This window comes from Vibrio sp. 1249-1, assembly GCF_033340495.1.
Genome location: NZ_JAWOWJ010000002.1, coordinates 692,057 through 747,884, shown reverse-complemented (window position 1 = coordinate 747,884; position 55,828 = coordinate 692,057). Strand labels below are relative to the sequence as shown.

General features: G+C 43.0%; 43 protein-coding genes (1 of these 43 only partly in view). 23 read left to right on the top strand and 20 right to left on the bottom strand.

Annotation, left to right across the window (positions count from 1 at the left end; translation table 11 throughout):
- A partial coding sequence (locus tag R7Z50_RS06725) for a Calx-beta domain-containing protein (RefSeq protein ID WP_318148958.1) occupies positions 1–4,419 on the top strand: 4,419 nt, incomplete at its 5' end.
- Between the two features lie 52 nt (positions 4,420–4,471).
- Here the strand turns inward: R7Z50_RS06725 and R7Z50_RS06720 are convergent.
- Together R7Z50_RS06720 and R7Z50_RS06715 are read right to left on the bottom strand one after the other, a co-directional pair.
- Complete coding sequence (locus R7Z50_RS06720) at positions 4,472–5,665, bottom strand: class I SAM-dependent methyltransferase (RefSeq protein ID WP_054579311.1); 1,194 nt, start codon at positions 5,663–5,665, stop codon at positions 4,472–4,474.
- Between the two features lie 160 nt (positions 5,666–5,825).
- On the bottom strand, positions 5,826–7,229 hold the full coding sequence (locus tag R7Z50_RS06715; protein ID WP_017821867.1) for a methyl-accepting chemotaxis protein: 1,404 nt from the start codon (positions 7,227–7,229) through the stop codon (positions 5,826–5,828).
- A gap of 90 nt (positions 7,230–7,319) precedes the next feature.
- On the opposite strand from R7Z50_RS06715, the gene yccX reads away from it, so the two are divergent.
- Positions 7,320–7,592, top strand: coding sequence for an acylphosphatase (yccX, locus tag R7Z50_RS06710; RefSeq protein ID WP_017634611.1), 273 nt, complete (start codon positions 7,320–7,322; stop codon positions 7,590–7,592).
- A 2-nt stretch (positions 7,593–7,594) separates the two neighbouring features.
- Here the strand turns inward: yccX and R7Z50_RS06705 are convergent, their stop codons facing one another.
- Entirely contained in the window at positions 7,595–7,924 is a 330-nt protein-coding gene (locus R7Z50_RS06705; protein ID WP_005377396.1) for a TusE/DsrC/DsvC family sulfur relay protein, read from the bottom strand.
- Between the two features lie 908 nt (positions 7,925–8,832).
- Here R7Z50_RS06705 and R7Z50_RS06700 point away from each other — a divergent pair.
- Positions 8,833–9,207, top strand: coding sequence for a chromosome partitioning protein ParB (locus tag R7Z50_RS06700; RefSeq protein ID WP_170890644.1), 375 nt, complete (start codon positions 8,833–8,835; stop codon positions 9,205–9,207).
- Between the two features lie 76 nt (positions 9,208–9,283).
- Here R7Z50_RS06700 and R7Z50_RS06695 read toward each other — a convergent pair whose 3' ends face one another.
- The 6 genes from R7Z50_RS06695 to R7Z50_RS06670 form a co-directional block, all read right to left on the bottom strand.
- Entirely contained in the window at positions 9,284–9,946 is a 663-nt protein-coding gene (locus tag R7Z50_RS06695) for a Bax inhibitor-1/YccA family protein (protein WP_025766607.1), read from the bottom strand.
- Positions 9,947–10,195: 249 nt separating this feature from the next.
- Positions 10,196–10,945 (bottom strand): amino acid ABC transporter ATP-binding protein, encoded by a 750-nt coding sequence (locus tag R7Z50_RS06690; RefSeq protein ID WP_005377400.1) that lies wholly within the window; start codon positions 10,943–10,945, stop codon positions 10,196–10,198.
- Between the two features lie 23 nt (positions 10,946–10,968).
- The gene (locus R7Z50_RS06685; RefSeq protein WP_005389988.1) at positions 10,969–12,066 is read right to left on the bottom strand and encodes an amino acid ABC transporter permease; all 1,098 of its coding nucleotides are present in this window, start codon (positions 12,064–12,066) and stop codon (positions 10,969–10,971) included.
- Position 12,067: 1 nt separating this feature from the next.
- Positions 12,068–13,273, bottom strand: a complete 1,206-nt coding sequence (locus tag R7Z50_RS06680; protein ID WP_005377402.1) for an amino acid ABC transporter permease — start codon at positions 13,271–13,273, stop codon at positions 12,068–12,070.
- Positions 13,274–13,292: 19 nt separating this feature from the next.
- Positions 13,293–13,418: a hypothetical protein gene (locus R7Z50_RS06675; RefSeq protein WP_258490489.1), complete on the bottom strand. Its 126-nt coding sequence runs from the start codon at positions 13,416–13,418 to the stop codon at positions 13,293–13,295.
- 73 nt (positions 13,419–13,491) lie between these two features.
- Entirely contained in the window at positions 13,492–14,520 is a 1,029-nt protein-coding gene (locus tag R7Z50_RS06670) for an amino acid ABC transporter substrate-binding protein (protein WP_005377403.1), read from the bottom strand.
- Between the two features lie 460 nt (positions 14,521–14,980).
- On the opposite strand from R7Z50_RS06670, the gene R7Z50_RS06665 reads away from it, so the two are divergent.
- Positions 14,981–15,901 carry a bifunctional precorrin-2 dehydrogenase/sirohydrochlorin ferrochelatase gene (locus tag R7Z50_RS06665; protein WP_206970814.1) on the top strand — a complete coding sequence of 307 codons (921 nt, stop codon included), beginning with the start codon at positions 14,981–14,983 and terminating at the stop codon, positions 15,899–15,901.
- Between the two features lie 102 nt (positions 15,902–16,003).
- Here R7Z50_RS06665 and R7Z50_RS06660 read toward each other — a convergent pair whose 3' ends face one another.
- Positions 16,004–16,486 (bottom strand): YajQ family cyclic di-GMP-binding protein, encoded by a 483-nt coding sequence (locus tag R7Z50_RS06660; protein ID WP_005377415.1) that lies wholly within the window; start codon positions 16,484–16,486, stop codon positions 16,004–16,006.
- A 21-nt stretch (positions 16,487–16,507) separates the two neighbouring features.
- Complete coding sequence (locus tag R7Z50_RS06655; RefSeq protein WP_005390197.1) at positions 16,508–17,566, bottom strand: 3-deoxy-7-phosphoheptulonate synthase; 1,059 nt, start codon at positions 17,564–17,566, stop codon at positions 16,508–16,510.
- Between the two features lie 370 nt (positions 17,567–17,936).
- On the opposite strand from R7Z50_RS06655, the gene R7Z50_RS06650 reads away from it, so the two are divergent.
- Entirely contained in the window at positions 17,937–18,434 is a 498-nt protein-coding gene (locus R7Z50_RS06650; RefSeq protein WP_005377418.1) for a DUF4442 domain-containing protein, read from the top strand.
- A gap of 33 nt (positions 18,435–18,467) precedes the next feature.
- Here R7Z50_RS06650 and R7Z50_RS06645 read toward each other — a convergent pair whose 3' ends face one another.
- Positions 18,468–19,820 carry a hypothetical protein gene (locus tag R7Z50_RS06645; RefSeq protein ID WP_005377421.1) on the bottom strand — a complete coding sequence of 451 codons (1,353 nt, stop codon included), beginning with the start codon at positions 19,818–19,820 and terminating at the stop codon, positions 18,468–18,470.
- A gap of 192 nt (positions 19,821–20,012) precedes the next feature.
- Here R7Z50_RS06645 and R7Z50_RS06640 point away from each other — a divergent pair, with 192 nt between their 5' ends.
- A complete protein-coding gene (locus R7Z50_RS06640) occupies positions 20,013–20,846 on the top strand; it encodes a S1 RNA-binding domain-containing protein (protein WP_017633794.1) in 834 nt (277 codons plus the stop codon).
- 283 nt (positions 20,847–21,129) lie between these two features.
- Here R7Z50_RS06640 and rsmF read toward each other — a convergent pair whose 3' ends face one another.
- From rsmF to R7Z50_RS06620, 4 genes are all read right to left on the bottom strand, one after another.
- Entirely contained in the window at positions 21,130–22,566 is a 1,437-nt protein-coding gene (gene rsmF / locus R7Z50_RS06635; RefSeq protein WP_206970815.1) for a 16S rRNA (cytosine(1407)-C(5))-methyltransferase RsmF, read from the bottom strand.
- Between the two features lie 150 nt (positions 22,567–22,716).
- Positions 22,717–25,365, bottom strand: coding sequence for an MlaD family protein (locus R7Z50_RS06630; RefSeq protein WP_053307107.1), 2,649 nt, complete (start codon positions 25,363–25,365; stop codon positions 22,717–22,719).
- Complete coding sequence (locus R7Z50_RS06625; RefSeq protein ID WP_206970816.1) at positions 25,358–26,608, bottom strand: paraquat-inducible protein A; 1,251 nt, start codon at positions 26,606–26,608, stop codon at positions 25,358–25,360. Before R7Z50_RS06625 ends, R7Z50_RS06630 begins: the two co-directional genes overlap by 8 nt.
- A gap of 24 nt (positions 26,609–26,632) precedes the next feature.
- A complete protein-coding gene (locus R7Z50_RS06620) occupies positions 26,633–28,429 on the bottom strand; it encodes an ABC transporter ATP-binding protein (protein WP_005377431.1) in 1,797 nt (598 codons plus the stop codon).
- 92 nt (positions 28,430–28,521) lie between these two features.
- Between R7Z50_RS06620 and R7Z50_RS06615 the strand changes: the two genes are divergently transcribed.
- The 14 genes from R7Z50_RS06615 (at position 28,522) to rmf (ending at position 49,660) form a co-directional block, all read left to right on the top strand.
- Positions 28,522–28,995 carry a GAF domain-containing protein gene (locus R7Z50_RS06615; RefSeq protein ID WP_005377433.1) on the top strand — a complete coding sequence of 158 codons (474 nt, stop codon included), beginning with the start codon at positions 28,522–28,524 and terminating at the stop codon, positions 28,993–28,995.
- A gap of 97 nt (positions 28,996–29,092) precedes the next feature.
- Complete coding sequence (proQ, locus tag R7Z50_RS06610; protein ID WP_005377435.1) at positions 29,093–29,719, top strand: RNA chaperone ProQ; 627 nt, start codon at positions 29,093–29,095, stop codon at positions 29,717–29,719.
- Between the two features lie 17 nt (positions 29,720–29,736).
- Positions 29,737–31,743, top strand: a complete 2,007-nt coding sequence (gene prc, locus R7Z50_RS06605) for a carboxy terminal-processing peptidase (RefSeq protein ID WP_017634279.1) — start codon at positions 29,737–29,739, stop codon at positions 31,741–31,743.
- A 194-nt stretch (positions 31,744–31,937) separates the two neighbouring features.
- On the top strand, positions 31,938–32,603 hold the full coding sequence (locus R7Z50_RS06600; RefSeq protein WP_005377438.1) for a hypothetical protein: 666 nt from the start codon (positions 31,938–31,940) through the stop codon (positions 32,601–32,603).
- A gap of 226 nt (positions 32,604–32,829) precedes the next feature.
- The gene (pepN, locus tag R7Z50_RS06595; RefSeq protein ID WP_025766613.1) at positions 32,830–35,436 is read left to right on the top strand and encodes an aminopeptidase N; all 2,607 of its coding nucleotides are present in this window, start codon (positions 32,830–32,832) and stop codon (positions 35,434–35,436) included.
- A gap of 65 nt (positions 35,437–35,501) precedes the next feature.
- Positions 35,502–35,720, top strand: a complete 219-nt coding sequence (locus R7Z50_RS06590; RefSeq protein ID WP_005377440.1) for a DUF2835 domain-containing protein — start codon at positions 35,502–35,504, stop codon at positions 35,718–35,720.
- Positions 35,721–35,921: 201 nt separating this feature from the next.
- Entirely contained in the window at positions 35,922–40,763 is a 4,842-nt protein-coding gene (locus tag R7Z50_RS06585) for an NAD-glutamate dehydrogenase (RefSeq protein ID WP_042522994.1), read from the top strand.
- Positions 40,764–41,074: 311 nt separating this feature from the next.
- Positions 41,075–42,085 (top strand): quinone-dependent dihydroorotate dehydrogenase, encoded by a 1,011-nt coding sequence (pyrD, locus tag R7Z50_RS06580; RefSeq protein ID WP_017634281.1) that lies wholly within the window; start codon positions 41,075–41,077, stop codon positions 42,083–42,085.
- 168 nt (positions 42,086–42,253) lie between these two features.
- Positions 42,254–42,796, top strand: coding sequence for a cell division protein ZapC (locus R7Z50_RS06575; RefSeq protein WP_005377444.1), 543 nt, complete (start codon positions 42,254–42,256; stop codon positions 42,794–42,796).
- A gap of 486 nt (positions 42,797–43,282) precedes the next feature.
- Complete coding sequence (gene rlmKL, locus R7Z50_RS06570; protein ID WP_054702333.1) at positions 43,283–45,403, top strand: bifunctional 23S rRNA (guanine(2069)-N(7))-methyltransferase RlmK/23S rRNA (guanine(2445)-N(2))-methyltransferase RlmL; 2,121 nt, start codon at positions 43,283–43,285, stop codon at positions 45,401–45,403.
- Positions 45,404–45,424: 21 nt separating this feature from the next.
- Positions 45,425–45,667, top strand: coding sequence for a glutaredoxin family protein (locus R7Z50_RS06565; protein WP_017821808.1), 243 nt, complete (start codon positions 45,425–45,427; stop codon positions 45,665–45,667).
- Positions 45,645–47,564 carry an ABC transporter ATP-binding protein gene (locus tag R7Z50_RS06560; RefSeq protein WP_005377449.1) on the top strand — a complete coding sequence of 640 codons (1,920 nt, stop codon included), beginning with the start codon at positions 45,645–45,647 and terminating at the stop codon, positions 47,562–47,564. The genes R7Z50_RS06565 and R7Z50_RS06560 overlap by 23 nt, the downstream gene beginning before the upstream one ends.
- 7 nt (positions 47,565–47,571) lie before the next feature.
- Positions 47,572–49,305 carry a DUF3466 family protein gene (locus R7Z50_RS06555; protein ID WP_065274542.1) on the top strand — a complete coding sequence of 578 codons (1,734 nt, stop codon included), beginning with the start codon at positions 47,572–47,574 and terminating at the stop codon, positions 49,303–49,305.
- 181 nt (positions 49,306–49,486) lie between these two features.
- Positions 49,487–49,660, top strand: a complete 174-nt coding sequence (gene rmf / locus R7Z50_RS06550; RefSeq protein WP_005377453.1) for a ribosome modulation factor — start codon at positions 49,487–49,489, stop codon at positions 49,658–49,660.
- Positions 49,661–49,800: 140 nt separating this feature from the next.
- Here rmf and fabA read toward each other — a convergent pair whose 3' ends face one another.
- Together fabA and R7Z50_RS06540 are read right to left on the bottom strand one after the other, a co-directional pair.
- On the bottom strand, positions 49,801–50,319 hold the full coding sequence (gene fabA / locus R7Z50_RS06545) for a bifunctional 3-hydroxydecanoyl-ACP dehydratase/trans-2-decenoyl-ACP isomerase (RefSeq protein ID WP_005390081.1): 519 nt from the start codon (positions 50,317–50,319) through the stop codon (positions 49,801–49,803).
- Between the two features lie 70 nt (positions 50,320–50,389).
- Complete coding sequence (locus tag R7Z50_RS06540; RefSeq protein ID WP_186584250.1) at positions 50,390–52,030, bottom strand: Lon protease family protein; 1,641 nt, start codon at positions 52,028–52,030, stop codon at positions 50,390–50,392.
- Between the two features lie 210 nt (positions 52,031–52,240).
- Between R7Z50_RS06540 and matP the strand changes: the two genes are divergently transcribed.
- The 3 genes from matP to R7Z50_RS06525 all read left to right on the top strand — a co-directional run bounded on the left by matP (position 52,241) and on the right by R7Z50_RS06525 (position 53,455).
- The gene (matP, locus tag R7Z50_RS06535) at positions 52,241–52,690 is read left to right on the top strand and encodes a macrodomain Ter protein MatP (RefSeq protein WP_005396497.1); all 450 of its coding nucleotides are present in this window, start codon (positions 52,241–52,243) and stop codon (positions 52,688–52,690) included.
- Between the two features lie 15 nt (positions 52,691–52,705).
- A complete protein-coding gene (locus R7Z50_RS06530) occupies positions 52,706–53,017 on the top strand; it encodes a DUF3634 family protein (RefSeq protein WP_005377468.1) in 312 nt (103 codons plus the stop codon).
- Positions 53,018–53,131: 114 nt separating this feature from the next.
- Positions 53,132–53,455, top strand: a complete 324-nt coding sequence (locus R7Z50_RS06525; protein ID WP_025766620.1) for a hypothetical protein — start codon at positions 53,132–53,134, stop codon at positions 53,453–53,455.
- Positions 53,456–54,075: 620 nt separating this feature from the next.
- On the opposite strand, the gene R7Z50_RS06520 is transcribed toward R7Z50_RS06525, so the two are convergent.
- Together R7Z50_RS06520 and R7Z50_RS06515 are read right to left on the bottom strand one after the other, a co-directional pair.
- The gene (locus R7Z50_RS06520) at positions 54,076–55,797 is read right to left on the bottom strand and encodes an ATP-binding protein (RefSeq protein WP_064377240.1); all 1,722 of its coding nucleotides are present in this window, start codon (positions 55,795–55,797) and stop codon (positions 54,076–54,078) included.
- Positions 55,787–55,828: the final stretch of an FIST signal transduction protein gene (locus R7Z50_RS06515; RefSeq protein ID WP_206970821.1), read on the bottom strand. The gene runs 1,140 nt beyond the window's last position; only the last 42 of its 1,182 coding nucleotides appear in the window; its start codon lies off the right edge, out of view; the stop codon is at positions 55,787–55,789. The genes R7Z50_RS06520 and R7Z50_RS06515 overlap by 11 nt, the downstream gene beginning before the upstream one ends.

Below are 55,828 nucleotides of genomic sequence, written 5' to 3'. Positions count from 1 at the left end.
GTGCAAGGCAGTGATACCGGTACGGCGACGATAGTGGATGACGGCACGGGGCCAGGCCCCGATCCGGATGATGACCGCCCGAATGTGACTATTTCAGACGCTGGTACGATTAATGAGGGTGAGACAGCGAACTTCAAAGTAACGTTGTCGAACGCCGCCGAGTCTACAGTTCAAGTCGAACTAGGCCTGAACTTGGGTGACACCGAAGCCGGTGACTTAGGTACCTTGGAATACAACACCGGAAGTGGTTGGGTGACAGTGCCAAACGATGGTGTGGTGACCGTGCCGGCAGGGCAAACTGAGTTTGATGTGCGTATCGCTGCCATTGATGACGCTGTTTATGAAGGCCCTGAAGATTTCAGTGTGACGGTGACTGGCATTGGCGCAGTGCAAGGCAGCGATACCGGTACGGCGACGATAGTGGATGACGGCACGGGTCCGGGCCCCGATCCAGATGATGACCGTCCAAGCGTGACTATTTCAGATGCTGGCACCATTAATGAGGGTGACACAGCGAACTTCAAAGTGACGCTATCGAACGCGTCTGAAGCGGAAACGCAAGTAGAGTTGGGTCTTAATCTCGGCGATACCGAAGCCGGTGACTTAGGCACCTTAGAATACAACACGGGAAGTGGTTGGGTTGCAGTGCCAAACGATGGCGTAGTAACGGTGCCAGCAGGGCAAACTGAGTTTGATGTGCGTATTGCTTCCATTGATGACGCCGTTTATGAAGGCCCAGAAGATTTCAGTGTGACGGTGACTGGCATTGGCGCAGTGCAAGGCAGTGATACCGGTACGGCGACGATAGTGGATGACGGCACGGGGCCAGGCCCCGATCCGGATGATGACCGCCCGAATGTGACTATTACCGATGCTGGCACCATCAATGAGGGTGAGACAGCGAACTTCAAAGTGACCTTATCGAACGCCTCTGAGTCTACAGTACAAGTCGAACTAGGCCTGAACTTAGGTGACACCGAAGCCGGTGACTTAGGTACCTTAGAATACAACACGGGAAGCGGTTGGGTTGCAGTGCCAAACGATGGCGTGGTGACGGTGCCGGCGGGGCAAACCGAGTTTGATGTGCGTATTGCTTCCATTGATGACGCGGTGTACGAAGGCCCAGAAGATTTCAGCGTGACGGTGACTGGCATTGGGGCGGTGCAAGGCAGCGATACCGGTACGGCAACGATTATTGATAATGATGCTCCTCCTTCTATTTCAAATGTTGTGAATGCAGTTGTTTCGGAAGAAGGTTTAGCTAATGGTATCCCTGATAATACAGGATCACCTTCAGACACTACTAACTCCGCAAGTTTCTCAGGAACATTCACAGTTGCCGATCCAGACACGGCGAATGTTTCAGTGGTATTGGCAGGTCCTAACAACCTAACATCAGGAGGGGAGCCTATATCGTGGACGTGGGACAACAGTACTCAAACGCTGACTGCGAAAACTGCTCACCTGAGCGTTGTTGCTACTGTTGTGCTGAGCGAGCCTTCAGCTTCAGGTCAAGGCTCTTGGGACTATACTATTACTCTGTTTGAGCCACTTGATCATCCTGTTAATGATGTGGAAGACATCATCAACTTTGATTTACAGATTTCTGTAAGTGATGGACAAACAACAACATCTCAAAGCTTAAATGTGGCCGTTGAAGATGATTGCCCATACGTGCCTGTTGTTGTTCAACCCGTCGATGTGTCGCTTACTGGTGCACCTAACGTTCTGACAGGGCGCATAGATTTTGCAGGAAGTGAGGCAGATGCAACCAGTCGAACATTTGGGGACGTTGTTGTGACTGCAAACGGTTTTGTGTCTGACGAATCTGTGATGCTGGGAACAGCTGAAATCAATCAATCATCAGAAGGGATTGGCGTTAAAAGTTCTGGTAACAACGGCTTCCAATTAGAAAACGAAGTCGATTATCGATTCGCGGGTAATGAGGGTGTATCAGAGCAGTTAATCATAGACTTAGGCAATAAAGTTGCTTACGGAGCAGAAATAGAATTTGAGAAAATGTTTGGTGGTGAACTTGAGAAAGGAATCGCATCTTTTTATAGAGATGGTGTATTAATTGCTCAGCAATCGTTCAGCTCTGACGCAAGCAGTGGTGATTACGCGGCAAATTTCAATGTTCAACAGGGAGGCTTTGATAAAATCATCCTCGAGGCGACCAGTAATGGCAATGGCCCGGATACTGAAGACAACAGTGACTTTACCGTTAAATCAATAACCTTTACAGGTGCGTACTCTGGCGTGCCAATTGCTAGTGCGGATGGGAACCTCGGTGCTGTATATGGAGCTGATGGCCCTGGTTCTATAGTCTTAAATGGAGGTGAGGCTGGTTTAGAGACTCTAGATGGTAAAGACGTGTTGATATACGTCGATCCACAAAACTCTAATAGACTGATTGCAGAGGCTGATGGAGAGCTTGCATTCGAAGTTCAACTTACACCTAGCACTGGAAAATGGGAGTTCTTCCAATACTTGCCTTTGACCTCACCTTATGGCGATGGGGATATCGATTTTAACTACACTATTACTGATAATGATGGCGACAGTAAAACGGGGTACTTTTCTGTCAACCCTTACGCCCCACCAATCGTAGAAGGTGTAACACTAAACGTTTCTGAGGAAGGCTTAAGCAACGCCATTGCTGATGACTCTGCTCTAAACGGCTTTGATGACACAACTGACTCGAGTTCTGATGTAGAACAATTGACGCTGGGTCAAACCGTTGATTCTGTTACGCTCAGTGAACCATCTACAGCTCTTACTAGTAACGGGATCTCTGTAACGTGGACGTTATCAAATAACGACCAAATGCTTATCGGTTCAGCGAACGGTGAAGAGGTTATCAAAATATCAGTCAATGATACTGGAGTGGTATCTACGGAGCTTCTTGGTCCGATTGATCACTCCAACCCATCTGGAGAAGACACCTTAAATATTGAGGTGCCTGTGCTTGTCTCGAATGCTCGTGGCCTTACTAACTCCACAACGGTCAACGTTATTGTGGAAGATGACTCACCAGATTCTGCATCTATTATTCACGATGTAGTTGCAGAAACTAAAGAAAGTGCCAACGTTCAGCTCATAATGGATGTCTCGGGTTCTATGCGAACGGATAATCGCTTGCAGATAATGAAAGATTCGGCAACTCAGTTATTGAATCAATATGAGTCTATCGGTCAAACGCGAGTTCAAATTATTACTTATAGCAGTACAGCATCCACTTACGCTATAGGTGCTGCGACGTGGCTGACGGTCGAGGAGGCCAAAGCGTATATTGAGACGCTAACTGCGGGTGGCGCGACTAACTATAACAACGCGCTAAATGAAGCAAAACAGTCATGGGATGATGTAGGTAAGTTAACCAGTGCGTCGAATGTTAGTTACTTCTTGTCAGATGGTCAGCCAAACCCTGCGTCATCATTTATAAACGACGCTCGCGAGCAGAGTTGGATTGATCACCTAACCGATCCTGATAATCAGATAACAGCCCTAGCGTATGGTATGGGCGTTAATCTTATGCCGGAGCAATTAGATCGCGTAGCATATGATGGCTTTTTGAATCAAGACCTTGATGGTGTTGTGGTTCCTGACGTAACTCAATTACCTCCGGTTATGTTGCAGTCAGTGATTCAACCTGTTGGGGGGAACTTGATGTATACCACTTCTCCAGATACAGGTATTGGTGCAGATGGTGGTTATATTAGCGAAATAGAACATGACGGTGTCACTTATTCGTTTGATGGTACAGACCTAATAGTAACTGACAATAACGATGGTATTTCGCATGCATTTGACGACACAACGATGCAGCTTACTATCTATATCGACAGCAAACATACTCTGGAAATCGACCTAAACGATGGTGCGTATGCATTTTATGGTGCAGTGGGTGATACAGTTGAAACGTTAGACTTCGATTATGTATTGACGGATAACGATGGCGATCAAAGTGAGAATACCCTGCAATTCGTTATTGATGAAAACGGAGGAGTAAATGCTTCAAGTAATGGCTCTGCAAATATTATTGAAGCTGAAGTAGACGTAAGTCATGACATCTTGATCGGTAATGATAACGAGGCAGATGTCTTTAAATGGGTCAACGACTCCTTGGATACAGGAACAGATCTAATTAGAGGTTTTGAGAGAGATTTGGACACCTTAGATCTGAGTGAAGTCGTTGAAGATGCAGGGCACAATACGATAGAAGAACTTCTTAATAGTATTGACTTGAACATTGATGGCGATGACTTATCTCTAGAAATAACCCATAACGATGGAAACTCAATTCAAACTATCGTAATAGAAAACGGGGCGACAGAGTTTAGTGATTTAATCGTGGGAAATGCGGACTTTGAGAGAGATGTGTTATCCGCACTAACTAAGGTTAACTTAGAGCCATAATGAAAAGGGCCAGTAGGCCCTTTTCTTCTGCTTTGTCTTACTTATTCGTAGCCTAAAGCACTTTACATGCAAAACCTTTTAAGTAGAAGCCTTCTGGATATGCTGTATCGGTTGGGTGGTCAGCGGCTTGCTCAAAACGCTCCACAAACTTTACTTGGCGGTTAGCGTCTACGGCTGCATCAGCGATGATTTTCTGGAACAGAACTTGATCCATCAAGCCAGAGCACGAGTAGGTCAGTAGAGTGCCGCCCGGTTTTAGAATTTGCATTGCTAGCATGTTGATGTCTTTGTAACCACGACATGCACCGTTTAGTTGTGCTTTGCTCTCTGCGAACTTCGGTGGGTCCATAATAACCACATCGAACTGAGTTCCTTGATCACGATACTCACGAAGCAGCTTAAACACGTCTGCATTTAGGAACACGGCACGCTTCTTCGAAATATCAAAATCGTTTAGCTCTGCGTTGAATTTTGCGGTATCTAAAGCAGGTTGCGACACGTCAGCGTTAATCACACGCTTTGCATCACCTTTTAGAGCGTAAAGTCCGAAGCCACCTGTGTAAGAGAAGCAGTTAAGAACTTCTTTGCCTTTCATATATTTCATCGCTTGCTGGCGACTATCACGTTGATCTAGGTAGAAACCTGTTTTGTGTCCGCCAACGATATCTACACTAATCTTTACGCCATTTTCTTCGATGACGACCGATTTAGGTGGCTCTTCGCCGTGCAAAACGCCCGTGCTCTCTTTTAAACCTTCTTTTTTACGAACGGCCACGTCAGAGCGCTCGTACACATTACAATCAGGGAAGCACTCAACCAGAGCGTCAACAATAGCCTGCTTATTGTGTTCTGCGCCAGCACTGAGAAGTTGGCACACAAAGAAATTTTGGTAACGGTCGATCGTAACGCCAGGTAAGCCGTCAGACTCTGCTGCGATAAGGCGATAACCCGTAAGGCCATCACGTTTGATAATGTCTTCACGAAGAAGTTGTGCGTCTTTAAGTCGTTTAACGAAAAACGCGGTGTCGATTTCTTCTTTATCAAAACTCCAAATACGAGCACGAATTTGTGAAGCTGGCGAATATGCCGCCTTAGCTAGCCATTTACCGTCGTGAGTGAATACATCAACCGTTTCGCCAAGAGCAGGTTCGCCCTCAACTTTGTTGATGCCTCGAGAGAAGATCCAAGGGTGCTTGCGCTTGACCGATTTCTCACGACCTTTAACCAAATAGATAGCAGCTGTCATTTCATTAGCTCTTGTTGAATTTTGAAAGGGGCGTATTGTCCGGGATGTAAATGGTAAAAGCAATATCCCTCGGCAATCCAGTACATTGTAGTGACTTTTAAATACAAAAAAGGTCACTAAAGTGACCCTTTTATTGAATTTGCTGTAATAGATTCCGTTGCTATGCTTTAAGTCCAGTAAGTAGTGCTTCCATTGTGTCGCTTTGCTTACGCAGTTGATCAACGTTTTGTGAAGTCGTGCTTATCATATTGCACACGTTATCTGCTTGAACTCGAATTTCTTCAACGCTTGAGGCGATATTGTCCGCGACTACACCTTGCTCTTCAGCTGCTGTTGCAATTTGAATGCTACTGTCGGAGATAGTTTGATTTTTATCTGCCAAAGAGCCGATTTCGTGATTCACTTCCGTCATGAGGTTTTGTCCCTCATTTGCGTTATTAACTGTCACTTCCATCAGCTTAGTAAGTGACTGACTGTTACGCTGTAACGATTCAATCATCGTTTGGATTTCCACTGTCGCTTGCTGAGTGCGTCCCGCAAGAGCGCGAACCTCATCCGCAACGACCGCAAATCCACGACCTTGTTCTCCAGCACGTGCAGCTTCAATAGCCGCGTTCAGAGCAAGTAGGTTGGTTTGCTCGGAGATCCCATTGATGGTTGTCACGACTTCATCAATTTGTGCTGCATTGGCATCTAACTCGGCAACGGCTTGAGACGCAGATTGAATCTCATTAGAAAGGTTCGAAATCGAGTGAAGCGTATTCTCAACTTTCACTTGTCCAGACTGAGCCACGTTTCGCGCATCATCGGTTTGCGTGCTTGAATCGTGAGCTAGTGTCGCGACTTCTCGAATCGTTGATGCCATCTGTTCAGTTGCACTCGCAAGAGAGTTGAGGTGTTCCTGCTGAGTCGCTGAAATATCTGAACTGTGATGAATCGATTGATTCAGGTCTGAGCTAATTTGTTGCATTAACGCCACAGACTCTTGAATCGACAGCACCATTTGTTGCTCTCGTTCTGCAACTTTGTCTATCGTAATAGCAATTTCACTAAACTCGTCGCGAACAGGGAAGAAGTTCATTCTCGCAGTTAAGTCGCCACCCGCAAGGGTGTTTAATGCTTTGTTCATCGTGAACATCGCGCCGCCAATAAACGTCATGATGTAGTAAACGCCAAGAGCGAGAATAAACAAGCTCACACAGATGATGCTCACTTGAGTCGTTGATAGGGCAGTCCATAAAGAAAGTTCATGGTTCGCAACCAAACTGTACGCACCATTTAAAACAGACACGGATTGCGAACCAGAGCCAATAGAAACGGTTTCTGAACCCGCTATGAGGCTTGCTACTTGAGATTGAGAAAGGTTGCCTGCCTCTATCAGACCTTTCATAAGCATGAGCTCTTCTTGGTACATACTTGAGATCAGTGTATTAGCCGCGCTATTAAGGACGAGAGTGAGAATGACTAAAGCAAGAAGAGGGAGAACGAAGAGCAAATAGAACTTTTCTTGAATCTTTAAGTGAATGAGATACTTATCAATCCAGCGGAATGGAATTTCTTTCATAATTATAATAACCGTGCAAAAACCCACTATCCTTAGTGGGGTGAATAGACGAAAAGAATATATCACTCAGTAAAAAGAAGCGGTACAAAGATGAACGTAAAGTGTGAGAGATTTATAGTAAAAGGTCATGTTCAAGGCGTGGGCTTTCGTTACCATACTTCCCATCAAGGATTGAAGCTAGGGTTAACAGGTTATGCGAAGAACCTAAACAATGGTGATGTTGAAGTGATGGCGTGTGGAACAGACGCGCAAATAGTTGCGTTTTCGGAATGGTTACAAGAAGGACCGCGAACGGCAACAGTAGAGCATGTGATGCAGGAGCCTGCGTCGTATAAGCCGTTACGCGGTTTTAAAATTTTATGAATCTACAAGCATTTAGCTGGCTTTGGTAGGCCGGCTAATTTGGTTGCTTGTTTGGCTGGCCCCTTTTTAAACAGCTTGAATAGATACTTACTGTTACCTTTTTCCGGGCCGTGCGCTTTTTCCATCGCTTTCACAAGCATACGCACTGCAGGGGAGGTATTAAACTCTTCATAAAAGTCTCGCACAAAATGCACAACTTCCAAATGAGCATCCGTAAGCTCGATGTCTTCTTCTTTTGCTAAAAGCTCAATCATACCTTCTTCCCATTGAGTATGATCCAATAAGTAGCCTTGAGCATCCGTTTCAATTTCTTTGCCGTTGTAAACGAACATAACGTTTTATCCGTTAAGTAAACATGGATGTTTATAGATTAGCGACAGCCGAGAATGTTCTCAACAAAAGAATCTCGAAGTCGTATCGAGCGAATCAAAAGCGTACAAAGTAGTGGCCTATAACTGAATACTCTTAAATTATATTTTAAGCATAAGTTTGTTTTTTTATTCGTGTTGTTAGAAAATTTTCGGGGTTGATATCGGTGGTTTTGCATTGTTATGCAATTCGCTTGGTGTGATTGATTTGTCAGTTATATTTATTGTTTTAGATAAGTCGATCACAACGAATATAAACTAGTTTTAAATCAAAAGAATAAATTGAAAAAAATCGTTATGTTCACCCATGCTTAACAACAACACGGAGCAATTCAGGAGTGTATGGAGTGGTCGAATCTTTTCGTTTCCATTGGATGGGCGGTACTGCAAGCATGCTTTAGCATTTTCTCTTTTCTATGTCTGACGGGATTTGTAAAACATAATCCTATAAAACCGAAGTATGCTTGGTTGCAGTACATCTATGGGCCGTTACTTTTTTTGACTTGGGGAGTCATGTTAGTGACACCGATGATGTCGGCCTACATATTTTTTAGCGTAGCTGGTAAATCAGTAGTCTGGTTGCCCGCGCTCAAGATGTTCGGTTATTGGTGGGTTGCGTTTGGAGTATTTTGCTTCTTGTCATCAGTCGATGAGCGATTGCGAAGTCGCGGTTTGAATTAAGACAAGTTATACCTTGAAATCAGTTTACAAACTGAGAGAGGTGATTATAAAGCGCTCATACAAGCGATATAGCGATTGTTTGAGAATTAATAGCTTAAACGTTGTGTTTGTTTTCATAGACCGATATTCTCATTGGATTAATGAAAGCCTGTATTCAGGTTAGAAACAACAATGATGACAAGGAGTTAGTCATGTCGAAACAACGTTACATTGAGATTAATGACAATGTAAAATCCACTTGGTCCATCGAGCGTATTTGGCAACTTGCAGAATCCTTACCTGTAGAAGAAATTTCGATTGATGATATCAAAGGCCCAAATGAAGTGACTTGGTTTAGTCATGAAGGGCCACAGCCAACCTGCCGTGAAATTGCAAAACATTGCCAACGAATCAACAATGCTGATTTGTCGTATCCGGTAATCTTAACCAGTGACTATCGTGTTTTTGACGGTATGCACCGAATCGCCAAGCAAATCATGTTAGGAGAGGAAACGATTAAAGTGAGACGCTTTAGAGAAAACCCAGAAGCTGACGAAGTTATCGAGTTGGCGGTAGACCAAGCGTAACAAACTGAATTACTTGCAAAGAAAAAGCCCGAAGGAATTACCTTCGGGCTTTTTGATTCTACTTAACGAGAAACGATTAATCGTCGTTCATGATGCCTAGAATGCTTAGTAGGCTGATGAAGATGTTGTAGATTGATACATACAAAGTTACTGTCGCAGAGATGTAGTTTGTTTCACCGCCACGAATAATGCTTTGTGTTGTCATCAGGATCGCCATAGTAGAGAAAATGATAAACAAGCTGCTCAACGCCAAGTGTAAAAGGGTTGATTGAATAAAGAAGCTTGCAATCATGCCCACAACCAGCACAACAAATAGTGATAGCATTAAGCCACCCATCATCGATAGGTCACGTTTCGTTGTTAGTGCGTATGCCGATGCTGCCATGAAAGATAGTGCCGTACCACCGAGTGCGGTTAATACGATATCGCCCATGCCTGCACCTATGTACATGTTTAGAATAGGGCCAACGGTGTAACCTAAGAAGCCAGTAAATAGGAACGTAAACACAAGGCCAAGACTGTTGTTACGGTTTTTCTCTGTTAAGAATAATAGGCCGTAGAAACCAACCAGCATTAGGATGATACCTGGATGTGGAAGGTTAAATGCCATTGCAACGCCAGCAACGACTGCCGACCATAAAAGTGTCATTGAAAGTAGAGCGTAAGTATTACGCAATACTTTGTTCGTTTGTAGAGCACTTTCTTGAGTTGAAGTGCGGGTAAACATTGGACTGTTCATAATCTTCCTCGATAAGAGACTTTCTTTTAAGTACATTTATGGGATTGAAAGTTCAAAAAATCAAGCCCTAACCATACGTAACTTAGATAAAATAATAATAGAAATAAGATGTTATGTATTTGGCAACTTGTAACACAATATTACTGACTAGCATAGCTATATTGATTCTTACACAGATTTTTGAATTTAGTAACAAAAAGCACTGGCTTCATAGAAACCAGTGCTTTTTTATGTCGATTCGGCTAAATCTTAGTGGTGTAAGATTTGCGCTAGGAAATTTTGGGTCCTATCCGATTGAGGATTTTCGAAGAAATCAACAGGGTTGTTTTCTTCGATGATCTCTCCTGCGTCCATGAATATCACGCGATCGGCAACTTCTTTAGCAAAGCCCATTTCATGTGTCACACAAAGCATAGTCATGCCTTCCTCGGCGAGTTCGACCATTACATCCAGTACTTCGCGAACCATTTCCGGGTCGAGTGCAGATGTTGGCTCATCAAAAAGCATGACTTTAGGGTTCATACACAAAGAGCGAGCAATCGCCACACGTTGCTGCTGACCACCAGACAACTGACCGGGATACTTCTCCGCTTGGTCTGGAATTTTTACACGTTCCAGATATTTCATCGCAACTGCTTCTGCCTCATCTTTTGGCATCTTCTTCACCCAGATAGGCGCGAGCGTACAGTTTTCCAGTACGGTTAAATGAGGGAAGAGATTAAAGTGTTGAAAGCACATGCCCACTTCTCGGCGCACTGCTTCAATGTTCTTTAAGTCTTCAGTTAATTCCGTACCAGAGACGTAAATGCTGCCTGCTTGGTGCTCTTCAAGACGGTTAATACAGCGAATCATCGTTGATTTTCCCGACCCTGATGGACCACAGATAACGATTTTCTCGCCGCGCTTAACGTCGAGGTTAATATTTTTTAGTACGTGAAACTCACCATACCATTTATTCATGTCCTTCAATTGGATCATGTAATCTTGTTGTTGCGTCATAATACGTCCTTGATCTTGATGAGTTATCGTTTGTGACCGGTATGAAGTTTGTTTTCAAGCCATATCGAATAGCGTGACATGCCAAAACAAAATACCCAAAACACTAACGCGACAAATACATAACTTTCTGTAGCAAAGCCTAACCATTCAGGGTCGGTGTTTGCTGCTTGCCCTATACCGAGTACGTCAAACATACCAATGATGAGTACCAAACTGGTGTCTTTAAACAAACCGATGAAGGTGTTCACGATAGAAGGAATAGTAATCTTTAGCGCCTGTGGCAAGATAATAAGCCCAGTCTTTTTCCAGTAACTTAACCCAAGCGCATCAGCGGCTTCATATTGACCTTTCGGAATGGCTTGTAGACCACCGCGTACCACTTCTGCCATGTAAGCGGAGGCAAACATAACCACACCTATAAGGGCGCGAATCAGTTTATCTGTCTCTGAACCTTCAGACATAAACAATGGAAGCATAACCGAAGCCATGAACAAAACCGTAATCAGCGGAACGCCACGCCAAACTTCAATGTAGACGGTACAAATGCTGCGAATGATCGGCATCTCTGAACGTCTACCAAGCGCAAGCACCACACCAATTGGCAATGAAACTACGATACCAACTAGCGCAATAATGAGTGTAACGAGTAGTCCACCCCACTTGTGTGTATCGACCACTTCTAGTCCAAAGACACCACCGTATAACAGCCCAGCGATGATGAATGGGTAGATGTTTACGAAGAAAAGCCAAATCCACATCCGTTTCGGTGTCTTCTCATACGCGAGTAAAACAGTAAATATGGCCAATGTGATATAGAAAAGGCGAGGGCGCCATAGTTCGGACTCTGGATAAAAACCATACATGAACTGCTCCCAGCGCACGCTGATAAATACCCAGCAAGCACCATCTCGGCTACAGTCGTCACGCGTTGAGCCAATCCAGTCTGCGTTAATAAACGCCCAATCCACGATATACCATATTGCAGTTACGACAATATACGCAAGAATGACAGTAACAATGGAATTGATAGGGCCATTAAATAGATTTTTCCGCATCCAACCAACGAAGCCTACAGTATTGGCGGGTGGTGGGAGATCCGGTTGAAATTGATGAGTACTCATATTATCTCTCCACCAGCGCGACTTTACGGTTATACAAGTTCATTAATGCAGACGTAATCAGACTTAATGTCAAGTACACGCCCATCGTCATCGCAATGATCTCAATCGCTTGTCCCGTTTGGTTCAGGGTAGTACCAGCAAACACAGAGACAAGATCTGGGTAACCAATCGCCATCGCTAACGATGAGTTTTTGGTGAGGTTGAGATATTGACTGGTTAAAGGTGGAATAATAATTCGTAACGCTTGAGGAATGACAACAAGCTTTAAAGTTTTCGAGCGTGGTAAGCCTAGCGACATCGCTGCTTCGGTTTGACCATGGCTAACCGCATTAATACCAGAGCGCACAATCTCAGCAATGAAAGAAGCTGTATAAACACTCAATGCCAAAAGTAGCGCAGCCAATTCAGGAATAATGCTAATACCACCTCGGAAGTTAAACCCTTTTAGTTCAGGATAATTCAGTGAAATTGGCATACCAGCAAGGAAGTACACAACCAATGGAAGGCCAACAACTAAACCCAAAACTATTCTTCCCATTGGGGTTTGTTGCCCGGTGAGACGTTGCTTATTATTCGCCCATACATTAATTAATAAGCTTGCGATTACCCCGAAGATTAACGCGGCAATAACGTAGCTACTGCCAGGTTCCATAGTCGGTGCAGGGAAATATAAGCCACGAACGTTCAGGAAAATAGCTTCACCAAGACTTAAGCTTTGGCGTGGTGAGGGTAATGCTTGAAGAACAGCGAAATACCAGAAGAATATTTGCAGAAGAAGGGGGATATTTCGGAAAGTTTCGATATAAACTGCCGCTAAACGACTAACTAACCAGTTAGAAGAAAGGCGGGCAACCCCCATGGTAAAGCCAATCACAGTAGCCAGAATAATACCTAATACGGAGACTAACGCCGTATTAAGAAGGCCGATGATAAATGTTCTACCGTAAGAGTACGTTTCATCGTATTCAATTAATGTTAACCCAATACCAAACCCGGCTTCTTGATTCAGAAAACCGAAGCCCGTTGCAATACCACGAGCATCTAAGTTATTGAGAGCGTTGTTTACAATCGTGTAAAAGAAAAATACCAGTGCAGCAATGGCAATGATCTGGAAAATAGCAGAACGAAAGGCAGGATTATAAATCAGGCTCTTGCTTCCGCTTGGTTTGGACATCGTACTTGGCGATGCATCTTGTGTCGGTTTCATACAGCGATAACCTCAAACCTTAGTTATAGATATCGACCTGTATAACGAAGTTTCGTCCTTGCTGGCTAAAGAATAACGCTCTCATGTCTGGTGACATACGAACCTTTAAAGCCGTTCCACCAAGCGAGCGCTTTTCGCCATCCAATGAGCGATCCTTACTCATACAGTGAGATATAATCAAGAAAAAGGGCGGCATGAACCGCCCTGATTAACTCTTTCTATCGGATTGGTGGCGCGTACATAAAGCCGCCTGCATTCCATAGCGCATTAACGCCACGAGAGATTTCTAACGGCGAACCAGTACCGACTGTACGTTCGAAGCTTTCACCATAGTTACCAACTTGTTTGATAACCTGGTAGCCCCAATCGTCGCGGATACCCAACCCTTTGCCTTTAGGGCCATCAACACCGAGGATACGCTTGATGTTTGGATCTGTTGATTTCAGCATTTCATCCGCATTCTTCGAACTAATACCGTATTCTTCAGCGTTAATCATCGCAGACAATGTCCACTTAGCGATGTTAAACCATTGATCATCGCCTTGACGAACGACTGGACCTAGTGGCTCTTTAGAGATGATTTCTGGAAGAACGGCCGCAGAGGACGGATCTTTCAAATTCAAACGTAGTGCATAAAGGCCAGATTGGTCAGTTGTTAGTACGTCACAGCGTCCCGCATCAAAACCTTTCGAAGTTTGCGCCGCTGTGTCGAATACCACTGGTTTGTACGCCATGCCTTGGTTGCGGAAATAATCTGCAAGGTTTAGCTCGGTTGTTGTACCTGATTGAACACATACCGACGCACCATCAAGCTCTTTAGCACTTGATATACCAAGTTCCTTCTTCACCATAAAGCCTTGACCGTCGTAGTAGTTCACACCTACGAAGTTTAGGCCCAGTGCAGTGTCACGGTGGAGAGTCCAGGTCGTGTTACGGGAAAGCACATCAATCTCACCAGATTGAAGCGCAGTGAAACGTTCTTTTGCGGTTAGGGGTACATATTTAACTTTCGTTTTATCCCCAAGAACGGCTGCAGCCAGTGCTTGGCAATATTCTACGTCGATACCTTCCCATTCGCCTTTTGAGTTAGGGTTAGAGAAACCAGGTAGACCGGTACTTACGCCACAAGTAAGAAAGCCTTGTTTTGTGACTTTGTCCAGAGTAGTGTCTGCTGCTTGAGCTGATGTTGCCATCATCGCAGTAGAAGCCGCTACGACGGAAGCAAGAACTGTGAGTTTATTTGCCATTTGTATCCTTCCTGTATGATCCATGTTTAATCAGGAGTGACCTGAAATAACGTGTCCAATTCGTTAGAGTTATCGTCCTACGTGATTGATTTTCGAAGAAACGGCATTCGATAGATCAACCAGTTATAAGCGTAGGAAAGGATCTGTTAATTCTCAAATATATAATTTAAATGAAGTTTTGAGAGAACTTACAAAGTGCCTTGAGATTTAGAATGACGAAATGTTAATTGTTTGTAAATAGTGCAATTCATGGACAATTTGGTGCATCAGAACAATCAATAGAAGAGTGAACAATACAAAAGAATAAAAAGTTGTTATTAAAACTGTCATTAGCTGAGCAAGGTGAAGTTCAGTAAAAATTCAAACAAAAATTATTTGTGATACCGAAACAGGGTGATGAGCTTGCCCCATTTTTGGTAGCATGGTCTACAACAGCTAATTAGAGTAATCATGGATTGAAATGCGATATTTTCCTCTGTTCTTAGATTTAATTGATAAACCCGTTCTCGTCGTGGGTGGCGGTGAGGTGGCAAGCCGAAAGGTGGAAGCGTTGCTAAAGGCTGGGGCGGATGTGACTATCGTTTCTCCGACGTTGGTTGATTTTCTGTCTAAGCTTGCTTCTGAGCATCAACTGCGCTGGGTACAACGTTTCTATTCGAGTGACATTGTCACTAAAAGCTTTGTTCAAGTGTGGGCGACGACAGACAATCCTGAGCTAAATCACCAAGTGTACAAAGATGCCAAAGAGCTAGGCATCTTGGTTAACGTTGTGGATGATAAGCCTTATTGTGATTTCATCACGCCGTCTATGATTAATCGTGGCCGCATCCAAATCGCTATCTCTAGTGGTGGAGCTTCGCCAGTTTTAATTCGAAACATCCGTGAAAAACTTGAATCGATACTGCCACAAAACTTGGGGTTGATGGCGGATTTTGCTAACTCAAAGCGAAACTCAATTAAAGAGGCGCTGCCTAGTGTCGATTTACGCCGCAAGTTTTGGGAGCAATTCTTCTCGAATCCAGAGGTGGAAAACGCGCGAGATAATCGTGAGTTAGAAGCAATTTACCAAGCGACCATGGCAACACCTTTAGATGAAAAGGGAAGTTGTACTTGGGTTCATGTTGGGAAAGATGTTGAGATGTTGCCAATAAAAGCCGTACGCTATATGCAACAAGCGGAGCTGGCTCTGTACTCAACTCGATGTGAAGCGAATGTGTTAGAACTAATACGAAGAGATGCAGAAAGAGAAGATTTCTCGAGCGCAGCTGAGCTTTCGGATATGCTGGCCAAGGCTAAAGCTGAAAAGCTTCGAATTTGCGTGTTCATACCACAAGGAACGAGCGAATTCGTATTGCTGCAAGGGCAGGACTTAGTTATCTAGCAATGCCAAATGCTAAAGTGGATACGTAGTTCGTTACACTAAAGCCAATAAAAAACGCCAGCGGATTATGCGCTGGCGTTTTTTATTTACTTCTCAGATTGATTAATCACGGAAGTTGTTAAACTGGAATGGGATACCCATCTCTGCTTCACGAATCGCTGCCATTGTCGCTTGCAGGTCGTCGCGTTTCTTACCGGTAACACGTACTTTGTCGCCTTGAATAGAAGCTTGTACTTTTAACTTTGCGTCTTTGATAAGTTTCACTACTTTTTTCGCCGTTGGAGTATCAATACCTTGGCGGAAAAGCAGAGTTTGGTGCCAGTTTTTACCAGTAACGTCTGGGTCTTGTGCATCCATTGCGTTCGCGTCAATGTTACGCTTCGCTAAGTGGCCGCGTAAAATGTCGCGCATTTGCTTAAGTTGGAAGTCACCTTCCGCAGACATTTTTACGTTTTCTTCTACTAGCTCAAAGCTCGCATTTACGTTGCGGAAATCGAAACGAGTAGACAATTCACGGTTAGCATTATCAACGGCGTTACGTAGTTCAACCGTATCGATTTCAGAAACAATATCAAACGATGGCATGAAGATTCCTTGATTATTTTGTTATAGGGACTTTCGGGACTTAACAGCGCTTGCCAGCATATCTAGCATTGTAGCAGTGTCTTCCCAACCTAGGCATGGATCTGTAATAGACTGACCATACGTTAGGTTATTGATGTCAGTCATTGGCTGATTGCCTTCAAGAATAAAGCTTTCTGCCATGATACCCGCAATACGAGTGCTGCCTGACTTAATTTGGTTACAAATGTCTTGAGCTACGTCGATTTGTTTTCTGTGTTGCTTCTGACAGTTTGCATGGCTGAAATCCACAACCAAACGTTGTGGCAATCCAAACTCAGCTAAAGCATCACATGCTTGTTTGACTGATGCTTCATCAAAGTTAGGGCCTTTTTCTCCACCGCGCAGAATAATATGACCGTAAGGGTTGCCACTTGTGCGGTAAACCGTCATTCGACCGTTCTTATCTGGCGAGTAGAAGTAATGCGATGCTTTCGATGCGCGAATTGCATCAATTGCAATTTTTACGTTGCCATTTGTGCCATTTTTGAAACCAACTGGGCAAGATAGTGCCGACGCCATTTCACGGTGAATTTGTGATTCCGTTGTGCGAGCACCAATCGCGCCCCAAGTGATCAAATCCGCGATGTATTGGCCAGTGATCATATCAAGAAACTCAGTAGCAGTCGCAAGACCAAGCTTGTTGATATCCAGTAGTAGTTTACGAGCTTTATGAAGACCAGCTTCAAGTGCGTAAGAACCATCTAGGTTAGGGTCCGTAATCAAACCTTTCCAACCAACTACTGTACGAGGCTTTTCAAAGTAAGTACGCATCACGATAAACAGTTCGTCTTTGTACTTGTCTTGGATTTCACTCAGGCGAGTGGCGTAATCAATGGCAGCTTCAGTGTCGTGAACAGAACACGGACCTACAATCGCAAGAAGGCGATCGTCTTCACCCGATAAAATGTTTTCAATCTGACGACGAGATTGAGCGATACGGTCTGCAACGTCATCCGTAATAGGATGTACACTACCTAGCTCTGCTGGGGTAGGCATTGGACCCAAAGGCTGGGTTCTCAATTCATCTGTTTTTATAGGCATGTTATAGCTTTATTCTCTATTGCGAAGGGGTAAAGATAACGGAATTACAGGCAGGAATAAACCGTTTCACGGGAATCTTCGCCAGGAAATACCGAATTGTATACAAAGGTGTAGGTATTCATTTAAATGACTTATGTATAAATGACAAAACTTGATCATTAAATCAATATATACATTTGAATTTATAACCATTTTATCTATCTCGCTGTAAGGTAATCTAAGTAACTGCGATAAACTTCATACCTCACGGGTGACGCCGTCACTTCATGAGGGTTAAATAACTCGTGAGATCGAGCTTTTGTTAACATTTCTTTGACATCTATTTCTTTCGTTGATTAACTGGTCTGACTAGATTGGTAAGGAGACCAAAATGTTATCAGCTCTACGTCGTGCGAATTTGTATCTAAATCTGTTTGGCTTTTCGAAAGTGCCGCTGATTTGGCTTTGCCACCCTAAAATCATTGCGATAGATAGCAAGCATGTTGAGGTTCGTATCCCATTGCGCAGAAGAACGAAGAACCACCTGAATAGCATGTATTTCGGCGCTTTAGCCGTTGGCGCTGATGTTGCTGGTGGTTTTCTTGCTATGAGTAAAGCGCAAGAAAAGGGAGAAGCGATCTCGCTAGCATTTAAAGGTGTGAAAGCCGAGTTTTTAAAGCGCCCGGAAGCCGATGTGCACTTTGTTTGTAACGATGGTCATGTCATTGATGAGATGCTCGAGCACACCTTGGCAACGGGTGAACGAGTAAATCGTGACGTAAAAATTGTCGCGCTGTGTCCTAACTTACATGGTGACGAGCCAATGGCTGAATTTTCGCTTACTCTTTCGATAAAAAAAGCAGCCCAACAAAGAAAAGAGGCTGCCTAGTGGTTTGTGGCTCGTTTGTTTAAAGGCGTTGGCTTAATTGAGTTCAATCTTCTCGATAGAGACGATTTTGGAGCGATTTAAGACCACTTTCCAGCGGTAATAAACAGGCTCATCGGTGTGGTTGTCCTCTTTGACAATCACATTGAGCAAATGACGTTTCTCTACTGACTCTTTGGTTACTTGACCTTCATTTAAACGGTAAACTCGGTTTGAGCTTTTATCCATCAAGCGGATGATAGGGCGCAAACTGATGTTCAATGTTTCTCTCGTTTGTTCGTAACCACTCAAGAAAAGAGAGGTCGCCATTTCGGTTTTCTCGTGATAATGAAGAATCTGCTCTTCACGTTGAACGACGCGTTTTTTACGTATTCTTTGAATCTTATCCGGCAAGCTACTTAAGGTACGATAATCGAGCCACTCCAATTTTTTGCCAACCACTTTTTTCGTCGTTGGATCAACGTACTTCTTACGCCATTTTGGTTTGCCTTTACGGATCCATCGCCACATGGCATCGCGTAAATCATCTTTAAAGATTTCTCGTAAAGCGTAAATAAAAGACATCGCGATAATGAATGAGGCAGAAATTTCCCCCAGATAATCGCGAGCGAGAATCACGGTCGAGGTCACGACAACCATCACTAAACCGGTTGCAATACCTTTGATAGCGCGCTTAATGTTGTTACCCATCGATATGGTTTCTTCACGAAGCACGATAGGGTGTTCAATCAATCGCCTTAGCAAGCGCATTTTGTTAGATAGGCGAGTAACGTCTTCAACGACTCTTGATGAGTTGTATTTGTTGAGTTTACGATGGGCTTGCTCTTTCTCACATAGCGTGATCAGACGCTTTTTGATCGTGCCATAGTCGCCTTCACGTGGTAGATGGGCCACCAGTGACAGGAACTTTTGCTCGGTATACCAAGACAGATAGTTATCGATGTTAACGTAGTAGCGTTTTAAGTTCTCTTCATAAGGAATAGAACGCCGCAAGCGCTTTAAGATCTCAAGCGTGAGCTCGATAACTTCGTCCACTTCATCTTCCGTTACGGAGTTGTTCTCATGCTTGTTTAAACTTGCTACCGCTTTGTCTAGCGCGATAACGTATTGGTAAGCGAACAAACTCAAACTTACTCGGTATTGCTGATTCGACAGGCGTCCACGTTTGGCAAGTCGACTGTGTACTAGCGGAAGAAGGATTTCAGTACTGTAATAAGATCGTTGCTGTGTGATCGAGGTGTAATAAAATTCGGATTCACTGATGATATCGGCGTTTAAACCAAGCTCACCAGGTATAAAAAAGTAAATATCTAGGTCGACACTTTTGCTCTTTGCGAGTGCATGACTGATTTTTAATGTTATTGAGTCTTGTTTATCGACGGTGACCAAAGAAAGCTCCTGACTTTGCTAAAGCATTCTTAACTTATGCGTTCCGTTGAGCAGGTAAGTATAAGAGTGCTAAAAGAGTGACTGGGGCATATAGCTGAACGACAACAGCATAACAGAGCACTATGCTTTTCTCTCTGATTTTCTTGTTAGTTTAGGTATAATTCCACGTAAATTTAAAAAGAGACAAAATCAATGATTAAAATTGGTCAAATTAACAGCTTAGAAGTCATTAAAAAGGCTGATTTTGGCGTATTTCTGGATGGCGATGATTACGGTTCTGTTCTACTACCTAGTAAGTATGTACCAGAGGGTACTGAAATTGGTGAGCATGTAGACGTATTTCTGTACTTCGATTCAGAAAGCCAACTTGCTGCGACCATTGAAAGACCAATTGCCCAAGTGGGTGAATGGGGTTTAATGAAGATTGAGGGTGTGAATGCGACAGGTGCTTTTGTAAATTGGGGCATCAAAGAAAAGGACTTACTGATTCCTTTTAGTGAGCAACGCACTCGCTTCTCTGCCGGACAAACCATTTTAGTGTATGTTTATACCGACAAAGCGTCAGGTCGCATTGTTGGTACGACTAAGTTCAATAAATGGTTAGATAAAACTCCAGCGAATTATGAAGTTAACGAGCAAGTTGATTTGATCATCGCAGAGCGTAGTCAACTTGGTTATAAAGCTATCGTTAATGGTAAGCATTGGGGCATGATTTTCCCATCGGATGTTTTTGGTAAGCTTTACATCGGTAAAAAGCTGAAAGGCTTTATTAAGCACATTCGTGAAGATGGCAAAATCGACCTTGCTCTACAAAAAGTCGGTGTGGCGAAAATGGACGATCTTTCTAGTAAGATCCTTGACTTGCTAGAGAAGAAAGGCGGATTTTTGCCTTTGAATGACAAGTCTTCTCCTGAAGCGATTTTTGATGCTTTCCGCACAAGTAAAGGGACTTATAAAAAGACCATCGGTGGCTTATACAAGCAGGGTAAAATTGTCATTGAGAAAGACGGTATTCGTCTAGCGTAGTCCAAACTCACGTATAGTGGAACTACAGCCAAAAAAACGGCCCAAACTTTTCCTTTTTTTGGGCCTAGGGGAAACGGCTCCGCAGAGCCTGCGCTAAACTTGTCCAACAATAATTTTGTTGGTGAACATAGAGAGAAATGCCACATCAAAGCATTACTTTGATACAACTAGTTTAGTACAGCGTGTCCGGATCGCTAGCGAGCCCACTTGCTTTCATACTTCCGAATTAAAAAGCCATCGCAAATACGATGGCTTTTCATTTATTTATGGTTCGTTACGTCTTTTAAAATAAGTTCTTATCTCGTACTAATTCGCGAGGGAGACCATTCTTTATTCGGTTGCTTACCCACTTGCCAAGGCCAATAACTGCGCCTTGATAGGTGACAAGCACTTCGCCTTTACCTGTTTTCATTCCCTCAGGAATGGTTTGTGGGCGAACATCACGCCCCATGTACCATTCGCGCGCTTCTTCAATACTGAGTTCAATGGCGTTGCTTTCAGAACCTGTCGCCAGGGCAGTCGCGACTTGGTGTTGCCAACGGTAGCCATTTTTATGGGCTTCCGCGATCTTTATACCCATACGGGAGAAGCGTAATTCGCCGATCATCGCTTCTAAAGCATTAGGGAATAACCAGACATCTTTATCGCGAAGCCATACAGAACTGTCATTTGGAAGTTTAATACCTAACGCGCTTTGGAGTTGTTGAGCAATTTCTGTCGATTCTTTTTTTGAAGTTTTAGCAAAGGGGAATTTCCCCATGCGCTTTTTGACTTCTGGCGCCTCAACAGCAGCCAGTTTGCGAATTCTTGCAACAAAGAACCCTTCACAGTCGTAGACCTGTGGGAAAATATGCAAAAAGCCTTCTTCAGTTAGGGCTGCCTCTGCGTTTTCAAACAAGTTCTCAAGGCTTTCAAACTCTACAGCATCTCCAAAGTTTTCTTTCAAGTGATGACAAACTTGTTGGTTTTCTTCTGTACTGAGCGTACATGTTGAGTAAACCATCACACCACCGGGCTTCAATGCATGGAAGGCGCTTTCAATAAGATCTTTCTGTGTGTCAGCGATGTCGAGTACGGAAGCTTGCGTCCAGTTTTTCATCGCATCTTCGTCTTTGCGAACGGTGCCTTCTCCAGAGCAAGGCGCGTCGAGCAAAACCGCATCAAATTGTTCTGGTAGCCAACCGCCAAAAACGCGTCCATCGAAGTTACTTAGTGCGGCGTTACGTACCCCACAACGTTCCACATTAGCGTACAGTACTTTTACACGACTTGCGGCGTATTCATTGGCCACAAGTACACCTTCGTTGTTCATTAAAGCTGCAATTTGAGTGGTTTTTGAGCCTGGAGCGGCTGCGGTATCTAACACGGCATCGTAAGATTCATCATTCATAAACAGAGCAGATACCGGCATCATCGAACTGGCTTCTTGAATGTAGAATAAGCCAGACATGTGTTCTGCTGTGTTGCCTAATGGTACAACTGACTCGTCCGCTTCAATCCAAAACCCCGTGTCACACCAAGGCACAGGAGAAAGCTTCCAGCCTTTTGTTTCTGCTCGTTCTAAAAACGCTTCAACGCTGATCTTCAACGTATTAACTCGAATACTCTTGCGCAGTGGCTTTTGGCACGATGCGATAAAGTCTTCCATGTTGAGGTGAGCTGGAAGGATAGTTTGGATTTTTTCCAGAAACGCGTCTGGGATGTAAACATTAGGATGCAATGTGGGATCTCGTTTGCAGAATTTGTGGCAAATAATATACGAAAGCGAAGCAGAAACGAATAGTGACAAGGGCCGAGCAATAAAAAAGAGCAGCGATTGCTGCTCTTTTAAGGTACTCAAACTTCAATTGTACGTGAATTGAGCTTTATTCTACGGCTTAGGAATCGCTGTACGCCATTGAGTCCAACCTTCTTCAGCTTGTGGATACAAAAAGAAAGATTGCCCACTCTTTGCCGCTGGTGGAATAGTAGATTGCTCTGGCGTTGAAAACGCAATTCCTCCGCGAACTAAACTATCAAAGGTTCCCGCTTTGATGTTAGCGCCGGTAAGCCCGATGGAAACATCTACTCCTGAAACATTCCAGAACACACTGTTTTGACGAACGAGGTAAGCATATTCAGGCTGTATTTTGATAGTCGTGACGATGCGATCAGCAAATTCTCCTAGGCTTACGTCGGTCACTTGGCCAACTTCCATCTGGCGGTAAAGAATAGGGGTACCGACTTGTACTGAGCCTCTTTGTTCACTTTGTAACGTAAACATGATTCCATGCACGCGTTCTGAACTATTTTCTAATTGAAAATCAAATTTAGCTTTACCTTTACCTGGTTCAACACTGATGGATTTCGAAACCAACGCCCCGAGGTTTTTAACGCCACCTAAACCAATTTCTGGTTCAGTTAGCCAAAAATGTGAGCCTTCAACCGCAATGTTTTCTACGTATTCAGGTCGGATTCTTGCAGTGACTTCAACCATGTTACGACGAAAATTCGGTACAACCAGAGTGATTTCACCAACTTTAACACCTTGATATTCAATCGGCATTCCTTTAGCAATCTCTTGCGAACCGTCGGTTTCTAAAGCAATGACGCGCCCAAACTTGCGAGCGGTTTTTTGATCAGAATACAGCTTCCAGTTTTCTCCGATTTTGTTTTCAACGCCTGGCACGGAGTCAAAAGCGATGCCACCTTCGATTAACGACTTCAAAGGGTGTGCTTTCACACTGACGCCAGCTAATGATGCATCTATCTCAATCCCTGAACGATTCCAAAAAACGGTTTGTGGCGTTACAAGATAAGCGAAGCGGTTTTCGATAGTAGCCTTAATTAGTACTCCGCCATCAACTAGTTGGAAATCGGAGACGTTACCAACTGGAAGATTACGATAGAGTAGAGGACTGCCTTTGGAAATCGGCGGCAATTCAGAAGCAAATAGTGTTAGCGCCCTAGAGCCACTTTGATTGTACTGCGCCAATTCAGCCAATGATTCATTTTGGAACAGTTGATACTCTTTTTGAATATCTTGCTTGCCTTCGCTCACAAAACTAATTGACCCAGTTAACAACTGCTTTGCTGGAGGAACGGTAACGCTGAGCCCCGATTCAGTTAACTCTGCTGATGCACTGCCGGTTACATAAAAACGATTGTTTGATTTGATCAGATGTTTATATTCATGGTCAATCAATACATCCATAAATACTTCGTGTTGTGATTTTTTATCTTCCTTAACTAGGCCCACTTTGATGATTGAACCAACAACGATGCCTTTATAAAGTACATTGGCACCGCTATCTAGGCCAAACGAATTGTCGGATACCAAACGAATCGCGATGGACTTTTCTTGCTGTTGGTTAAACACGTTTTTACGAATGGCAGTAAAGCGGCGAGAGCGTTCACCCGCGCCCGGCACGATCGTTAAGAAGTTTCCTCGCACTAAATTAGCAATGTTTTCAACACCAGAAAGGGACACCTTTGCTTCTTCTAAGACAAATCGAGTACCTGTCGTCAGCATGTCACTAAAGGCGGGTTGAATTGCCGCTGACGCCAATATCACTTCTCGGCCTTCGGAAAGGCTCAAGTCCGTAACTTGGCCAATTTCGATTCCGCGATACATAATTGGAGCGCCTTCTCCGCTGATCTTGCTGTCATCAGGTAGGACGATTTTAACCGCGATGCCTCGACCAGCAGTTTTCAAATCTTTATACAAACGGAACTCGGTGTTCTCTTCTACAGGCTCACCATCATCCGGAGAGTCGACGGCGATGGCGCCACCTAGTAAGGCACTCATGCTTTCTAGTCTTACATCGACACCTTCAAAACCGATGCTGGCACCAATTCCACTGACGTTCCAGAATCGACTGCGGTTGTTAATGATATGTCGGTATTGATCCTGAATGTTGGCTTGAATAGTGATAGATTTTGCATCTTCATCTAGCTGGTAACTGTACACTTCACCGATTGGGATTTTCTTATAAACAATTTGAGAGCCAACCGATACACCACCTAAATCACGGCTTTTGAGCTTAATATTCAAACCTTGAGAAACGCGTAAATCTGTTGGGGCAGAGTCTAACGCATGGAATGTTGTCTCAAACTCTTGACCATCTCCGGGTTGAATCGAGATGTAGTTACCTGAGACGAGCGCATCCAGTCCGGAAACTCCCGTTAGGCTAGCTGTTGGTTTTACTAACCAAAAGCGTGTTTTATCGTTCAGTAACTTTGCAGCTTCAGGATAGATATCAGCATCGACATAAATACTGCCGAGATCTTCGGTGAGGTTAATGTCTCTTACCATGCCGACTTCTAATCCTTGGTAACGGATAGTGGTTCGGCCGGCGACAAGACCAGCGGCATCAGAAAAATAGATTTGCACTCGTTGTCCTGCATCGTGTATCGACTTCACAACAAGCCAGCCAGCTAAGACCATGGTCAAAATTGGCAACAGCCAAAGAGGAGATATGCCTTTACTCCGCTTTACATCTGGTACGTATGACGTTTGAGAACTGTTCTGATCACTCATTCATTGACTCTTTTTCTGATTGTTTTGGGCTTGTTTGGTCCCAGATTAGCCTTGGATCAATACTTTCTGCTGCAAGCATGGTCAACACTACGACAACACCAAATGCTACGGCGCCATATCCTGGTGTGAAATCCAGTATCTGACCACGATCGACTAAGGTCATCATGATAGAAATAACAAACAAATCCATCACAGACCATTTACCGATCCATTTAACAACAAAGTAAACCATCATTCGTTGTCTCTTAAACACCGAACGTTTGAATTGGATGCAAAGCATGATGTAGGCGAGCCCAAGTATTTTAATCACCGGGACAACGATACTGGCAACAAAAATGATCGCAGCGATTCCATACATGCCGCTTTTTACCAAACCAGCCACGCCTGAAAAAATAGTGTCCTCCAAACGCTTACCATTGGTAAGCAAGATGGAAATAGGGATCAGGTTAGCGGGGAAGATGGCGACCGTTGCTGCGATGAGGTAAGCCCATGTTTTCTGAATGGAGTTTGGCTTGCGATGATATAACTCGTGATGACAACGCTGGCAATGGTCACCTTCAGGCTGGGACAAGTGGCATTCATGGCAATGCACATCTTTATGCTCAAAAGCATATAAACTTTCTGGTTTCCAAGCTTCCCAATAACGACGCACGCTGATTCTTGAAACTAACAAAACGGTAAATATCTGCAAAAGAACCAGACCAATTAACCCTGGGCCGACGAAAATGTCGGAATAATCTTGGAGTTTAAAACAGGAAATGGCGATGCTAACTAAGAACACATCCAACATAACCCAATGCTTCAAATGTTGAATTAGCCACAGTGAGATACGAAGCCCACGGAACCATCGTTGATGTAAAGAAATATGCGCCGTTACCACTGAAACACAAACCGTCAGTGGCGCTAGAGAGCTACAAAATAGAATGAGCAATGAAAGAAGAACAAATCCTTCTTCCATCAATGTGATCATCCCTGAAGGCAAGGCTGCCGGAATCATCACACCAAAGAGTCGGATGCTAATAAAGTTAAAAAAGTGCGATGGAATAAATAGTAGGATACAGGTTATCGCGACGGCTAGATTACCAGAGAGGCTAGGGCTACCTCCGCGATATAATTGTGTACCACAACGAGGGCAGTGTGCATTTTTGCCATGGGGTAAGTCGACGATGTCGACAGGCAATTCACAACCTTGGCACAAACGTACGTTATTGGGTTGCATGGCGTGCTTAGACAGAGAGGTCATAACGACCTCTCTAGCTTGAACGATTTAAGCGTGGGACTGTATGCCCCCATATAAGGTTTGATATAAGCCTTCTTGCTCAACTAACTCACCATGAGTACCTGTTTGCGTCACTTTCCCATCTTCAAGCACGTAGATCAAATCGGCTTGTTTCACAGCGGATAGTCGGTGCGCAACGATTAATGTTGTTCTACCACGTAAGAACTCGGTCAGTGCTTTGTGTAAAGCCGCTTCAGTAGCGGTATCTAGCGCAGACGTGGCTTCGTCTAAAATAACAAATTGAGGATTACTCAGCACCATTCTAGCAATGGCAAGCCGTTGTCGTTGACCTCCTGACAAACGAATGCCATTACGACCAACTTGAGTATCCAAGCCGTGGTTAAGTTGAGAAATTACATCATGCAGCTGAGCCACTTCAAGCGCACGCCAAAGTGACATTTCGTCAAAATTCCCACCAAGCGTTAGATTATGCCTCAAGGTATCGTTAAATAGTATAGGTTGCTGTAATACCACGGCAATTTTGTCGCGAATTACTTCAAAACCAATATCTTCTGTTAATTCATCATTAAAGCGAATGCTACCGGAGTTTTGACGGTAAACCCCAATAAGTAATTGTATCAAGGTTGACTTACCACCGCCGCTTGCACCAACCAACGCCACTTTCTTTCCTGCCGGCATATGTAAAGAAAGATTATCTAGGACTTTGTTTTCATTATTGTAAGAGAAATTAATGTTTTCTACTTTAACATCAACTTCTCTACCTTCTTTGAAAGGATTTACCTTAGGAACCGGTCTCTGCTCTTCTTCTAACTCTAATAAGTCGTTGATGCGTTTTAATGCGGCTTTAGCGCTGTACCAAGAAAACTGAATCCCAAGCAACTCTTGAACAGGAGACAGCATGAACCATAGGTAACCAAAAACGGCAAATATTTGGCCAATAGTAAGGTCACTGAACATGACCATTAACATTGCGACAGCTCTGAATAATTCAAAGCCGATCAAAAAGAGAAGAAAAGAAACGCGACCAGCCGCTTCAGATTGCCAAGCATACTTGTCTGCATCAACGCGAACTTGGTTCGCACTATCTTTGAGTTGCTGGAGAAATTCTCGCTCTTTATTGGCCGCGCGTAGTTGGTAGATTCCATCTAATGTTTCAACTAAACGGTTTTGGAAAATTTCAAAAGAATGATTTTCCTTCCGTTTCAGATGTTTAACCATACTGCCTAGTTTACGTGAGAAGTAAATGACAATAGGGTTAACTAACAGGATAAACAGACCAAGTCGCCAATCGAGCCAAAGTAGAACGATAGCAGTACCAATAACAGTCAGAAAACTGATAACGAATTTTGCTAACGTAGAACCAATAAATTTATCAATGGTCTCAATGTCAGTGATAAGGTGTGCGTTGATTCCTCCGCTACCTTTGGTTTCGTATTGTCGGATGCTGATACGGCCGAGTTTGTCGATCATTTTACTGCGCATCTCAAACGTGATGGTTTTTGAAACAAGCGTAAATTGTCGGCTTTGAAGGATATTTAATCCTTGGCTCGCAGCTCGCATAAGAACAACCAAGAACAGGGTGAAGAAAATATAGCCTGTCGGAGTGTGCCACGCTTCAGGGAGAATGGCATTCATGGCATCTAAGCCTTTTGCAGGTTGGTCCAATAAGACCTCATCAACCATCAAAGGCATGAGGAGGGGAATTGGAACACTAATCAAGGTTGCAAGCACCGCTATCAAGTTCGCTATGATCAGCTTGGACTTGTGCTTTTTTACTTGTGTTATCAACCAAGAACGGCTAATAGTGTCATTTTTCAGAAGCATTGTAATTGAGAATAAGTCCTATTATAAAGTAGGGCTGCATTTTAGCGCCATACATTGAGAATGGAAGCTTTTATAGTAAGTAGGAAGTTAATATGAACTTAGAACAATACCAAAGACTAACCAAACAAGCTGTTGCTCTAATTGAGTCTGAACCAGACTTTATTGCGAACCTAGCAAACTTGAGCTCATTGCTTTTCATGGAACTTGACGATCTTAACTGGGCAGGCTTTTACCTAACAAAAGGTGAAGAGCTTGTTCTTGGTCCGTTCCAAGGAAAACCAGCTTGTGTTCGTATCCCAATGGGTCGAGGCGTCTGCGGTACTGCTGCACAAACTAATACTATACAAAGAGTATACGACGTTCACGAATTTGAGGGGCATATTGCGTGCGATGCAGCGAGCAATTCAGAAATTGTGATTCCATTTTCTATTAATGGAAAGGTGGTTGGTGTACTTGATATTGATAGTCCAAGTATTGGCCGATTTAATGAAACAGACGAAGAAGGTCTCACTCATTTCATGGTTGAAGTAGAAAAGCTGCTTAATTCACACGCGAACGACGCATAAATTAGCCTTCGAGTGTGGTTTTTCCTTGGCATGTCACTATAATACGAGAATATTTTTTCTTAATGCTCGCGGAAATCCGCTCAAATCAGGACCCCTCATGACTGAAAAGTTAAAAAACAGCAAAGAAGTTATTGCATATATTGCTGAATGTTTCCCTAAGTGCTTTACTTTAGAAGGTGAAGCAAAACCTCTGAAAATTGGTATTTTTCAAGATCTTGCGGAACGTCTAAATGAAGACGAAAAAGTAAGCAAAACACAGCTTCGTGCAGCGTTAAGACAGTACACTTCATCATGGCGTTACCTACACGGTGTAAAACCAGGTGCAGTACGTGTAGACCTAGATGGCAACCCTTGTGGTGAGCTAGAAGAAGAGCACGTTGAACACGCGAAAGCGACACTTGCAGAAAGCAAGGCGAAAGTTCAGGCTCGTCGTAAAGAACAAGCACAAAAAGCTCGTGAAGAGGGTAAGGCGAAAGCGAAACCTGCGGCTAAAAAGCCTCAACAGCCTCGTCGTACTAATAAACCAAAAGTACAAAAACCAACTAAGCCTGTAGAAACGCGCGCTCTAAATGCTGATGAAATCACAGTAGGTAACGCAGTTAACGTGAACATGGGCAAAGGAAACATGGCAGCGACCATTGTTGAAATCAATAAGGATGATGTACGTGTTCAACTTGCTAACGGCCTACAAATGGTTGTGAAAGCGGAGCACTTGCGCGCATAAAGGAGATACTCCTACGCATGAATTGCCGTTCAAAAGTGACCCTGATTGCTGCTAGCTTATGGCTAGCAGCATCAGCTCAGGCTCTTGAAGCCAAACTACATAAAGATGACCTGCCGGTTCTTTCTCCTGAAGTTCAGCATGAAACAGCTAGCAAACGAGTCACCTCGCGATTTACCCGCTCTCATTATAAGCACTTCAGCCTCAATGATGATTTCTCTAAAGCGATATTTGAACGCTATGTAGAGTTGCTTGATTACAATAGAAATATTTTCACTCAAGCAGACATCGATTCATTTAAAAATTGGTCAGTCGAGCTTGATGATCAGCTTAAATCGGGCAACAACCAAATTGCTTTTGATGTTTACAACCTCTCAATGCAGAAGCGTTTCGATCGTTTTGCTTATGCGTTAACTCTACTCGATGAAGAGATCAAGTTTGATACCGATGACGAGATAGAGTTAGACCGCTCTGAGGCCGCATGGCCAAAAGACGAAGCAGAGCTCAACGAGTTGTGGCGCAAGCGTGTGAAATATGACGCGTTAAATCTGAAACTGACTGGCAAAGAGTGGCCAGAGATTAAAGAAGTTTTAGAGAAGCGTTATAACAACGCGATGAAGCGCATCACACAGACCAACAATGAAGACGCATTTCAGTTGTATATGAATGCCTTCGCGCGACAGGTTGACCCTCATACAAGCTACCTTTCTCCACGTAATGCCGAGCAATTCCAATCGGAAATGAACCTTTCTCTAGAAGGCATCGGCGCCGTTTTGCAAATGACAGACGATTACACAGTAATTCGTTCACTTGTTGTTGGCGGTCCGGCCTCAAAGAGTAAGCAACTTGGTGAAGGGGACCGAATCACTGGTGTTGGACAAGACGGTGAAGAAATTGTCGACGTGATCGGTTGGCGTCTGGATGATGTTGTTCAGTTAATCAAAGGCCCTAAAGGCACAAAGGTTAATCTACAGATCTTGCCAGAAGGTAACGATGCGAAGAGTTACATTGTCACAATTGTTCGTGACAAAGTTCGCTTAGAAGATCGTGCAGTTAAGTCAGAAATCATCGAAAAAGACGGTAAGAAGATTGGTATTTTAGAAGTACCAAGTTTCTACGTCGGCTTATCGAAAGACACCGATAAATTACTAGCTGAGTTGAAAACCAAAAACGTTGACGGCGTAATCGTTGATCTACGCAACAATGGCGGTGGTGCGCTAACAGAAGCAACGGCATTGACAGGTTTATTCATTAAAGAAGGTCCTGTAGTTCAAGTTCGTGACAGCTATGGCCGCATCAAGGTGAATGCCGATACCGATGGAAAAGTGAGTTATGATGGCCCATTGACGGTGTTGATTAACCGCTACAGTGCTTCAGCATCTGAAATTTTTGCAGCGGCAATGCAAGATTATAATCGTGCAATCATCTTAGGTGAAAACTCTTTCGGTAAAGGTACAGTTCAGCAACATCGTTCACTGAATCATATTTACGATCTTTTCGATAAAGAGCTAGGTTATGTTCAGTACACGATTCAGAAGTTTTATCGTATTGACGGTGGAAGTACGCAAAATCGTGGTGTTGCACCAGATATTTCGTACCCAACGCCAATTGAGGCTTCTGAAACAGGTGAAAGTGTTGAAGACAATGCTTTACCTTGGGATCAGATTGATAAAGCACAATATCAAACGTTTCCAAGTAACGACGCCTTAGTTGAAAAACTTACTGCTCTTCATAACAAGCGTATTTCTGATGAAATGGAGTTCCGCTTTATCAATGAAGACATCGAGAAATATCGTAAAGAAAAAGACGATAATACTTTGTCTTTGAACGAAAAAGTTCGTAAGGCTGAATCGGATAAAGCGGAAGCCCTTCGATTACAACGCATAAATGAACGTCAAGTTGCTTTGGGTAAAAAAGCATTTAAAACATTGGATGACATACCAAAAGACTACGAGGCTCCTGATGTTTATTTAGATGAGTCTGTCGCGATTATGGTCGATCTACTTAAGCAGGAAAATCAGTCATAATAACTGGCAATTTAGAATAAAAAGAGTGAGTCTTTCAGATTCACTCTTTTTTTATGCCTTTTTGTCTTCCGCTGTCTCGATATCGAGCAAGATATTCGCTTATTTTCCCCCAATAATTTACGTGATCTACATCTAAAATTTCGCGAAAGTGAGGACTACTGGCTAAGCTAAAAGAAAACGATAAGGATGCCGATATGAAGTGGTTCTTTATTTTACTTAGCTTTTGCTGCTTTAGTGTGTTTGGTGGAGAAAACACCAGAGAAGATGAATTAAGTCACTTTGACACGCCGTTTCTCATCGGAGACTGGTATTTGATGAACCCAAACCCCGAAGAGTCGGCTGAAAACTTTCGTGCGATCAAACTCTCATTAGGTTCTGACTACAGCTTTTCTATTGATATTCAAAAGAAAGACTATTCCGTTGACCATTGGGAAGGGCTGTATAACGCAAATGAAGACACCATCGTTCTTGGTTTAAACACCGACGAGCCTCAAATTTATGCCTATCGCAACAACCATAATACGCTTGATCTTAATGGTGTAACATTCACTAAGGGATTATCCAATTCACTTGCAGGTATTTGGTCTAGCTCTCACGTATCTGGCGACGGTCTTGTGGCAAACAACATTAATCAGATGGATTTGATACTTCAACCTGATTTCGTGTTCATGTTTAGGGTTTCGAACGAAGAAGGGGATGAGTCCATCAAACAAGGTGTGTTTTACACAGAAGATGAGTTTCTGGTTCTGTTGTATGAAAATGGCGAGCATGGAACCACGTATAAGCTCAACAAGAATGAGCTAACGATCGAAGATTCCAATGGTGATATGTACGCCGTACTCAATAGAGTTACGCCATGATGCCTTTAACATGCGCCAAATTACGCGTGCGTACGGTAAGTCATTAATGTTGTTTAAATGTTAATCAAAAAACGGAGCTAGAGCACTAAAAGCTCCGTTTTTTGATGGAAAGACTTGTATTCTGATACCACAACCCCTACAAATAGCTTATATAGTGATACCAGAACTGCATTTTTGATCATGCAGTCTGGTATTTTTGTTGTTCGACATACAAGGATTTATGCTCATGTCTCAAGCTCCCCTGGCCAAATATCGTAAAGATTATAAAGAGCCATCTCATGCGATTACTGATATCGATCTTACTTTTGATCTATATGACAATGACACAATCGTTACGGCGGTATCAAAAGTTGCTCAAAAAGGCGATACAACAACGCTAGAACTCGATGGCGAAGGGCTTGAGCTACGCGCTGTAAAAGTAAATGGTGAGGATTGGGCTCATCACGAGGTGAAGGAGTCATCGCTGGTACTGACCGATCTTCCATCCGAGTTTGAACTTGAAATCGTCACCAAAATTGATCCTGAAGCGAATACAGCACTCGAAGGTTTGTACAAATCAGGCGGCGCATTTTGTACTCAGTGTGAGGCTGAGGGCTTCCGCCGTATCACGTACTATCTAGACCGTCCGGATGTTCTAGCAAAATACACAACAAAAGTGATCGCAGATAAAGCGGTTTATCCATATTTGCTGAGCAATGGTAACCGAATTGCAGAAGGCGATGCAGAGAACGGTCGTCACTGGGTTCAATGGCAGGATCCGCATCCAAAACCAGCTTACTTGTTCGCCCTTGTTGCAGGCGACTTTGATGTATTGCGTGACAAATATACAACGATGTCAGGTCGCAGTGTTGATTTAGAAATCTTTGTTGATAAAGGTAACTTAGATCGTGCAGGCCATGCGATGACATCGCTGATCAACTCGATGAAGTGGGATGAGGAACGCTTTGGCCTAGAATACGATCTGGATATTTACATGATCGTTGCTGTTGATTTCTTCAACATGGGTGCAATGGAAAACAAAGGCTTGAACATTTTTAACTCAAAATATGTGCTGGCGAACGATCAAACTGCGACAGATCGTGATTATTTAGGCATCGAAGCTGTGATCGGTCATGAGTACTTCCACAACTGGACTGGCAACCGTGTCACTTGTCGTGACTGGTTCCAACTAAGTCTAAAAGAAGGCTTAACCGTATTCCGAGACCAAGAATTCTCTTCTGACTTAGGCTCTCGTGCTGATAACCGTATTGATAACGTACGTATTATTCGTGGTCCTCAATTTGCGGAAGATGCAAGCCCAATGTCTCACCCGATTCGTCCTGACAAAGTCATTGAGATGAATAACTTCTACACGCTAACGGTGTATGAAAAGGGCAGCGAAGTTATTCGTATGTACCATACACTCCTTGGCGAAGAGGGCTTCCAAAAAGGAATGAAACTTTATTTTGAACGTCACGATGGTACCGCCGCGACGTGTGAAGACTTTGTTTCTGCAATGGAAGATGCCACCGGTGTTGATTTAAAACAGTTCCGTCTGTGGTACAGCCAATCGGGTACACCAACGCTGCGCGTAAATAGCGAATACAACGCTGATGCAAAAACTTACGCACTAACGGTAGAGCAATTTACGGAGCCGACGCAAGACCAAGCAGAAAAACAAGCGCTGCATATTCCGTTCGATATCGAGTTGTATGATTCGAAAGGTCGAGTTATCCCACTGGTGATTAACGGTGAATCAGTTAATAACGTGCTGGATATTAAACAAGATAAGCAAACGTTCGTATTTGAAAATGTCGAAGAACAGCCAGTGCCATCTTTGTTGCGTGAATTCTCGGCACCAGTCAAATTAGAATACGATTACAGCGATGACGAGTTAGTCTTCTTGATGAAGCACGCAACGAACGATTTTGCTCGATGGGACGCTAGCCAAATGCTATTGGCTAAATACATTCGTCAGAATGTGAAAAACGTTCAAGCGGGACAAGAAGTATCGCTTTCTGAAGGTGTGATAGATGCTTTCCGCGGTGTGCTGTTGGATGAAACGCTTGAGCCTGCTTTCATTGCTCAAGTTTTCTCTATGCCTTCAATCAATGAGATTACTGGTTGGTACCAGCAAATTGATATCGATGCCGTAGACAAAGTGCTAAACAGCATTACAGTGTCACTTTCTAAGGAATTAGAAGATGAGCTAAGTGCGACTTATCACACGCTTAAGCAAACAGAGTATACGATCGACCATGCTGCTATTGGCAAGCGTGCTTTACGTAACCGTTGCCTTCAGTACCTAGCATATACGGAAAAAGGTAATGATTTAGTCAACGCGCAGTACGCATCTGCAAATAACATGACAGATACGATTGCTGCGATGAGTGCCGCAAATAACGCTCAGCTCGAGTGTCGTGAAGCACTTATGGCTGATTATAGCGATAAATGGAAGCACGATGGTTTGGTTATGGATAAGTGGTTTGCACTGCAAGGTAGCAATCCTGCAGAGGATGCTCTTGAAAAAGTAAAAGCAACCATGAACCACGAAGCATTTAGTTTGAAAAATCCGAACCGTACGCGCAGCTTAATTGGCTCGTTCTTAAGTGCGAACCCTGTACGTTTCCATGATAAATCCGGTGTAGGTTACCAATTTGCCGGTGAAATTCTTCGCCAACTAAATGATTCGAACCCACAAGTAGCTTCTCGAATGATTGATCCTTTGCTTAAGTTCCGTAAATACGATGAAGCTCGCCAAGCAATGATTCGTGCAGAACTTGAAAAGCTCAAAGCAATGGATAATCTTGCTAAAGATCTATTCGAAAAAGTGACTAAAGCACTAGACGAATAGTAAACAACACAATAGGGTGGTCATTAAGACCACCTTATTTGTTTATGTCACTTAGTTTTCACTTCATGAACTATTACTACTTCAATCTCAACATTTCATATCAAACGTTTTTATCTCATTATTCTGGTGCGGCAAGTGTTGTTCAAGTTGTCACACACAACGGTTTGCGTTTGCAGTTACCCGCCGCGAGATTTAGACCATTTCTTAGTCAATTGGGCGTTAGAGGCCAGTTTAGACTAACAACTGACCAAAATAATAAGTTTCTTAAGTTAGAAACTCTGTGATGTATTGTATTTGCAGAGAGTTAAATAGGAATCTTAGTCACAGAATCGGACATTTCACCTCTTACCACTACGATTAGTTGTTAAACATTTGTAATTATGCTTTTACAATGGGCACATGCATTACCTATGCTTAGTTTCTAAGGTAACAACCTAGCTACTAAGTCCCCCTACAAAACAACAATTCTAATGTGGAGTGTGAATATGACCGCGCGTGAAAATGTAGTGCCGGTTCTGCTTGAAAAGGTTTACCAACTGATTCAAGACAAACTCGAGCTTTCTCACCAAACGCTTGTAACTAAACTTGCTCAACACTTATTCAGTAACATTGCTGATGATGATCTAATTCAGCGAAACGAATCCGACCTTTATGGTGCTGTCGTTAGCCTTTGGCACCATATCAATGAAAAAAAACCAGAAGAGATTTCGGTTCGAGTATTTAACCCGACCGTAAGTCGTCAAGGCTGGCAATCCACACACACAATCGTAGAAATTGTTGTTCCAGATAGTCCATTCTTAGTGGACTCAGTCAAAATGGCTTTAGCACGTTTGGATCTTGTTTGTCACCTAATGTTGAATAACCCAACACAGATTCAGCGTGATAAAAAAGGCCAAGTTACAGACGTAAACGGTGAGGGTGGTGTTCTTCAATCACTTTTCCACATAGAGGTAGACCGCCTTACTAGTAAAGACGAGATGCAAGCGCTTAAAGAAGAGCTGTTAAGAATTCTATCTGATACTCGCTTAGTCGTTGATGACTGGAAGCAGATGGTTGATAAGCTTAAGTTTGTTACTGATGAACTTGAGAAAAATAAAGATCGTGTTTCTATCCAAACTGATCGTATGGATGAAACGATCGCATTTCTTCGTTGGCTAGAAGATCATAACTTTACCTTTATGGGTTATAAAGATTATGACTTAAAAGAGGTCAATGGTGATACCGAACTTGTTCCTGCTAAAGAAAAAGGACTAGGTCTGTTTGCTGATGACAAGCGCGTGCGTAGCGTCAAGCTCTCTGAATTATCAGATTCAGCGCGATTAGAAGCGAAAAAACCATACGCTCTGATCATCACCAAAGGTAACAAAGCATCTCGTATCCACCGTCCGGCTTATACTGATTACATCGGTATTAAAAAGTTTGATGAAAACGGTAAAGTAATAGGTGAGCATCGCTTTACTGGTTTATATACCTCCGCCGTTTACAACCAAGCGGTACAAAGTATTCCTCTGATCCGTGAAAAAGTTGACCGTATCCTTGAAGCAAGTGGATACCGCCACGGATCATACTCATACAAAGCATTGCACAATATCTTAGAAAACTACCCACGCGACGAGTTGCTTCAAGCTAATGAAGAAGAGCTGCTTGAGGTGGGAATGGGTGTTGTACAAATGCAAGATCGTGACTTGCTGCGTTTGTTTGTTCGTAAAGACCCATTTGGTCGTTTCTTCAGTTGCATGGTTTATGTCACTAAAGATCGTTACAACACAGAATTGCGTCGTCAAACTCAACGCATTCTTAAGCAGTACTTTGGTTGCGAGCAAGAGGTTGAATTTACAACGTACTTCTCAGAAAGCCCACTAGCGAGAACACATTACATTGTTCGTGTAGACAATAACAACATTGACGTAGACGTGAAAAAGATCGAGCAAAATCTAATGGAAGTTTCTACCTCTTGGGATGACAGACTAAAAGAATCCATCATTGCTAACTTTGGTGAAAGTAAAGGCCTTCCTCTTTCAAAAGAATATATGAGTGCGTTCCCTCGCTCATACAAAGAGGACATGATGCCAGGTTCTGCGGTTGCAGATATCGAGCGCTTAGAAGCGTTAAGTGATGATAATAAACTTGGTATGTTGTTCTACCGACCTCAAGAAGAGGGAGCAGATTCCAAAGCTGTCCGCTTAAAGTTATATCATCGCGATGAACCAATTCACCTTTCTGACGTAATGCCGATGTTGGAAAACCTTGGTTTGCGTGTGATTGGCGAATCGCCATATGAGATCGAGAAAAACAACGGTCAGACCTTCTGGATCCTTGACTTCTCTATGCTGCATAAGAGCGAGAAAACCGTTGACCTTCGTGAAGCTCGTGATCGTTTCCAACAAGCATTTGCTGCCATTTGGGCGGGTAATCTTGAAAGTGATGGTTTCAACCGATTGTTATTAGGTGCGTCTTTATCTGGCCGTGAGATTTCCATTCTTCGCGCTTACGCACGATACATGCGCCAAGTCGGCTTCCCATTCAGTCAGCAGTACATCGAAGACACGCTAAGCCACTACCCAGACTTAGCGACAGGTCTAGTCAAGCTGTTCACCAAGCGATTTGATCCGAAACACAAAGGCAGCGAGAAAGGCCAAAACGATCTAATTAAAAAGCTAACAGAGCAGTTGGATCGTGTAGAGAGCTTGGATGATGATCGTATTATTCGTCGTTATATCGAAATGATCATGGCGACGCTTCGTACCAACTACTACCAAGTAGACGAGAATAAGCAGCCTAAGCCTTGGTTATCTTTGAAAATGAAGCCAAGCGATATTCCTGAGATTCCGCAGCCTGTACCTGCATTCGAGATCTTTGTTTACGCACCAGATATTGAAGGTGTTCACCTTCGTGGTGGAAAAGTGGCTCGTGGTGGTTTGCGTTGGTCAGATCGTCAAGAAGACTTCCGTACGGAGATTCTTGGCTTAGTGAAAGCGCAACAGGTTAAGAACACTGTAATTGTACCAGTGGGTGCAAAAGGCGGCTTCGTTTGTAAACGCCAGCCATCTCTCACCAGTCGTGATGAAATTTTTGCGGAAGGTCAGCGTTGTTACAAACGCTTTATCCGTGCACTGCTTGATGTGTCAGATAACATCATTGAAGGAGAGGTGGTACCACCACAAAACGTTGTTCGTCACGATGAAGATGACCCATATCTAGTAGTGGCTGCCGATAAAGGCACAGCAACCTTCTCAGATTTGGCAAACTCTGTTTCTGCAGAATACAACTTCTGGCTAGGTGACGCATTCGCTTCAGGTGGTTCAAACGGTTACGATCACAAAGCAATGGGAATCACCGCAAAAGGTGGTTGGGAATCTGTTAAACGTCACTTCCGTGAAATGGGCATCAACTGTCAGACCACTGATTTTACTGCAATCGGTGTAGGTGATATGGCAGGTGACGTGTTCGGTAACGGTATGCTGCTATCGAAGCATATTCGATTGCAAGCTGCGTTTAACCACATGCACATCTTTATTGATCCAAATCCAGATTCAGCCAGCAGCTGGGAAGAGCGTAACCGCTTGTTTAATTTGCCAAGATCAAGCTGGGAAGATTACAACAAAGACTTGATCTCTCAAGGTGGTGGCATCTTCTCTCGTCGATCAAAATCGATCCAGTTGACGCCAGAAATTCAGAAAATGTTAGGTACGAAGAAAGCATCTTTAGCGCCTAACGATCTGATAAAGATGATCTTGAAAATGAAAGTCGATCTTCTTTGGAACGGTGGTATCGGCACTTACGTTAAATCATCGACAGAAACTCATACAGATGTTGGTGACCGTGCTAACGACATGCTGCGCATTGACGGCCGTGACTTAAGAGCCAAAGTGGTTGGCGAAGGTGGTAACTTGGGTATGACTCAGCTTGGTCGTATCGAATACGCACTAACTGGCGGTCGAGTGAACACGGACTTCGTTGATAACGTAGGTGGCGTTGACTGTTCGGATAATGAAGTCAACATCAAGATCTTCCTCAATGGACTGGTTTCAAATGGCGATCTTACGGTTAAGCAACGTAACCAAATTCTAGAGTCTATGGAAGACGAAGTGGGTGAAATTGTCTTGGATGATGCTTACCGTCAGTCGGAGTCGATCTCTGTTACTGAACAGCAAGGTGTTGGCATTGTTAAGGAGCAAATTCGATTCATCCACACTATGGAGAAAGCAGGGTACTTGGACCGTGCTCTCGAATACATTCCTGATGATGAAACGCTAATCGAGCGTGAAAAACAGGGACTAGGTCTGACTCGCCCTGAGCTATCAGTGTTAGTTGCCTACGGTAAAATGGTACTTAAACAGCAACTTGTTACGGATGAAATCGCAAATGATGAATTCCATGCAAAACAACTTGTTGAATATTTCCCAAGTGCGTTACGACGTAACTATAAAGATCAAATGGTTAATCACCCACTGCGAGCTGAAATTATCGCTACAGCATTGGCTAACCAGATGGTTAATGAAATGGGCTGTAACTTCGTTACTCGTTTGCAAGAAGAAACTGGTGCAAGTGTTGTCGATATTGCCAACGCTTACAGTGCGGCTAGAGAAATCTTTGATTTAGAAGAAATCCTCAAGCAAACTCGCAAACTTGATAACGTTGCGACAGCGCAAGCTCAATACGAAATTATGTTTTACGTGCGCCGAGCACTGCGTCGAATTGCACGCTGGTTGCTTCGTAACCGTAGCGGCAAATGCACGGTCGGTGAGTTGATTGCTATCTACAAGCAAGATGTCAATGTTATCACTGAAACCCTAGACACTATGTTAGTTGAGTCTGAAGTTGAAGAACACAATGAGTTGGCTCAAGGTTGGATAGAGAAAGGGGTTGAAGAGAAACTCGCTCACCAAGTTGCCCGCTTATCAAGCTTACAATCTGCACTGGATATTTCATCAGTAGCAAGTGAAACAGGTAAAACGGTTGAGCAAGCATCGAAACTCTACTTTAACTTGGGTGACCGTTTATCGTTGCATTGGTTCTTGAAGCAAATTAATAGCCAAGCCGTTGATAACAACTGGCAAGCACTTGCAAGAGCGGCATTCCGTGAAGATCTGGACTGGCAACAACGTCAACTTACCGCTCAGGTACTGACTTGTGGCTGCTCAACCGAAGAGCTTGACGTGATGGCTGCGTTAGAAGATTGGATTGAAACTAACGAGCAATCGTTGCACCGCTGGGAGAGTATCTTAAACGAGTTCAAAGTTGGCTCAGTACACGAATTTGCTAAGTTCTCTGTAGCACTTCGAGAGCTAGTACTTTTAAACCTCAACTGCTCATCGAAAGAGTAGTGGAATAATCAAGTCATAAGTAAAAGCCTCGTTATTTAACGGGGCTTTTTATTATCTATTATTCACATTTGGAACGAAAATAGTTACATTGTCACATTGAGTTGAAATTAAAACAGAGTGAAATCGATTGCTTTTAAGCGGTTAGTTACGATTTTTATCGCAGAAACTTGATTGTAATTGTTTGTTTTATATTTGAAAATCTTATAAAGATATAGGTTTTTACTTATTACGTTCATTTTCATTGAATTACGATGAAAAACGGTAAATAATATTGTCCCGTTTATACGGGGCTTTTTTCTTTCGGAGGCACAATGCTTTACCGTCTAGCCAGAACTGGCTTTTTCCAACTCGATGCCGAGAAGGCACATGATCTTGCAATCAAGAACTTCCAACGCTTTAACGGCACACCACTTGATCTCTTTTACCGCCAACAGTTACCAACTCGTCCAGTTGAGTGTATGGGTCTAACATTCCGTAACCCTGTTGGTCTTGCGGCTGGTTTAGATAAAAACGGCGAATGTATTGAAGCATTTGATGCCATGGGCTTTGGCTTTGTCGAAGTCGGCACTGTAACGCCACGACCACAACCAGGTAATGATAAACCACGCTTATTCCGTTTAGTGGAAGCAGAGGGGATCATCAACCGCATGGGCTTTAATAACCTAGGCGTTGATAATTTGATCGAGAATGTTAAACGAGCAAAATTCAATTGTGTTCTCGGAATTAATATCGGTAAAAATAAAGATACGCCAATTGAAAAAGGGGCAGAGGACTACCTGATTTGTATGGAAAAAGTGTATGAGTATGCTGGCTATATTGCAGTAAACATCTCATCGCCAAACACTCCAGGTCTTCGTTCACTTCAATATGGTGAAGCGCTTGATGAACTGCTTTCCGAATTAAAAGCGAAACAAGCGGAGTTATCAGAGAAGTACAACAAGTATGTCCCGTTAGCATTAAAGATTGCGCCAGATTTAAGTGACGATGAAATCTGCCAAATCTGCGATTCTTTATTGAAAAACAATATAGATGGTGTGATCGCGACTAACACAACTTTGGATCGCACGATCGTAGAAGGGATGAAACACGCCAATGAGGCAGGTGGCTTGAGTGGTCGCCCTGTGCAATCACGCTCTACGGAGGTCGTACGTAAGCTTCATGAAGAGCTTGGAGACAAACTTCCAATTATCGGTGTTGGTGGTGTAGATTCCTATGTTGCAGCCAAAGAAAAGATCATGGCAGGCGCTAAACTTGTTCAAGTCTATACTGGCTTTATTTACCACGGCCCAGGTCTCGTACGTGATATTGTTAAGAATCTTTAACATATACATCAAAAACTACTGAAAAATCAGTACCTGTTACATAAAAAAGAGGACTTTGTTTCCTCTTTTTTTTTATCCGTTCGTTTGTAGAATTTAAAAATCACGAGTAGGTAATTAAGCGTCTTACCTCTTTACCACTGATTTAACTAGTCAAGAGAGAACGGAATAATGCTTAAACCCAGCGACAAATGGAATTGGTATTTTGACGAGCAAAAAGCTTGCTTAATGCTGGATCTGGGGGAGGAAATGATTTTCCAAACCAATCTATCCCGAAAATTGTTGGTTAACTGTGCCTTCTCAAACAGTGAATTTACCGTTGATGACGCCAGCGCATTTCAAACGTTTAATGAGCGCATTCGCTGTCTCGATATCAGTGAATATCGCCAAGCTGAATTAACACTGTATTGTGTTGCTGCAAAGCGTTTTCATAAACCTGTACAGCCTAAGAGCTGGTTCTTCGATGCACAGTCCTCTGATTATGAACCTCAAGAAGGGGACATGGTCTTTCTCACAAATCAATATTCTGATGGTATGTTCATCGTTCTAGAACCAGGCGAAACATCGAGCTTATGTGCTTATGTTAACCAAGAAGCCTTTGTTCTTGATGGCAATAAGGCGCTTCAATTTGGGCAGCCGATTAAAGTAATGCATGATCGCATGGCTTGTGCAAACCACCTCTTTGCAATGACCCCTATGGCAATGGTGGGTTAAAGCTGTTTAATTTTTCTTTATTTCGTTCCTTTGTTTGCCTTAATCGACCTTAGTGGGTCGATTTTTTTTGTCCTTTCCTCTGACACTCCAATCCGAAATACCATGAAACTGTTTGTTTTCTATGCATGCAAACATGAAGCTGGTCACTTTTATTTTACTTATTTCAATTTGATTACCCCTTTAACTAGGCAACCTAGCGCCTAAAACAACCCTATTTATTCCCCTATAAAGGGTATTTGTAAGTAATTTACATCAATCAATCCACACTGGTATATACCAAAATGAGCGTAAATAAGTATTCACTTCTTCTAAAGGAAACAAAATACGTTCATGAATGAAAAACATTCAAACTAAAGATGTTGAAAGTTTTAGATCATTTGAGTGGTGATGATTTGAACTAACGGGTGGGAAAATACCTTTAAAAACGAGGCATTGATCGTAAAGTCAGGTATAATTGAAGCCATTTTTTATCAGCGAAAGAACACTATGAATCAATATCTCGCGGTAACTTCAAATGGCATGGAAAATTTGCTTGTTGAAGAACTGACTAAACTAGGCATTGAAAATGCGAAACCAGTACAGGCAGGCGTAAAATTTAAAGCGACAAACGAACAGGTTTATCGCTGTTGTTTGTGGAGCCGTTTAGCGTCTCGATTTGTACGTGTTTTATCTGAGTTCACGTGTAACAACGACATGGACTTGTATCTATCCACTTCCACTATTAACTGGGTTAACCAATTTCATAGCTCTAAACGCTTTGTTGTGGACTTTAACGGCACAAACCGTGAGATTAGAAATAGCCAATACGGGGCTATGAAGGTCAAAGATGGCATCGTAGATTGCTTTGAGAACAAAGGCTTGCCACGTCCTAATATCAGCAAAGAACGCCCAGATATTCGTATTCACGTTCGTTTGCATAAAGATAAAGCGTTGCTTGGGGTAGACATGGTAGGTAGTGGTCTTCATCAGCGTGGTTATCGACCAGAATCGGGTCGTGCGCCATTACGTGAAACGCTTGCTTCTGCGATTATCATGCGTTGTGGCTGGGATGGGCATCAACCATTACTCGATCCAATGTGTGGTTCTGGTACTTTGCTTATTGAAGCGGCAATGATGGCAGCCAACATGGCACCTGGCGTTAAGCGCAAACAATGGGGCTTCGAAGTTTTGGAAGACTTTGAACCGGAGACCTGGGCTGAGATTAAATCAGAGGCTAATGTTCAAGCTAGACGGGGTGTCAAGAAAGTTGACGCTAAGTTTTTTGGATTCGATAACGACCCCAAAGTATTAAAAGTCGCTCAAGAAAACGCCCGCAGAGCAGGTGTTGAAGAGTTGATTGAGTTTGCGCAAGGTGATGCTGCAACTATTACTCGTCCCGCAGGATTTGAACACGGTGTTATCGTTTCAAACCCACCTTACGGTGAGCGTCTAGGAACTGAGCCGGGGCTGATTGCGCTCTATACCGCATTCGGTGGACAGCTAAAATCTGAGTTTGGCGGATGTAAAGCATCTATCTTCTCTAGCTCGGACGAGCTCTTGAGTTGCCTTCGTATGCGCGCTGATAAACAGTTTAAATTGAACAACGGTGCGTTACCGTGTCACCAAAAGAACTACAGCATTGCCGAGCGCAGCGCTGATGAAGTTAAAGGTGCAGATACTAACGTTCAAATCGCACCAGACTTCTCAAACCGTTTGAAGAAAAACATTGGCAAGATTGGCAAGTGGGCTCGTAAAGAGAAACTAGACTGCTATCGTATCTACGATGCAGACCTTCCAGAATACAACGTAGCGATCGACGTGTACGGCGATCAAATTGTGATTCAAGAGTACGCAGCACCTAAGAACATCCCTGAAGAAAAAGCCAAGCGTCGTCTAACGGACATTATCCGTGCGACGATTCAGGTGACCGGTGTTGAAGCGAACAAAGTTGTACTGAAAGTTCGTGAGAAGCAGAAAGGTCGAAGCCAGTACCAAAAATTAGGTCAGGTATCAGAGACGCTCGAAGTAAACGAGTACGGTGTGAAGCTGATCGTGAACCTTCATGACTACCTAGACACAGGCCTGTTCTTGGATCATAAGATCACTCGTCGTCGTCTTGGCGAAATGGCACAGGGTAAAGATTTCCTTAACTTGTTTGCTTACACTGGCAGTGCAACAGTGCACGCTGCAGTTGGTGGTGCTCGGTCCACTACAACTGTCGATATGTCAAACACCTACTTGAATTGGGCGAAAGACAATATGCAGCTTAATGGCTGTGTAGGGCGCCAACATAAATATGAACAAGCGGACTGTTTGCAATGGCTAGAAAACGCAAAAGGTGAATACGACTTGATCTTTATTGACCCACCTACGTTCTCTAACTCTAAGCGTATGGAAACATCATTCGATGTACAACGTGACCACATTAAGCTAATGAAGAACCTCAAACGCTTACTGAGAAGTGAAGGCACAATCGTATTTTCAAATAACAAACGTCACTTCAAGATGGATGAAGAATCACTCGCTGAATTGGGTTTGAAGGTTCAGAATATTTCTTCTCAAACGTTACCATTAGATTTTGCGCGTAATAAACAGATTCATAACTGTTGGCTAGTAACGCACGCGTAGTATAAACAAAAGGATTAATACGTGCTGATATTGTATAGCACTGAGGGATGCCATCTTTGTGAGATGGCATTTGCTCTAGTAGACCAAGTCGGTTTGGCCGAGCAAACAGATATCATTGATATTGCGTTTGATGATGTACTATTTTCTCGTTACGGCGTCACAATACCCGTATTAAAATATCAAGATTCTGAGTTGAACTGGCCGTTTGACTTAGAACAACTCACACATTGGTTGGATAATAATGGCATTACTTACCATTCATAACGCACAACTTGCATTTGGTGACCACCCATTGCTAGACAAAGCGGAGTTCGCTCTTCAAGAAAACGAACGCGTTTGTTTAGTTGGTCGTAACGGAGCAGGTAAGTCCACGTTAATGAAAGTGCTTGCCGGCGACATTTTGTTGGATGATGGCAAGATTCAAATAACTCAAGACGTAGTAGTTTCTCGGCTTGAACAAGATCCACCGCGCAATCAAGAGGGTACGGTTTACGAATACGTATCTGGCGGTTTGGCTGAAATCGGCGAACAATTGAAGATTTATCACGATCTTCTCGATCTTGTTGCTCAAGACCCAAGTGAGAAGAACATTAACCGTTTGGCGAAAGTTCAAGAGCAGCTTGATCATTCTAATGCTTGGCGCTTTGATGACCGTGTTAAGAACGTACTTGGCGCTTTAAAACTAAGCCCTGAAACCAAACTGACCGATCTATCCGGTGGCTGGCAACGTAAAGCTGCTTTAGCTCGTGCGCTGGTTTGTGATCCTGATGTATTGCTTCTTGATGAACCAACAAACCATCTCGATGTGACAACGATCGAATGGTTAGAGAACTTCTTAAAAGACTTCAAAGGCTCGATCATCTTTATTTCTCACGACCGTGCATTCATCAAGTCGATGGCGACACGCATCGTCGACTTAGATCGCGGTCAATTAGCTTCTTTCCCTGGTAATTACGAACAGTATTTGAATGACAAAGAAGAAATGCTTCGCGTCGAAGAAATGCAGAATGCTGAGTTCGATAAGAAACTAGCTCAGGAAGAAGTGTGGATTCGTCAAGGCATTAAAGCACGTCGTACTCGTAATGAAGGCCGTGTTCGAGCCCTTAAAAAACTTCGTGAAGAGCGTCGTGACCGTCGTGAAGTTCAAGGTAAAGTTAACCTAAACATCGATGATGCTTCTCGTTCTGGTAAGATTGTATTTGAAGCAGAAAATGTATCTTTTGCTTACGAAGGCAAGACAATTGTCGACGACTTTAGCTTTAACATCATGCGTGGTGACCGTATTGCACTTATCGGACCAAATGGCTGCGGTAAGAGTACGGTACTTAAATTGCTATTGGGGCAATTGGAAGCGCAGTCTGGTCGTTTACACTGCGGAACAAAATTAGAAGTCGCGTACTTTGATCAGTACCGAGAGATTTTGGATCCAGAAAAGACAGTGATCGATAACTTAGCGGATGGGAAACAAGAAGTAATGGTTGGGGGACGTCAGCGTCATGCGCTGAGTTATCTTCAAGACTTCTTATTTGCACCTAAGCGCGCCAGAACCCCGGTTAAGGCACTTTCTGGTGGTGAGAAAAACCGATTATTGCTAGCCCGTATCTTGTTGAAACCAAACAACTTACTTATTCTTGATGAACCAACTAACGATTTGGATATCGAAACGTTGGAACTTTTAGAAGAAATGCTTGCCAATTATCAGGGTACATTATTGTTAGTGAGTCACGACCGTGAGTTCGTAGACAACACAGTAACAACAAGCTGGATTTTTGAGGGTAACGGTATAATCGAAGAGTTCGTTGGTGGTTATCATGATGCTAAACAACAGCGTGACCAAGTTCTTGCTTCGCGCAGTCAGGTTGAAAAACCAACGAAGAAAGAGAAAGTGGTTGAGGAAACTCCCAAAACTACGCAACCTAAGAACAATTCGAAGAAGTTATCGTATAAGCTGCAAAGAGAATTAGAGGCTCTACCAGCTAAACTTGAACAATTAGAGTCGGATATCGAGAGCCTTCAGGAGCAAGTGAACGATCCAGAGTTCTTTGCTAAACCTGTAGAGCAAACTCAGCCGGTATTGGAACAGCTTGCTGCACTAGAGCAGGAGTTGGAAATCGCATTCGAGAGATGGGAAGAACTCGAAGCAATGCAACAGGATAGTTAAGAATTCAATGAATTGTAGTAATAAATTCAAATTGACCGCCATTGCAATGATGGTTGGTACCACAATGAACGCACAGGCGGCATTGTATCAAGTTGTTGAGGTTTCACCTCAGGATCATGGTTCAAACGGTGACTACCAAACGGCTTACGGGGTTGCAATTCAACAGGGCGATGCAGGTACAGATCCTTCAACAGGTTCACCTTTCGCTTTAGGCTGCTTTGATGCAGCAGCAAACTGCACGCCAGAGCAGTTTAAACTTGCAATGGAAACTCGCACTACACCGATTTCAGCGACACAAGCCGTGGATGGGAACAGCTATCGTGAAGAAATCCCATTCGGATTAGACGCTGGCTTTTATTACATCCAAGAACTCAAAGACTTTGAGCGTTACTGTTACAACCAGCTTCGTTATTCCACCTGTGACTCTTGGGCTTCAGTAAACTGGACGCCGTGGAATAAAGAACGTAGTAAAGACTTTACTTCTAATGCGTTAGCGTTCATAGAAGAAGATTCTACTGCTTATAAAAATGAATATAACAATGTTATCAACCAGCTTACCGAGGGTGGTGCAGCTGTCGGTAATCAGAGTAAAGTTAGCACAGAAAATACTTCTACATTAGAAACACGAAATACCGTAGTTGCACCAGTAGAGCCAAATATTCTTACTGGCGATAGTGACGCAAGTGTTGTGCAAAGCCATGCTTGGAGCACAGACGGCATTTTTACTGTTGGCAGTGTTTCTCGAACAGCAAGCAATACCAATGGATCTCACCACACATCAAAAGCAGCGATTTGGGATCAAAGCGGAACCGTCAGTGAATTGGCTTGGCCTAGTGGCACATCTAAAGATGGAGAAAGGTTAGCTCAAGGGAGCATGCGTGACCTTGTCACTGATGGAACAACGGTCTATGGCGTAGGTTACAACACTTACAGTGATGATAACTACCTGAATGCGACTGTTTTTGTCGGAACTCTAGAAGCCGAAGGTAGCGTTGAAAACGCAACTTGGAAAAATAAAGTTGTTGTAGGAGCTAGACAGCGCGAAGGTGATGATACGGTTCATACAAACTCACGCTTAACCGACGTTAACTCTAATTTTGTTGCTATTGGTGAAGCGAAACGTTCGGGCGGATACTTAATGCCAACGGGCTCTGCTCCGAATCGTCTCTTTATCGTAGATGATGTTCGTAAGGATTCTATTAGCGCTTTTTACCCAACTACTGGCATTTTCTTTAGCGGTGCGGGCGGTAAGATGGGCGGTATCAACTCTTACAATGAAATCGTCGGGCAACTTGATGCGGAAACGACTCGTGAAGACGATGGCAAGCCACGTCGTAAGCGCGGTTTTGTCTATCCATATAGCGTAGGTGGCGAGACTAGTGAACGTGCTGCAACATTATTCAATGGAAAAGCTTGGTTCCTAGACAGTTTGACTAATGGCGGTGATTACTCTGAACAAAACAATCAGTTCCGTATTATCGACGCAACTGATATCAATGATGCAGGTGTGATCTCTGGTACTGCTATGAAATGTGCAGGTGGTTATAGCACAACAGCAAACAATGCTACATGTAGCTCTGAAGAGCAAATTGTAGCAGTCAAACTAGTACCTATTGCTGACGCAACTAAGGACGACATCGTATCTCGAAGCATTGACTCAACGACGACAGAGCGTCAAGGTGCAGGCCTTGGTTGGTTAGCTTTGACCATGCTTGGATTGTTTGGGTTCCGTAGAAAATAGTTAAAAATCGTCAGTAATTTTTAAATCAAGCAGAGGCTCACACATTTGAGTCTCTGCTTTTTTTATGCCTTGAGAAATTGCCTACTTTGATCGATTCTTATAAGTGGAGTCATAAAAACTCCATCAAAGTTTCACAATAACAGCTGTACGTTAGTAAATGGACCTGTATGAGGAATTAACTATGAAGAGACAAAAGCGTGATCGCCTAGAACGAGCTCAATCTCAAGGCTACAAAGCTGGGTTGAATGGAAGGTCTCAAGAGGCTTGCCCATATCAACAAGTTGATGCTCGGTCGTATTGGTTAGGTGGTTGGCGTGATGCCAGAGATGAAAGACAATCTGGTCTCTACAAATAAACTCTCCACATACAAAAAGAAGGATTCGAAAGGGCTCTACGGAGCCTTTTCTACATTATAGGGACATAGGGAAGTAGGTTAACACTCGACAACAAAAAGGCTCCTAAATAGGAGCCTTAATAAATCGATTAAAATCGTGATTAGAAGCTTGAAGTGTCTTGGAACAAGCCAACTTTCAAATCTTTTGCTACGTAGATTTCTTTGCCGTCCACACATACACGACCGTCGGCCAAACCCATCACAAGTTTACGGTTTACAACGCGTTTCATGTGGATTTCGTACGTCACTTTTTTCGCTGTTGGCAGGATCTGACCTGTAAACTTCACTTCGCCAACACCCAGAGCACGACCTTTTCCTTTGCCACCAACCCAGCCAAGGAAGAAACCAACAAGTTGCCACATCGCATCAAGGCCAAGACAACCCGGCATTACAGGGTCGCCAGGGAAGTGGCAGTCAAAGAACCACAAATCTGGAGTAATATCCAATTCCGCCAAGATCAAACCTTTACCAAAATCGCCTTCAGTCTCAGACATTTTAGTAACACGATCCATCATTAGCATGTTTGGCGCAGGAAGCTGAGGGTAACCAGGCCCAAACAGTTCGCCTTGGCTAGAAGCAAGTAGATCGTCACGGTTATAAGAATCACGTTTGTTTTGCATTATCAATTACTCCAATTTTTGATAGCTGCATCTTAGTGAACACGTGTACGCTAAACAACTCCGATCAGTACTAGACAAACCAGTTTTTGATGCGCTGCACAATTCCTTCTGGATGCTCATGTCTTTCAAAGTTTTCAATACGTTCCGCTATTTTGCCAATAATGCTATCGTCTTCACCTCTAAAAGGTTTATTCATTACAATCGGAATAGCTTCATCTACGGTAGAAACGGACCAAATATGGAACTCACCATTTTTAATGCTTTCTATTACATCTTTATGTAATGCAAGGTGTTTAAGGTTTGATTTTGGCATCACAACACCTTGATTTCCTGTAAAACCTTGATGTTTACAAACCTGATAAAAGCCTTCAATTTTTTCGTTCAAGCCACCGACGGCTTGCACTCGACCAAACTGATCAACAGCTCCTGTAACAGCAACTTGTTGATTAATTGGAGATTCAGATAAAGCACTCACCAAGCAACAAAGTTCTGCAAGAGATGCGCTGTCACCATCAACTTCACTATAAGACTGTTCAAATACGATGGAGGCAGAGTAAGGCAGTGGTTCATCCAGTTTCAGAGCAGAGCTCAAGAAAGCTTGCATAATCATCATGCCTTTTGCATGTAGATTGCCTCCAAGCTCAGCTTTGCGCTCAACATCGGAAACATCGCCATCACCAAAATGAATCACACAAGATATTCGTGCAGGCTCACCATAGCTGACAGGGTGCCCAGCCATATCAATAACGGTTAGGCCATTGATTTGACCAACTTGTTCCCCAGTTGTCTCAATGATGACTTGGCCATCTAAAATATCGTACACGGCACGCTGAGGAAGGTAAGATTCTCGGTAATACTTGTCGTCAATCGCTTTATCTAACGACTTGTAATCTAATGCGTGACCATCACTGAACTGGCTGGCAAGCGTTAGAAGTTGAGAGTGCCACATTACTCCTAAAGGCAGATAATGTTGATCTTCAGTAAATCTCATACCGGCTAGCAACAATCTTCTAAAACCACATTCAGTTAAGTGAGGCAGCTTATATTGAGAACATATCCAGTTCACTAAACCAAAGTAATCTGTCAAATTCTGCTCTGACAGATGAATATCTTCTTCAACTTCCGTATACATGGCAAAGCCAGAACAGAAGTCTTCATCGATGTATTCTAGCTCTGCTAACTGACTTCTTTCTCCTGTTACAATCAGTTTTACTTCATAAGCTTTAGCTTGCGGTACTGAAGTAGGTAAACGAGTAGGGCTTAGGTTCAGTGGCTCGATAAGGTTTTGTTGAATTGCAGACTTTATATTTGGCCAAAACCCTGGGTTAGCCAAAATTAGATTAGCCGGTACAATTAAGTAACCGTTATCTGCCTGTGAAATTAAACCAGGTTGGAAGGCAATATCACCACTTACATCAACACTGTAACGGTCAAATAAACGTTTGGCATCAAGTGATTCCGAAAAAACTATCGCAGCGTTAGACTGGCTCTGAAGAGCTTTACTGATGAACTCTCTATATACAGAATTATCTACGCAGTTAATGAGTAGTACTCGCGTCAATCCGGAAATTTTTGAAAAACGAGATATCGTTGCCGACATTCTCGGTTGGAGATCAGTAAAAGACTTCTTTGGTAACGAAGGTGCAGACTTTAAAAGTGCTTCGTACTGCTCAAGTGAAGGTGTTACGTCTTGCCAATTAAGTTGGTTCATTAAAATTCATCGTAATTCAATCTTGCCGACATTATAACGAAACGGACTATAACACCCTAGCACCAATTTGGTTTGCTCTCGGCATTCATCTCTCAATGAACAATACTTAGACAAATGAGTGATCAACATCGATACTTCTAAGAGTTTTATTTGCCCAAGTAAACCATCTGGGTTACGCTGTCACTAGGTTATGTTTATGGGTCGGAACAAATGAAATATCAGCAGCTTGAGAATCTAGAATGTGGGTGGAAATGGAAGTATCTCATCAAAAAATGGAAAGATGGTGAAGCGATTACCCGACATATTGATACAAGCGAAGCAGATGCAGCGGTCGCAGAACTAAAACGCCTTGAACACGAGCCTACACTTGTCTTAGCTTGGATAGAAAACCACATGTCAGAAGAGTTAGATAATAAACTCAAGCAGGCTATCCGAGCGAAACGGAAACGTCACTTCAATGCAGAGCAAGTCCATACAAAGAAGAAATCCATTGATTTAGATTACCGAGTTTGGGAAAAGCTTTCTAGTAGAGCGAATGAACTTGGTTGTACGTTATCTGACGCAATTGAATATTTGCTTTCCGAAGCGTCGAGAAGTGAAAAAGCGAGTCAAAAAGTTACCTCAATTAAAGAGGATTTGAGTAAATTGCTATCTAGCTAGGATAGGGAGTGCCAAATGTTATATGTAATCTTAATTGCAGCCATCGTGATCTTTTGGTTGATCGCAGTCGATAGGCCGGTGTTAAAAGTAAAGTTCGATAATGGCCATATTAGTAACGTAAAAGGGCATCTACCTCCTTCTTTCAAACACAACTTACAGGATATTAGTGAGCATAACCCGTTTACTGGTGAAATGAAGGTGTATAGCCAACGAACAGGAATGCGCTTAAGCTTTTCCAAAGGCATTCCCAAAAAAGTTCAACAGAGGATTCGTAACGTTTTTCCGCACCAGGGCTTCAAAGCAAACAAAGGCAAGAAGCGCGCTTAATTACATATCAGTTACTTCATCATGTTAAATGGGACGCAATGTGGCGTCCCATTTTCGTATCTACAGAAAAATTACTTATCATCGAACAATCAACAACATAAACGGACCAAAACGATGAGATACGTTGTAACTTTAATGGTATTGATCTTTGCAAGTAATTCAGTTTTTGCTGACGATTCAGAAACGAACCTGTTGGCTAAAAAGATTAAGACTAAGCTTCAAAAGAAAGTAGACAATAAGTTTGATGGCTATCAAGGTTATTGTGACGTCATGATAGAAATGGAGCACAAAAGTAAAAACGCAGTAATAAAAAGAGTAACCAGCAGTGGTGACCAAAAAGTGTGTAGGTACGTTAAGTCCAACTTGAAGAAAGGAAAACGCTATCGTTACAAATACCCCGAAAAGTACATTCGCCTCCATATAACCACAGGCTTATAAATGTTTCAGAACGCAACTGAGCTCGTGATTTTTGGCAGATTTCGTTGCGGAGCGATTAGAGCGTTTAGCTGATTTTTGCTGTTGTACGAGGCGAGTATGAAAGGCTTTTTTGTTTGGTAGCGCTTAAGTTAGTAATCGTGATGCCATTGAATGGCAAATTCAGTGAGTTGGCCATCATCACCATACATAGATTGATTCAGGTGCTTACGGAAGGACACGCCAGTAAGTCGGGGACTAAGCGCGCATCAATTTTCAATAAGAGATTTGATTTGCTTCGTAAGCATAACCACAAACCAAACTAGCGATTGCAAGTCCACAGGAACCTCGGTTAAAGCCTCAAAAGCAAACAATGTTGTTAATCTTAGGAGGACATTTTAAAGTAGCTAAAACCGGACATTATTGCTTTGAGATCTCACTCCTTGGTGCGTATTATATGTGTTATGTTAAATTGTATATCGCCGTACGCCAAATGTTGTCTGAGTATGCTCCTATTCCCCTGCAGATTTTAAATTTAAGGGCCTTACTGTGAGCATTAAACATAATGGTTATTTACCATAAAATACTTAATATAGATCTTAATAATCTATCGATTGTTAAGATCTATATTAACGCCTTTTTACTTATTGAAATGACTGTATAGCTTCAAAGATATCTTGTCTTCTAACTGGCTTGGAAATGAATCCGTCCATACCGGCATCCAGGCATTTATCTCTATCGCTTTCTAGCGCATGTGCAGTTAACGCTATAATTGGGGTCCTGAGACCTTTATCTCGAATAAGTCTTGTTGCGGTAATTCCATCCATCACTGGCATCGAGACATCCATGAGAATCAAATCGATTAAATCCTCATTCTCTTCTAAAAATGTTAATGCCTCTGCTCCATGGCTTGCGATATGAACATTATGGCCAAGCTTATTTAAGATAAGCTTTATTACGAACTGATTCGACTCGGTATCTTCTACGACGAGAAGTTCCATTGCTTTTGTCGGTTGATTGGTTTCGATTCTAACTGGACGATTTTGATTACAACGAGTCAAAACTGGAATCGAAATCGTAAAGGTTGAACCAACATGCTCATCACTTTTAACGGCAATCTTTCCACGCATCATTTCAACTAAATGCTTGGTTATTGCGAGCCCCAGTCCTGTACCACCGAAGCGTCTCGTGATGGAACGGTCTCCTTGATGAAATGCCGTAAACAAGTGCTCTTGCTTTGCTTTAGATATACCAATTCCAGTGTCAGATATTGAGATCACAAGTTCAGCATCTTGCTCAGATACAGAAACTTTTACTTCACCTTCGTCTGTAAACTTTATTGCATTCCCTATTAGATTAAACAGAATTTGAGATAACCGCGTGGAGTCAATCCAAAATTGTTTGTCATTAGTGACAGTACAGTTGAGTTTAAATTGGAGATTTTTCTTCTTAGCTATTTGTTTTTGCTGAGAAATGACAAAAGTGACAGTGTCTCTTAAATTAATCCATTGTTCATTGAGCTGAAAGCGACCTGACTCGATTTTAGAGAGATCAAGAATGTCACTGATTATCGCGAGAAGTAACTCTGCAGAGCACTCCATTTGGCTCAACGCATCAATTTGTTCTTCTGACAAGGTTGATTGCTTCAGTATATCTAGCATTCCAAGAACGGAATTTAAAGGGGTTCTTATTTCATGGCTCATCATCGCTAAGAACTCCGACTTAGAGCGGTTCGCAAGCTCTGCTTCTTCTCTTGCTTTAGCGAGCTGAGTTGTTCTTACCTCAACGATACGTTGTAACTTCTCTTTGGTCTCGATATCAATGACCGCCCTTTCAATTAAGGGACGAAACCGCCTCAAGGTTTCCTTATTCTCTATGCTAAAGTGCCCTTTCTGAGCTCCAATAAGTAGGATTACGGTTTGCGTTACTTCTGAACGTATACCAGTTAAAACGACCGAGTTTACATGGCTTTTTATAAAGCTGTTTAAGTTAACAAACTCAGCGAGTTTATCTGGCTCGAACAGTAGAATGCATTCACCATTGAGAGCTCTTTGATAGGTGTTACCGTGTAACCAGGATACATTATCAAATACGCTATTAGTTGATATCAATGTCTTGAAGGGATATCGTTCACCATCACGAGTCAGTACAATAAAATCATCGAAGTTGATGTACTTTTTGAGGACATTGTTTAATCCCGTAAATATCTCATGCCGATTCTTTGCCTCACTCATCGCAGATATCGCGGAAAGAATGGCCTTGTTTTCATCGGCGAGTAGTCGTTCTCTTTGTCTAGCCTGCTTTAGCTCAACTAACGCTTCTTGAAGCGCTTCCTGTTGATATATGTCTAAGTATTTATCTTTCATAAGGTTTATGGAATATAGCCGATGAAATCAT

Excerpts from the sequence above, each read along its gene's own strand:
- proQ (WP_005377435.1), top strand. The coding sequence starts at position 29,093 with ATGACTGAAAAGTTAAAAAACAGCAAAGAAGTTATTGCATATATTGCT.
- yccX (WP_017634611.1), top strand. The coding sequence starts at position 7,320 with ATGAACGTAAAGTGTGAGAGATTTATAGTAAAAGGTCATGTTCAAGGC.
- R7Z50_RS06690 (WP_005377400.1), bottom strand. The coding sequence starts at position 10,945 with ATGACGCAACAACAAGATTACATGATCCAATTGAAGGACATGAATAAA.
- R7Z50_RS06615 (WP_005377433.1), top strand. The coding sequence starts at position 28,522 with ATGAACTTAGAACAATACCAAAGACTAACCAAACAAGCTGTTGCTCTA.
- R7Z50_RS06560 (WP_005377449.1), top strand. The coding sequence starts at position 45,645 with ATGGCATTACTTACCATTCATAACGCACAACTTGCATTTGGTGACCAC.
- R7Z50_RS06700 (WP_170890644.1), top strand. The coding sequence starts at position 8,833 with ATGTCGAAACAACGTTACATTGAGATTAATGACAATGTAAAATCCACT.
- prc (WP_017634279.1), top strand. The coding sequence starts at position 29,737 with ATGAATTGCCGTTCAAAAGTGACCCTGATTGCTGCTAGCTTATGGCTA.
- R7Z50_RS06625 (WP_206970816.1), bottom strand. The coding sequence starts at position 26,608 with ATGACCTCTCTGTCTAAGCACGCCATGCAACCCAATAACGTACGTTTG.
- R7Z50_RS06520 (WP_064377240.1), bottom strand. The coding sequence starts at position 55,797 with ATGAAAGATAAATACTTAGACATATATCAACAGGAAGCGCTTCAAGAA.
- R7Z50_RS06670 (WP_005377403.1), bottom strand. The coding sequence starts at position 14,520 with ATGGCAAATAAACTCACAGTTCTTGCTTCCGTCGTAGCGGCTTCTACT.
- R7Z50_RS06540 (WP_186584250.1), bottom strand. The coding sequence starts at position 52,030 with ATGAACCAACTTAATTGGCAAGACGTAACACCTTCACTTGAGCAGTAC.
- R7Z50_RS06590 (WP_005377440.1), top strand. The coding sequence starts at position 35,502 with ATGAACTATTACTACTTCAATCTCAACATTTCATATCAAACGTTTTTA.
- R7Z50_RS06650 (WP_005377418.1), top strand. The coding sequence starts at position 17,937 with ATGTTATCAGCTCTACGTCGTGCGAATTTGTATCTAAATCTGTTTGGC.
- matP (WP_005396497.1), top strand. The coding sequence starts at position 52,241 with ATGAAATATCAGCAGCTTGAGAATCTAGAATGTGGGTGGAAATGGAAG.
- R7Z50_RS06720 (WP_054579311.1), bottom strand. The coding sequence starts at position 5,665 with ATGACAGCTGCTATCTATTTGGTTAAAGGTCGTGAGAAATCGGTCAAG.
- pepN (WP_025766613.1), top strand. The coding sequence starts at position 32,830 with ATGTCTCAAGCTCCCCTGGCCAAATATCGTAAAGATTATAAAGAGCCA.
- fabA (WP_005390081.1), bottom strand. The coding sequence starts at position 50,319 with ATGCAAAACAAACGTGATTCTTATAACCGTGACGATCTACTTGCTTCT.
- R7Z50_RS06585 (WP_042522994.1), top strand. The coding sequence starts at position 35,922 with ATGACCGCGCGTGAAAATGTAGTGCCGGTTCTGCTTGAAAAGGTTTAC.
- R7Z50_RS06705 (WP_005377396.1), bottom strand. The coding sequence starts at position 7,924 with ATGTTCGTTTACAACGGCAAAGAAATTGAAACGGATGCTCAAGGCTAC.
- R7Z50_RS06600 (WP_005377438.1), top strand. The coding sequence starts at position 31,938 with ATGAAGTGGTTCTTTATTTTACTTAGCTTTTGCTGCTTTAGTGTGTTT.
- R7Z50_RS06630 (WP_053307107.1), bottom strand. The coding sequence starts at position 25,365 with ATGAGTGATCAGAACAGTTCTCAAACGTCATACGTACCAGATGTAAAG.
- R7Z50_RS06555 (WP_065274542.1), top strand. The coding sequence starts at position 47,572 with ATGAATTGTAGTAATAAATTCAAATTGACCGCCATTGCAATGATGGTT.
- R7Z50_RS06655 (WP_005390197.1), bottom strand. The coding sequence starts at position 17,566 with ATGCCTATAAAAACAGATGAATTGAGAACCCAGCCTTTGGGTCCAATG.
- R7Z50_RS06660 (WP_005377415.1), bottom strand. The coding sequence starts at position 16,486 with ATGCCATCGTTTGATATTGTTTCTGAAATCGATACGGTTGAACTACGT.
- R7Z50_RS06530 (WP_005377468.1), top strand. The coding sequence starts at position 52,706 with ATGTTATATGTAATCTTAATTGCAGCCATCGTGATCTTTTGGTTGATC.
- R7Z50_RS06665 (WP_206970814.1), top strand. The coding sequence starts at position 14,981 with ATGCGATATTTTCCTCTGTTCTTAGATTTAATTGATAAACCCGTTCTC.
- R7Z50_RS06525 (WP_025766620.1), top strand. The coding sequence starts at position 53,132 with ATGAGATACGTTGTAACTTTAATGGTATTGATCTTTGCAAGTAATTCA.
- R7Z50_RS06575 (WP_005377444.1), top strand. The coding sequence starts at position 42,254 with ATGCTTAAACCCAGCGACAAATGGAATTGGTATTTTGACGAGCAAAAA.
- R7Z50_RS06620 (WP_005377431.1), bottom strand. The coding sequence starts at position 28,429 with ATGCTTCTGAAAAATGACACTATTAGCCGTTCTTGGTTGATAACACAA.
- R7Z50_RS06685 (WP_005389988.1), bottom strand. The coding sequence starts at position 12,066 with ATGAGTACTCATCAATTTCAACCGGATCTCCCACCACCCGCCAATACT.
- pyrD (WP_017634281.1), top strand. The coding sequence starts at position 41,075 with ATGCTTTACCGTCTAGCCAGAACTGGCTTTTTCCAACTCGATGCCGAG.
- rlmKL (WP_054702333.1), top strand. The coding sequence starts at position 43,283 with ATGAATCAATATCTCGCGGTAACTTCAAATGGCATGGAAAATTTGCTT.
- R7Z50_RS06715 (WP_017821867.1), bottom strand. The coding sequence starts at position 7,229 with ATGAAAGAAATTCCATTCCGCTGGATTGATAAGTATCTCATTCACTTA.
- R7Z50_RS06695 (WP_025766607.1), bottom strand. The coding sequence starts at position 9,946 with ATGAACAGTCCAATGTTTACCCGCACTTCAACTCAAGAAAGTGCTCTA.
- R7Z50_RS06680 (WP_005377402.1), bottom strand. The coding sequence starts at position 13,273 with ATGAAACCGACACAAGATGCATCGCCAAGTACGATGTCCAAACCAAGC.
- R7Z50_RS06640 (WP_017633794.1), top strand. The coding sequence starts at position 20,013 with ATGATTAAAATTGGTCAAATTAACAGCTTAGAAGTCATTAAAAAGGCT.
- rmf (WP_005377453.1), top strand. The coding sequence starts at position 49,487 with ATGAAGAGACAAAAGCGTGATCGCCTAGAACGAGCTCAATCTCAAGGC.